This window comes from Microbacterium canaveralium (assembly GCF_047238045.1).
In the GTDB taxonomy this organism is placed as follows: Bacteria; Actinomycetota; Actinomycetes; order Actinomycetales; family Microbacteriaceae; genus Microbacterium.
Window position 1 is genome coordinate 2,380,922 of the sequence record NZ_JBDFMA010000003.1, and the last position, 56,586, is coordinate 2,437,507.

Annotated in this window: 56 protein-coding genes and 1 tRNA gene (1 of these 57 running past the window's edge); 18 read left to right on the forward strand and 39 right to left on the reverse strand. The window is 69.3% G+C overall.

Features of this window, described 5'->3' with window-relative positions; all coding sequences use genetic code 11:
* Nucleotides 1–44: 44 nt before the first annotated feature.
* The 10 genes from ABC271_RS12340 to ABC271_RS12385 all read right to left on the reverse strand — a co-directional run bounded on the left by ABC271_RS12340 (nt 45) and on the right by ABC271_RS12385 (nt 4,546).
* A complete protein-coding gene (locus ABC271_RS12340) occupies nt 45–236 on the reverse strand; it encodes a hypothetical protein (RefSeq protein WP_412925140.1) in 192 nt (63 codons plus the stop codon).
* 27 nt (nt 237–263) lie between these two features.
* Nucleotides 264–434, reverse strand: coding sequence for a hypothetical protein (locus tag ABC271_RS12345; RefSeq protein ID WP_412925141.1), 171 nt, complete (start codon nt 432–434; stop codon nt 264–266).
* Nucleotides 431–895 (reverse strand): hypothetical protein, encoded by a 465-nt coding sequence (locus tag ABC271_RS12350; protein WP_412925142.1) that lies wholly within the window; start codon nt 893–895, stop codon nt 431–433. The genes ABC271_RS12345 and ABC271_RS12350 overlap by 4 nt, the downstream gene beginning before the upstream one ends.
* Before the next feature lie 132 nt (nt 896–1,027).
* Nucleotides 1,028–1,360 (reverse strand): hypothetical protein, encoded by a 333-nt coding sequence (locus ABC271_RS12355; protein ID WP_412925143.1) that lies wholly within the window; start codon nt 1,358–1,360, stop codon nt 1,028–1,030.
* Entirely contained in the window at nt 1,360–1,662 is a 303-nt protein-coding gene (locus tag ABC271_RS12360) for a hypothetical protein (protein WP_412925144.1), read from the reverse strand. Before ABC271_RS12360 ends, ABC271_RS12355 begins: the two co-directional genes overlap by 1 nt.
* Nucleotides 1,662–1,808: a hypothetical protein gene (locus ABC271_RS12365; protein ID WP_412925145.1), complete on the reverse strand. Its 147-nt coding sequence runs from the start codon at nt 1,806–1,808 to the stop codon at nt 1,662–1,664. Before ABC271_RS12365 ends, ABC271_RS12360 begins: the two co-directional genes overlap by 1 nt.
* Nucleotides 1,801–2,568, reverse strand: a complete 768-nt coding sequence (locus tag ABC271_RS12370) for a hypothetical protein (protein WP_412925146.1) — start codon at nt 2,566–2,568, stop codon at nt 1,801–1,803. Before ABC271_RS12370 ends, ABC271_RS12365 begins: the two co-directional genes overlap by 8 nt.
* A 3-nt stretch (nt 2,569–2,571) precedes the next feature.
* Nucleotides 2,572–3,972, reverse strand: a complete 1,401-nt coding sequence (locus ABC271_RS12375) for an AAA family ATPase (protein WP_412925147.1) — start codon at nt 3,970–3,972, stop codon at nt 2,572–2,574.
* Nucleotides 3,969–4,400: a hypothetical protein gene (locus ABC271_RS12380; RefSeq protein ID WP_412925148.1), complete on the reverse strand. Its 432-nt coding sequence runs from the start codon at nt 4,398–4,400 to the stop codon at nt 3,969–3,971. The genes ABC271_RS12375 and ABC271_RS12380 overlap by 4 nt, the downstream gene beginning before the upstream one ends.
* Nucleotides 4,400–4,546, reverse strand: coding sequence for a hypothetical protein (locus tag ABC271_RS12385; protein WP_412925149.1), 147 nt, complete (start codon nt 4,544–4,546; stop codon nt 4,400–4,402). The genes ABC271_RS12380 and ABC271_RS12385 overlap by 1 nt, the downstream gene beginning before the upstream one ends.
* A gap of 713 nt (nt 4,547–5,259) precedes the next feature.
* On the opposite strand from ABC271_RS12385, the gene ABC271_RS12390 reads away from it, so the two are divergent.
* Nucleotides 5,260–5,445 carry a hypothetical protein gene (locus ABC271_RS12390; protein WP_412925150.1) on the forward strand — a complete coding sequence of 62 codons (186 nt, stop codon included), beginning with the start codon at nt 5,260–5,262 and terminating at the stop codon, nt 5,443–5,445.
* On the opposite strand, the gene ABC271_RS12395 is transcribed toward ABC271_RS12390, so the two are convergent.
* From ABC271_RS12395 to ABC271_RS12410, 4 genes are read right to left on the reverse strand one after another with little or no spacing between them, the layout of a single operon-like run.
* Entirely contained in the window at nt 5,442–6,929 is a 1,488-nt protein-coding gene (locus ABC271_RS12395) for a recombinase family protein (RefSeq protein WP_412925151.1), read from the reverse strand. The two genes, ABC271_RS12390 and ABC271_RS12395, sit on opposite strands and share 4 nt — an antisense overlap.
* 3 nt (nt 6,930–6,932) lie before the next feature.
* Entirely contained in the window at nt 6,933–7,091 is a 159-nt protein-coding gene (locus tag ABC271_RS12400; RefSeq protein WP_412925152.1) for a hypothetical protein, read from the reverse strand.
* A 32-nt stretch (nt 7,092–7,123) separates the two neighbouring features.
* Complete coding sequence (locus ABC271_RS12405) at nt 7,124–7,945, reverse strand: pilus assembly protein TadB (protein WP_412925153.1); 822 nt, start codon at nt 7,943–7,945, stop codon at nt 7,124–7,126.
* A 47-nt stretch (nt 7,946–7,992) separates the two neighbouring features.
* On the reverse strand, nt 7,993–8,973 hold the full coding sequence (locus ABC271_RS12410) for a TadA family conjugal transfer-associated ATPase (protein WP_412926159.1): 981 nt from the start codon (nt 8,971–8,973) through the stop codon (nt 7,993–7,995).
* Between the two features lie 420 nt (nt 8,974–9,393).
* Between ABC271_RS12410 and acs the strand changes: the two genes are divergently transcribed.
* The 6 genes from acs (at nt 9,394) to ABC271_RS12440 (ending at nt 17,593) form a co-directional block, all read left to right on the forward strand.
* Nucleotides 9,394–11,361, forward strand: a complete 1,968-nt coding sequence (gene acs, locus ABC271_RS12415; RefSeq protein ID WP_412925154.1) for an acetate--CoA ligase — start codon at nt 9,394–9,396, stop codon at nt 11,359–11,361.
* A 115-nt stretch (nt 11,362–11,476) separates the two neighbouring features.
* Nucleotides 11,477–13,033: a succinic semialdehyde dehydrogenase gene (locus ABC271_RS12420; RefSeq protein ID WP_412925155.1), complete on the forward strand. Its 1,557-nt coding sequence runs from the start codon at nt 11,477–11,479 to the stop codon at nt 13,031–13,033.
* Between the two features lie 154 nt (nt 13,034–13,187).
* Complete coding sequence (locus ABC271_RS12425) at nt 13,188–13,850, forward strand: GntR family transcriptional regulator (protein ID WP_412925156.1); 663 nt, start codon at nt 13,188–13,190, stop codon at nt 13,848–13,850.
* Nucleotides 13,847–15,373, forward strand: a complete 1,527-nt coding sequence (locus ABC271_RS12430) for an MmgE/PrpD family protein (RefSeq protein WP_412925157.1) — start codon at nt 13,847–13,849, stop codon at nt 15,371–15,373. Before ABC271_RS12425 ends, ABC271_RS12430 begins: the two co-directional genes overlap by 4 nt.
* Nucleotides 15,374–15,512: 139 nt before the next feature.
* A complete protein-coding gene (prpB, locus tag ABC271_RS12435; RefSeq protein WP_412925158.1) occupies nt 15,513–16,415 on the forward strand; it encodes a methylisocitrate lyase in 903 nt (300 codons plus the stop codon).
* A 2-nt stretch (nt 16,416–16,417) separates the two neighbouring features.
* On the forward strand, nt 16,418–17,593 hold the full coding sequence (locus ABC271_RS12440) for a bifunctional 2-methylcitrate synthase/citrate synthase (protein WP_412925159.1): 1,176 nt from the start codon (nt 16,418–16,420) through the stop codon (nt 17,591–17,593).
* Nucleotides 17,594–17,653: 60 nt separating this feature from the next.
* Here ABC271_RS12440 and ABC271_RS12445 read toward each other — a convergent pair whose 3' ends face one another.
* Nucleotides 17,654–18,121 (reverse strand): RidA family protein, encoded by a 468-nt coding sequence (locus ABC271_RS12445; protein WP_412925160.1) that lies wholly within the window; start codon nt 18,119–18,121, stop codon nt 17,654–17,656.
* Nucleotides 18,118–18,336 (reverse strand): Sp36 family protein, encoded by a 219-nt coding sequence (gene sp36, locus ABC271_RS12450; RefSeq protein WP_412925161.1) that lies wholly within the window; start codon nt 18,334–18,336, stop codon nt 18,118–18,120. Before sp36 ends, ABC271_RS12445 begins: the two co-directional genes overlap by 4 nt.
* Nucleotides 18,337–18,446: 110 nt before the next feature.
* Between sp36 and ABC271_RS12455 the strand changes: the two genes are divergently transcribed.
* The 4 genes from ABC271_RS12455 (at nt 18,447) to ABC271_RS12470 (ending at nt 23,931) form a co-directional block, all read left to right on the forward strand.
* Nucleotides 18,447–21,170, forward strand: coding sequence for a transglycosylase domain-containing protein (locus ABC271_RS12455; RefSeq protein ID WP_412925162.1), 2,724 nt, complete (start codon nt 18,447–18,449; stop codon nt 21,168–21,170).
* Nucleotides 21,167–22,090 (forward strand): metallophosphoesterase, encoded by a 924-nt coding sequence (locus tag ABC271_RS12460; RefSeq protein WP_412925163.1) that lies wholly within the window; start codon nt 21,167–21,169, stop codon nt 22,088–22,090. Before ABC271_RS12455 ends, ABC271_RS12460 begins: the two co-directional genes overlap by 4 nt.
* Before the next feature lie 81 nt (nt 22,091–22,171).
* A complete protein-coding gene (locus tag ABC271_RS12465; protein WP_412925164.1) occupies nt 22,172–23,719 on the forward strand; it encodes a hypothetical protein in 1,548 nt (515 codons plus the stop codon).
* A gap of 135 nt (nt 23,720–23,854) precedes the next feature.
* Nucleotides 23,855–23,931 (forward strand) — tRNA-Pro (locus ABC271_RS12470).
* 80 nt (nt 23,932–24,011) lie between these two features.
* Here ABC271_RS12470 and ABC271_RS12475 read toward each other — a convergent pair.
* Nucleotides 24,012–25,070: a LacI family DNA-binding transcriptional regulator gene (locus tag ABC271_RS12475; protein WP_412925165.1), complete on the reverse strand. Its 1,059-nt coding sequence runs from the start codon at nt 25,068–25,070 to the stop codon at nt 24,012–24,014.
* A gap of 123 nt (nt 25,071–25,193) precedes the next feature.
* Here ABC271_RS12475 and ABC271_RS12480 point away from each other — a divergent pair, with 123 nt between their 5' ends.
* From ABC271_RS12480 to ABC271_RS12505, 6 genes are all read left to right on the forward strand, one after another.
* Complete coding sequence (locus ABC271_RS12480) at nt 25,194–26,303, forward strand: substrate-binding domain-containing protein (protein WP_412925166.1); 1,110 nt, start codon at nt 25,194–25,196, stop codon at nt 26,301–26,303.
* A 62-nt stretch (nt 26,304–26,365) separates the two neighbouring features.
* Entirely contained in the window at nt 26,366–27,418 is a 1,053-nt protein-coding gene (locus tag ABC271_RS12485) for an ABC transporter permease (protein ID WP_412925167.1), read from the forward strand.
* Nucleotides 27,415–28,194: an ATP-binding cassette domain-containing protein gene (locus tag ABC271_RS12490; protein WP_412925168.1), complete on the forward strand. Its 780-nt coding sequence runs from the start codon at nt 27,415–27,417 to the stop codon at nt 28,192–28,194. Before ABC271_RS12485 ends, ABC271_RS12490 begins: the two co-directional genes overlap by 4 nt.
* Nucleotides 28,191–28,487, forward strand: coding sequence for a putative quinol monooxygenase (locus ABC271_RS12495; RefSeq protein WP_412925169.1), 297 nt, complete (start codon nt 28,191–28,193; stop codon nt 28,485–28,487). The genes ABC271_RS12490 and ABC271_RS12495 overlap by 4 nt, the downstream gene beginning before the upstream one ends.
* Nucleotides 28,484–29,437, forward strand: a complete 954-nt coding sequence (locus ABC271_RS12500) for a carbohydrate kinase family protein (RefSeq protein WP_412925170.1) — start codon at nt 28,484–28,486, stop codon at nt 29,435–29,437. Before ABC271_RS12495 ends, ABC271_RS12500 begins: the two co-directional genes overlap by 4 nt.
* 220 nt (nt 29,438–29,657) lie before the next feature.
* On the forward strand, nt 29,658–30,431 hold the full coding sequence (locus ABC271_RS12505) for an HAD-IIB family hydrolase (RefSeq protein ID WP_412925171.1): 774 nt from the start codon (nt 29,658–29,660) through the stop codon (nt 30,429–30,431).
* A 7-nt stretch (nt 30,432–30,438) separates the two neighbouring features.
* On the opposite strand, the gene ABC271_RS12510 is transcribed toward ABC271_RS12505, so the two are convergent.
* From ABC271_RS12510 to ABC271_RS12545, 8 genes are all read right to left on the reverse strand, one after another.
* The gene (locus tag ABC271_RS12510; RefSeq protein ID WP_412925172.1) at nt 30,439–31,260 is read right to left on the reverse strand and encodes a siderophore-interacting protein; all 822 of its coding nucleotides are present in this window, start codon (nt 31,258–31,260) and stop codon (nt 30,439–30,441) included.
* Nucleotides 31,257–31,994 (reverse strand): FadR/GntR family transcriptional regulator, encoded by a 738-nt coding sequence (locus ABC271_RS12515; protein ID WP_412925173.1) that lies wholly within the window; start codon nt 31,992–31,994, stop codon nt 31,257–31,259. The genes ABC271_RS12510 and ABC271_RS12515 overlap by 4 nt, the downstream gene beginning before the upstream one ends.
* Nucleotides 31,995–32,059: 65 nt before the next feature.
* Nucleotides 32,060–33,088 carry a UDP-glucose 4-epimerase GalE gene (galE, locus tag ABC271_RS12520; protein ID WP_412925174.1) on the reverse strand — a complete coding sequence of 343 codons (1,029 nt, stop codon included), beginning with the start codon at nt 33,086–33,088 and terminating at the stop codon, nt 32,060–32,062.
* Between the two features lie 40 nt (nt 33,089–33,128).
* Nucleotides 33,129–33,734, reverse strand: coding sequence for a thymidine kinase (locus ABC271_RS12525; RefSeq protein ID WP_412925175.1), 606 nt, complete (start codon nt 33,732–33,734; stop codon nt 33,129–33,131).
* 7 nt (nt 33,735–33,741) lie between these two features.
* Nucleotides 33,742–35,214, reverse strand: coding sequence for a malate:quinone oxidoreductase (locus tag ABC271_RS12530; RefSeq protein WP_412925176.1), 1,473 nt, complete (start codon nt 35,212–35,214; stop codon nt 33,742–33,744).
* A 100-nt stretch (nt 35,215–35,314) separates the two neighbouring features.
* Nucleotides 35,315–36,385, reverse strand: a complete 1,071-nt coding sequence (locus ABC271_RS12535) for an aspartate-semialdehyde dehydrogenase (RefSeq protein ID WP_412925177.1) — start codon at nt 36,383–36,385, stop codon at nt 35,315–35,317.
* 81 nt (nt 36,386–36,466) lie between these two features.
* Nucleotides 36,467–37,057, reverse strand: a complete 591-nt coding sequence (locus tag ABC271_RS12540; RefSeq protein WP_412925178.1) for a DM13 domain-containing protein — start codon at nt 37,055–37,057, stop codon at nt 36,467–36,469.
* 65 nt (nt 37,058–37,122) lie between these two features.
* Nucleotides 37,123–38,409: an aspartate kinase gene (locus ABC271_RS12545; RefSeq protein WP_412926160.1), complete on the reverse strand. Its 1,287-nt coding sequence runs from the start codon at nt 38,407–38,409 to the stop codon at nt 37,123–37,125.
* A gap of 173 nt (nt 38,410–38,582) precedes the next feature.
* Here ABC271_RS12545 and ABC271_RS12550 point away from each other — a divergent pair, with 173 nt between their 5' ends.
* Nucleotides 38,583–39,980: a threonine/serine exporter family protein gene (locus tag ABC271_RS12550; protein WP_412925179.1), complete on the forward strand. Its 1,398-nt coding sequence runs from the start codon at nt 38,583–38,585 to the stop codon at nt 39,978–39,980.
* 16 nt (nt 39,981–39,996) lie between these two features.
* Here the strand turns inward: ABC271_RS12550 and ABC271_RS12555 are convergent, their stop codons facing one another.
* The 14 genes from ABC271_RS12555 to recR form a co-directional block, all read right to left on the reverse strand.
* Complete coding sequence (locus ABC271_RS12555) at nt 39,997–40,830, reverse strand: hypothetical protein (RefSeq protein WP_412925180.1); 834 nt, start codon at nt 40,828–40,830, stop codon at nt 39,997–39,999.
* Between the two features lie 10 nt (nt 40,831–40,840).
* The gene (locus ABC271_RS12560) at nt 40,841–41,614 is read right to left on the reverse strand and encodes a phosphate ABC transporter ATP-binding protein (protein ID WP_412926161.1); all 774 of its coding nucleotides are present in this window, start codon (nt 41,612–41,614) and stop codon (nt 40,841–40,843) included.
* A gap of 246 nt (nt 41,615–41,860) precedes the next feature.
* Nucleotides 41,861–42,703 (reverse strand): sortase, encoded by an 843-nt coding sequence (locus ABC271_RS12565; RefSeq protein WP_412925181.1) that lies wholly within the window; start codon nt 42,701–42,703, stop codon nt 41,861–41,863.
* Nucleotides 42,704–42,816: 113 nt separating this feature from the next.
* Nucleotides 42,817–43,665 (reverse strand): hypothetical protein, encoded by an 849-nt coding sequence (locus tag ABC271_RS12570; RefSeq protein ID WP_412925182.1) that lies wholly within the window; start codon nt 43,663–43,665, stop codon nt 42,817–42,819.
* Complete coding sequence (locus tag ABC271_RS12575; RefSeq protein ID WP_412925183.1) at nt 43,662–44,750, reverse strand: WxL protein peptidoglycan domain-containing protein; 1,089 nt, start codon at nt 44,748–44,750, stop codon at nt 43,662–43,664. The genes ABC271_RS12570 and ABC271_RS12575 overlap by 4 nt, the downstream gene beginning before the upstream one ends.
* A 113-nt stretch (nt 44,751–44,863) precedes the next feature.
* The gene (locus ABC271_RS12580) at nt 44,864–45,913 is read right to left on the reverse strand and encodes a hypothetical protein (RefSeq protein WP_412925184.1); all 1,050 of its coding nucleotides are present in this window, start codon (nt 45,911–45,913) and stop codon (nt 44,864–44,866) included.
* Between the two features lie 30 nt (nt 45,914–45,943).
* A complete protein-coding gene (locus tag ABC271_RS12585) occupies nt 45,944–47,074 on the reverse strand; it encodes a hypothetical protein (RefSeq protein WP_412925185.1) in 1,131 nt (376 codons plus the stop codon).
* A gap of 59 nt (nt 47,075–47,133) precedes the next feature.
* A complete protein-coding gene (locus ABC271_RS12590) occupies nt 47,134–49,698 on the reverse strand; it encodes a hypothetical protein (protein WP_412925186.1) in 2,565 nt (854 codons plus the stop codon).
* A gap of 198 nt (nt 49,699–49,896) precedes the next feature.
* Nucleotides 49,897–51,549, reverse strand: coding sequence for a phosphate ABC transporter substrate-binding protein PstS (pstS, locus tag ABC271_RS12595; RefSeq protein ID WP_412925187.1), 1,653 nt, complete (start codon nt 51,547–51,549; stop codon nt 49,897–49,899).
* On the reverse strand, nt 51,546–52,832 hold the full coding sequence (gene pstA, locus ABC271_RS12600; RefSeq protein WP_412925188.1) for a phosphate ABC transporter permease PstA: 1,287 nt from the start codon (nt 52,830–52,832) through the stop codon (nt 51,546–51,548). Before pstA ends, pstS begins: the two co-directional genes overlap by 4 nt.
* A 3-nt stretch (nt 52,833–52,835) precedes the next feature.
* Complete coding sequence (gene pstC, locus ABC271_RS12605) at nt 52,836–53,897, reverse strand: phosphate ABC transporter permease subunit PstC (RefSeq protein WP_412925189.1); 1,062 nt, start codon at nt 53,895–53,897, stop codon at nt 52,836–52,838.
* 175 nt (nt 53,898–54,072) lie between these two features.
* Entirely contained in the window at nt 54,073–55,761 is a 1,689-nt protein-coding gene (locus ABC271_RS12610) for a serine/threonine protein kinase (RefSeq protein WP_412925190.1), read from the reverse strand.
* Nucleotides 55,754–56,296, reverse strand: coding sequence for a hypothetical protein (locus ABC271_RS12615; RefSeq protein ID WP_412925191.1), 543 nt, complete (start codon nt 56,294–56,296; stop codon nt 55,754–55,756). The genes ABC271_RS12610 and ABC271_RS12615 overlap by 8 nt, the downstream gene beginning before the upstream one ends.
* Nucleotides 56,297–56,513: 217 nt before the next feature.
* A protein-coding gene (recR, locus tag ABC271_RS12620; protein WP_412925192.1) for a recombination mediator RecR crosses the window boundary here: on the reverse strand, nt 56,514–56,586 show its 3' end. Its footprint extends 521 nt past the window's final position; 73 of the gene's 594 nt are visible here — the last part of the coding sequence; the start codon falls outside the window, past its right edge; the stop codon is at nt 56,514–56,516.

Genomic DNA, 56,586 nt, shown 5'->3' on the forward strand with positions numbered 1-56,586 from the left:
CCCGCCGAGCGGGATGCAGGGCGGGGCGGTCGGTGAGGGCTACGTCACGTGACGACGCGGGTGACTACTTCCGTCGTGTCGAAGGTCGGCGGCTTCGCGACGATGCTGATGTTCTGAGCGCCGTTGAGATCCGTCGCCCCGGGGACGATCGTCTTCTTCGCGTCGAGCGCGACCTTCGCGAGATCGACGAGATGCACCGGGAGGGCGATCGTCGTCTTGACTTCCTGGGTGGGCATGGTGCTTCCTTTCGTTGGTTCGGGGGTCTATTCGCCGCGGCCGTAGATCGGGAGCCCGCTATGCACCTTGCGGTGCTGTCGGGCGATCTCGACGGCGCGAGCATGATCCATGAAGGGGCCGAGCGCGAAGCCGCACGTGCAGACGACGAGCGACCCCGTCTCGGGCGAGTGGTCGACCTTGCACGCGGCGGCGTTCATGCCGTGTTGCCCATCCGGCCACCGTCGCGAACCCACACGGTCTTCCGAGAGCCGCCGAGCCCGACGATGTTCGTGTTGTAGACGTCGGGCAGGGTGACGGCGCCGTTGACGGTCGCACCGCCGCCGACCGAGAGTCCGCCGCCGGTCGAGAGCGACGCCGCGGCGAGCGCACCGTTGACGGTGAGCGAGCCGGTGATCGAGACGTTGCCCGCGAAGGCTGCGGCGATCGCGGCGCTGACGCGCGAGTTGATCTCGGCCGTGATCTGAGCATTCGTCCACCGGCTCGCGTTGTACTCGTCTAACTGTTCCTGGATGTTGTCGACGAGCGCCGAGAGCTTCGCGACGGTGCGGAAGGCTTGAGTGCCCGACGGCGATTCAAGCCCGTCGAGCCGGCGCTTAATGCCGTCGAGCTCGCTCGCGATAGCGCGAAGCTCATCGACCGGCGTCCGCGGATCGGTCACCGCTCTCACCCCGCTCTCGTGCGATGCCGGCGACCAGCTTCGAGCGGATCGACGTCAGTGTCGTCTCAATTCGAGCGAGGCACGCTTCCATCTCTTCGGGCGTCGCGATGTGCGGCACGTTGGCGACGGTGCTCACGACGACCGCCCCAGAAGGTGCGCCGCGGCGGCTTCGCTTGCCGTCTGCGGCTCGCGACCACCGCCCATATTGTCGCCCTCGCGCTCGCCGGCGACGCTCTGCCGCTTGTAGGCGGTGCGGGCCGGGCTTCCCGTGATTGTGCCGGCGCGATACTTCGCGTTGAGCTCGCGCATCTCTTCCATGTCGTCGTCGGAGAGGTCGTCGTCGGAGAGCACGAGCTCGCGGAGCCGTGCATACTCGCCGGTCGCCGGCCGCTGCGAGCCGGGCCGCTCGTCGCCCGCCGCGTTACCCATGAGGAAGGCCGCGGCCTTCTCGCTTGCCGTCGTCATCATCGGTTCCTATCTGTCGGTTCGGGGGTCGGTCGGTTGCGGCGCTGACGCGCCTTCCATGCGTCGATGAGCTCGTCGAGCTCGGCGCTCTCTTCGTCGGTGAGGGTGTCGGCGAGGATCAGGTCGCGGATGCGAGCGCGAAGCGTCTCGGTGTCGCTCTCGACGCTCCACCGCTGCCACGCGGCGATGCGCTTGCGGAAGTCCTCGCGGGCCGGCCACTTCGCATCGAGATACCGGAGACAGGCGTTCAGCCAATCCGGCTCGCTGCCGTAGTCGCGCCGGCGCGGTCGCTTGAGACTCATCACTTCACCCCCGCTTCGGTGACGATCCGGTCGAGCAGATCGACCATGCGGTCAAGCAGCCGAACCGTCTCGGTGTAGACGTAGGCGGTCTGCGGCGGGATCGTCACGTCGGGAGCTGCGAAGTCGCGCTCGATCGAGTCAGTCATCGTCGGCGCCCATCTCGAAGGCGACCGGCTCGGCCAGGGCGGCGGGCACGGGCGCGGGTGCCGTCTCCGCGGCGCCCTGCGCCTCGCTGAGCGACTTTCGCGCCCGCTTCGGCTTCTCACCCGTGGAGCCCTTGAGCGCGGCCTTGATCTCGTCGAGCTCGTCGGCGGCGTTGCGGAGAGCTTCTTCGAGCCCTTCGATCGCCGGGTTGATGTCGAAGGTATAGCCGTAGGCCTTGTGCTGAATCGCGATCGGCGCGGACGGGTCGACGGCGAGCCGGGTGAGCATGCCGGCGACGCCGACGGACGCGTAGAGAGCTTCGCGTGCTTCGCGGGCGGTGTCGAGTGCGAGGGCGAGCGTTGCGAGCGCCGTCGACGCGTCGGCGACGGCGTGCTTCGCCCACGCGGCACGCTCGTCGAGCACGGCCTCGCGGATTGCACCGACCTGTCGCTGTTCGAAGAGCGTCCGCGCGTTCCACTCGGCGAAGGCGCGCTTCTCGTGCGCCTCGGCCCGGCGGATGAGCTCGTCAGGGTCGCCGAGCTCGGCGTCGGGGTCCGCGTCCAGGATCGCGGCCGTCTTGAGACGCGCGAGCTCGGCGGCTTCGTGACGGAGCCGGCTCGCTTCCTGAGCGTCGCGGCCGGCGGCCTCGGCGCGGCGCGCGGCCTTCACACCTCGCTCGATCGCCTTCCGGGTCTTCGGTACGGGAATGCGCTCGGGGTCGGGGACAACGATGGTGACGCCGGCGATGTGGGTGTTGAGCATGGTTCAGTCCTTCGTGATTCGTTCGTTGGTTTCGCGGTCGAAAGTGACCTTCGGGGCTTCTCGGCGGGCGCGAGCGGCGGTGAGCGCGGCGTTCGCGCGTTCGTCGCGCCACCCCTTGCCCTGTGCGGCGCGGAGCGCGGCCTGTAGCTTCGTGCGGCTCGTCGGGAAGGGGTCGAGCCCGAGCACGAATTCGACGTCGGCCTCGGCCTGTTCGTCGTCGCGCTCTTCGGCCGAGCGGCCGCGGTGGAATTCCCACGTCGAGACGTTGGAGCGAGAGTCGAGCCGGAAGACGGCCGCGGTCGGGCTCTTCCCGGCCGGGGACTCGGCACGGAGCCCGCCGTGCCGGTCCTTGAGGATCGTCAGCGCCGCGGCGCCGCCGACTCCCGGCACGAAGGGCTCGACGGGAGCGACGGCGAGATATGAGCCGTCGATCGCGGCCTTCTTCGCGCCAGCGCCGATCGCGTACCCGCCGCGGCCCTCTTCCTTCGTGACGTGATCGAGCACGAGCACCGCGGCGCCGGCGTCGGCGAGGGGCGACAAGATCTCGCGGTGGATGCGGCGATAGTCGTCGTTCGAATTCGAGTCGCCACCGAAGAGCGGCACGATCTCGCCGACGGAGTCGACGACGACGATCGACGGGGACCATTCCGCGGCCTCGGCGACGACGCGGCGAAGGTGATCGGCCGAGCGGACGTCGACGTAGCGGAAGCGAGCTCGGTCGGTGAGCACGTCGGGCTCGACGCCGTCGGCCGCGAGGTAGTGGGAGATCGTCGCCTCGGCGCCGTTGTGGTCGCTGTCGACGTGGAGGACGCTCCCGCCGGCCTTGAGCGTGTCGCACGCGCTGGCAATGGCGACGAGCGTCTTCCCGCTCTCAGGCGGGCCGACGAGCCCGTTGACGGCCCCGCTGTAGGCGAGACGCACGCCGTCAGCGCGAAGCCCGCCGGCATCCGGCACGCGGCGCTCGACGCCCTTCGCGATGAGCTCGGCGACGTCGGCGTAGTCGTCGGCCGGCTCGTCGCCCTGAGCAGCTTCCTCGGCTTCCACTTCGCGCTGCGCCTGACGACGGAGCCGGATCTCGGCCTTCTTGTCGTCGAGCGCTTCCCGCTGCGCGAGCTCGTCGGGAGCGATCCGAACGAAGCCGCGCGTGTCGGCGTCGCGCACCTTCTCGACGGCCTTCTTCGCACGCCGACGGATCTTCTTCTCGTGCTTCGGCTCCATCTCGGGCGCGTGCTCGACGAGAAGGTCAACGATCTCTCGCCGCGGCATCCCGGTTGCGCGCCAGACTTCGGCCGCGGCGACGGCGATGTTGTCGGGGTCGCGCTTCACGCGATCGACGGCACGGGCGACGATCTCGTCGCGAGTGGCGGGGCTCACCGCGATATGCGTGACGTCGTTGATCTTCACGAGAGCATCCCGAGACGAAACATGAGATCGGCGAGCCGCCCCTCGGCTTCTTCGGCAAGACGCTCGTGCTCAAGGGCGATCTCGCGGTCGCGCTTCACCCGAGCGCGCCAGCGCGACGCCTCGGCTTCGTAGTGCGCGAGAAGAAGCTCGTCGTCCTCGGGGATCTCGACGGGATGCGCCTCGCGGACACGAGCGATCTTGCGGGCAGTGTCGTCGTCGGAAAGACGCTTCGCGAGGCGACGGTGAGCGTTGCGCGACATGCCGTCGGGGACGAGCCCGAGCTCGTCAGCGCGGCGCATCCAATGCTCTTCGAGCGCGGAGCCGGCGGGGAACGCGCGCACGCGCTTGTCCTTCGGAGCGGGGCGCGGCTTCGCCCACCGCTTCGCGATGAGTGCTCGCGCCTCTTCGGACGTGCGGACGGTAGGCATCACCGCACCGCCAGGAGCGCGGAGACGCGGGCGGCGGACTCGGGAGCCGGGGCGGGGAGATCGGCGACGAGTGCGGCGATGACGCCGTCAGGGTCGGGGAAGAGCGCGTCGAGCGGGTCGTGCTCGGGAGCGGTGGAGGTAGCCACGATGGGGAAGCCCAATCGGTCAGACCACGAGCACTCATTTCCCGATGTCGGGCCGAGTGTCGGTCGACCGGCTGTAGCCTCCGCCGCTGTTGCGGTGGGTTTGAAGCCGTCTCCCCGGTGGGCGGTCAAGCCCTGCCGGTTTGCGAGAGAGTGGCGCCGGTCGAAGACCGATACGCGTCATCTCGCGATCCTCATCTACCGGGAGAGATCCGCGCGTACCTTCCTCAGAGCCACGGTCCCGATGACGATCGAACGTCTGTAGACGCGTTCATCTTAACAGCGTTCCCCCGTATTCGTGACACTTCGGGATTACGGCTGACGGGCGTGTCGGGCTCTCCGTCTTCATGCCTTCACACCGCGAGGCCGCTGCGGTGTGTGCCCTGTGCCGTCTGTCACCTGTTCCGTGTTCCGGGCTAAAGCCCCGGAAACATCGGGAACAGATCGTGACGCTGTTCCGGGAACGTCGGGAACTGTTCCGGGAACAGTAGAGATGTAGAGATGCAGCGTCGTCGCGAGCCACGTATCTACGTACGACCTCGCGCCCGAGCCCGTCACATATCGCGCGACCCCAACGCCGCCGTCTCGCTGAGTGTGCCGTCGCCCTTATCTTCCTGTCGATGACGGGATAGCGGGCCGCGCCGGGGCGCGCTGCAATGACAACGGCGCTCGCCGTCGCCCTTATCGCGTACCCGAGCGACGGATAGTGTCGGCTCATGGCGATGACTGTGACCTACAACGGCAAAGAGCTCCCGATTAGTAGTGACGACGCGGAGGATCTACTCGCGGCGTTCTTCAAGGGCGAGCCCGGCGTGATGCAATTCGACGCGGAGGGCGGCGGCACGACGTACGTCGCCTACGGCCCGGGCATCCCCGTCGTCTTCGAGAGCACCGACGACTAAGCCGCGGCGCCGACCGGCGTTATCGTCACCGTCCGCGCGAACTTATCCGCGGGCATGTTGCGCCGGTTGCCCTGCCCGACGCTGAGCACGCGGATCTCGAAGAGGTCGCCGAGCACGGCGCGCTTCTCGCCGAGCGTGAGGCCGCGCCACGTCGCGAGCACGTCGCCCGCCGCGACGATACCTTCGAGCGCCGAGCGGTCGGCACCGTCGGCGAGCTCGCGGCGTAGGGCGTCGCGCTTCGAGATGAGCCGCGGCCGGCGACGGAGGTATTCGGCGCGGTCGATGATGCCGGCGTCGCGGTCCTCCCCGAGCTCGACGAGAGCGGCGTCGAGCCGTGCGAGCTCAGCGTTGATCGCCGCGGCGTCGGCGCGCTCACGTGGCACGAGCAGCGCCCCACGGTGCTTCGCGATGTACTCCACCGCGTAGCGCTCCACGAAGGCGTCGAGCGGGTCGCCCTGGCGCATGAAGTGACGCATCGACGGGCACCGGTAGCTGTGCACGCCCTTCTCGCCGCCGCCCGCGAGGATCGGCTTCCCGCATCCGTCAGCGCCGCACACCGCGAGCCCCGAGAGCAGCCACCGGCGCGTCGGTCCCGGCGACGTCTTGCGCGACGGGTGGGCGAGCTTCGCCTTCGCGGCTTCCCACTCTTCGACGCTGACGATCGACGGCCACTTCCCGACCTCGCACGAGCCCCGGGTGATCGCGCCCTGATCGTAGGCGCCCCCGTCCTCGGAGGGGAGCGGGAGCAGCGCGGCGTAGTAGGGCGACATGAGCATGCGTCGGAGCGTCGTCGCCGTGAAGGGCACGCCCTCGGGATGCCGCTTCGTCGCCGCCGTGCGCTTGCCGGCGTCGTTGAGATCCCGGGCGATCGAGCCGAGCGGCACGCCCGCGAGGAAAGCGTCATAGATGCGCCGCACGTCTTCGGCGCGCTCGCCGTCGAGCTCGTAGGCTTCGACGCTGCCGCGCTCCTTGCGTGTCTTCGTCGGCACCCATCGGTAGCCGTAGGGGACGCGGCCCGACGTCGGGATACCCTCCCGTCGCCGGCCGGCGTTCGCGAAGACGCGGCGCTCGGCCTTCGTCTCGCTCTCTGCGCGAGCGACGGCCGTGAGGACGTTCGCGATGAGCCGCCCGTTGACCGTGGTGAGATCGAGCTCGCCGTCGGTCGTGACGACTTGCACCTTTGCCGCTGTGAGCGCTTCGATCGCCGACAGAGAGCGGGCGAGCCGATCGAGCTTGCGGACGACGAGCACGTCGAACTTCCCGCCGCGGGCGTCGTCGAGCATCCGGGCGAACGCGGTGCCGTCGCCTCGGTCGCGGTATCCCGAGACGTTGTCGTCGGCGTAGACATCCGCGACGTCGTACTCACGAAGCGCGGCGAGCTCGCGGCACTTCTCGATCTGTCGCTCGATACCTTCGGGCTCGTAGACAGACTGTCGCGCGTAGACGGCCGCGCGCACGAGTGCCGGCTTCGACTTCGGAGTCATGTCTCAATTCTGCTGTAATGCTCCGACATTGGCCATCGTCGCGATGGCGTACTCCGCGGTGGCGGCGCCGCGATCGTCGAGGAACAGTGCATTCGCGCGACCGGAGGTCAGCATGGGCATCGCCGGGGCTTTCGTTGCGGGACGCAGGAAGGGAAAGGACATCGGACTCCTCATTTCTTGTCGGGGACGAAGTTTCAGACGGGGACGACCGTGGACCGGATGACACCGAGCACGGCGGGCACGACGGCAAGAAGAAGGAACGCGGGAAGCGTGCACACGCCGAGAGGGACGAGCAGCCTCGTCGACAATCGCGCGGCACCTTCGCGACCGCGCGTTCGAGCGCGGTGGCGGGCGAGCCACGCCTCACCGCGGAGGAGTTCGACCGCGGGAGCTCCTGCCCGCGACGAGAGATCCAGAGCGGCCAGCACGCCCGTGGACGGCCCGCCGTGACCCGACCCGACGAGCGCGCACGCACGCTCGATGGACGCCCCGGACGACAGAGCCACAGCCATGAGCTCGGCATCCCACCCAGGGATCTCGTCGTCGGGCTGCGCGCGACGGGCCAGTCGTCTTGTCCAGAACCGAGATGCACCGACGAGCCCGAGCCCGAGAACGAGCGCGCACACCCCGAGCGGCTCGTCGAGCATTCGCAACGGATCGAGCCCGAGCGCTGCACCGAGCGGGAGGCCGAGGAGCGGAAGCCAAGTCAACAGGCGCGCCGTCGCGATCGGTTCGGCGAGAGCGACCGCGACCTCGGCCCGCACCTCGCTCGCGTCGCGCAGGGCGGCCGCGGCGGAACGAAGCGTGTCGGCCAGTGGCGCCCCGACGGCGTCAGCGATGCCCCACATCGCGCCGATATCCGACCACACCCCGCCGCGCGAGCGCAGAACGGCGCCGACGTCCTCTCCGCTCTCAGCTGCGAGCGCCGCGGCGGTGAGAAGCGGGTTGCCACCGGCCAGATGACGCCACGCCACAGCCGGGGCGAGACCCGCCGACAACAGAACGGCGAGTCTCATGACGCTTTCCATCGCCGCTACCTCGGACTCATCTGCAGGGGGTACCGTCATCGTCCGGGCTCCTCGTCGATCCAGAGCCGGTCAGCCCTGAGCATGAGGCGGCCGACGCCGGCCACGCGCCGACGCCCGCCGACACGTTCGACATGCACGATGGCGTGCAGGGCGCTGACGGCCTGACGCGCCAGCACGACGGCATCCATTCCCGCCAGCGCACCCAACGCCTCCAAGCGCGCCGGGACTTCGGTGAGACCCCTGGCGTGGAGCGTTCCTGCGCCACCGTCATGTCCTGTGTTCAACGCGAGAAGAAGCTCACGGATCTCTGGTCCTCGACACTCCCCCAGCACGAGACGGTCCGGCCGCATGCGCAGCGCCTCCCGCACCAGAACCGGCAAACCGATCCCGCCCGCCCCCTCCAGGTTGGATTGCCTCGCTTCGAGGGCGACGTGGTGGGGATGGCGCGGCCGGAGCTCGGCGACCTCCTCGATCGTGACGATCCGTTCGGTGTGCGGGACGCGGGCGAGGAGTGCGGACAGCAGGGTCGTCTTCCCGGCCCCGGTCGCGCCGGTCACGAGGATGTTCGACCGTTCGGCGACGAGCCCCTCGAGCCGCTTCCGGACCGCGACGGGGAACATCCCCGCTTCGCCGAGGCTCGCGAGATCGGGCGCATCCCACCGGGGGACTCGGATGGAGATCGACGTTCCCCGCGTGGCGATCGGAGCCAGCACGGCGTGCACTCGAACTCCCCGCTCGAGCCGGACATCGACGCAGGGCGACGCGTCATCGAGGTGCCGTCCGCCGAGCGCGATCATCCGCACGGCCAGCCGCCGCACCTCCGTCTCGCTCGCCCGCCACGACGGCACCCGCTCGGCTCCCGCGCCGCGGTCGACGAAGAGTCCGTCCTCACCGTTGACGAAGACGTCGGTCACCCCCGGGTCGTCGAGGAACGGCCGAAGGAACGCGAGCGCCGGATCGGCCCACGAGGAAGTAGTTCCCCCGCCTGAGACGTGAGGCGAAGGGACGGCGAACAGACGAGGGGAAGTCACGTCGACGACCGTACGAAAGACGCCCACCGTCCCGAGGTGCGCAAGAGTCCATCCGTGGAGGACTCCGCGTCTTCGCGGCCTGGGGAGGAACCGACGGCCCACTCGACGGGCCCGGAAAAAGAAGGGGGCGGCATCCCGTCAATGGGGGGCGAGGGATGCCGCCACGCGCCGGGGAAAAATTGGGGGGCTCCCCCCGACGCGCTGCCGGAAGCGATGTTCGGGCAGAGACCAGACTAACCGCCCCGCGACTACGACGGAACCGGAATGGCTTGAAAAGCGAGCGATATATCAGCTGGGTCGTCTCGGACCGATGCCAACTATCGGAGGTAACCGCCGTTCGCGGCGGAGGGATAACGTGACCGTGGCGCGAGGATGCGCCGTGCCTCGACCGCGAAGGAGCGCCAGATGAGCAGCCAGATCGATCATCTCCTCACCGAGACCCGCCGTTTCTCCCCGTCGGCGGAGTTCGCCGGGAACGCCGTCGCCGACGCGAGTCTGTACGAGCGCGCCGCCGCCGACCGCGAAGGCTTCTGGGCCGATCAGGCGCGCGAGCTGCACTGGCACACGCCCTTCACGACCGTGCTCGACTGGTCGAACCCGCCGTTCGCCGAATGGTTCGCCGACGGCGAGCTGAACGTCGCCTACAACTGCCTCGACCGCCACGTCGAGGCCGGCAACGGCGACCGCATCGCGCTGCGGTGGGAGGGCGAGCCCGGCGATCGGCGCAACGTCACGTACGCCGAGCTCACCGACGAAGTGAAGCGTCTGTCGAACGTCCTGATCGACCTGGGTATCGAACGCGGCGACCGCGTCGCGATCTACCTGCCGATGATCCCCGAGGCCATCGCCTCGATGCTCGCGGTCGCCCGCATCGGGGCCGTGCACTCGGTCGTGTTCGGCGGCTTCTCGGCCGACAGCCTGCGGTCCCGCATCGACGACGCCGGAGCCAAGCTCGTCATCACCGCCGACGGCGGCTGGCGCAAGGGCAAGGTCTCCCCCCTCAAGCCCGCGGTCGACCAGGCCCTCGCTGACCGCAACGGGTCCGGCATCCAGGAGACCGTCGAGCACGTGCTGGTCGTCAAGCGCGGCGAGAACGAGGTCGAGTGGACCGACGACCGTGACATCTGGTACCACGACGTGGTGCCGCAGGCATCGGGTGAGCACGAGGCCGAGGCGTTCCCGGCCGAGAACCCGCTGTTCATCCTCTACACCTCCGGAACCACGGGGAAGCCGAAGGGCATTCTGCACACCTCGGGCGGCTACCTCACGCAGGCGGCCTTCACGAACCGGGTCGTGCACGACGTGCACCCCGAGACCGACGTGTACTGGTGCACGGCCGACATCGGCTGGATCACCGGCCACACCTATGTCACGTACGGTCCGCTCGCCAACGGGGCGACGCAGCTCCTCTACGAGGGCACGCCCGACACGCCGCACCCGGGCCGCTGGTGGGAGCTCATCCAGAACCACGGCGTGACGATCTTCTACACCGCCCCCACGGCCATCCGGTCGTTCATGAAGATCGGCCGCGACGTGCCGCAGAGCTTCGACCTGTCGTCGCTCCGACTGCTTGGCTCGGTGGGTGAACCCATCAACCCCGAGGCGTGGATCTGGTACCGCGACATCATCGGCGGCGACCGCGCCCCGATCGTCGACACGTGGTGGCAGACCGAGACCGGCGCGATCATGATCTCCGCCCTCCCCGGCGTCACCGAGACGAAGCCCGGCTCGGCGCAGGTGCCGCTCCCCGGCATCTCCATCGACGTCGTCGACGACGCCGGCGAACACGTCGGCCACGGCAACGGCGGACTGCTCGTGATCACCGAGCCCTGGCCGAGCATGCTGCGCGGAATCTGGGGCGACCCCGACCGCTTCGTCGAGACGTACTGGCAGAAGTTCGCCGACAAGGGCTACTACTTCGCCGGCGACGGCGCCCGCCTCGACGACGACGGCGACGTGTGGCTCCTCGGCCGCGTCGACGACGTCATGAACGTCTCCGGCCACCGCCTCTCGACCGCCGAGATCGAGTCGGCGCTCGTCGGACACGAGGGTGTCGCCGAGGCTGCGGTCGTCGGAGCATCCGACGAGACCACGGGCCAGGCGGTCGTCGCCTTCGTGATCATCAAGAGCCGCTACATGAAGAAGAACGGCGTCGACGGGCTCGGCGACGTGCTGCGCAAATGGGTCGGCGAGCAGATCGGTCCGATCGCCCGCCCGCGCGACGTCTACATCGTGGGCGAGTTGCCGAAGACCCGATCGGGCAAGATCATGCGGCGGCTGCTGCGTGATGTCGCCGAGGGTCGCGAGGTCGGCGACACGACGACCCTCGCCGACACCGCCGTCATGAGCGTCATCAGCGCCCAGGTGAAGTAGGACACGGGAAATCGTGGATGCCGGGGCTCTCGGCATCCACGACTCCGGTCCGGACACGATCCGCCCGCAGAAGCACGTCCTTCCCGCCGTCGTCCGGAAGAACTAGATTCGCGCCATGCCGACTGCGCGCACGTCGATGAAGACGAGCTATCCGATCCGCCTCGCCGACGCCTCGACGGCGGCCGCCACGGGGCCGGAAGAAGAGATCCGAACCCCCTTCGACGGAACGGTGGTGGGGGTCGTCGCGAGCTCGACGCAGAGCGACCTCGATGAGGCATTCCGCACGGCGCGGCGCCTACAGAAGACGTGGGCGCGAACCCCGGTCGCCTCGCGCGCCGCCGCCGCGCGGCGATTCGCCCATCTTGTCCTCGCCGAGCAAGGGAGGATCCTCGACCACGTGCAACTGGAGACCGGGAAATCCCGATCGAGCGCGTTCGAAGAAGTCCTCGACGTGGCACGGGCGTCCGAATACTTCGCCCGCGTCGCCCCCGCGATCTTGAGAGAACGTCGCCGCCCCGGCGCGATTCCCCTTCTAACCCGCACGCGCCACGTGCATCATCCCAAAGGCGTGGTGGGGATCATCAGCCCCTGGAACTACCCGTTCACCCTGACGGCGACCGATTCTCTGCCCGCGCTTCTCGCCGGCAACGCCGTCGTGGTGAAACCCGATTCCCAGACCCCCTTCACCGCGCTGCTCGTCAAGGAACTCCTCGAGAGAGCGGGATTCCCGCGGGATCTGCTGCAGGTGGTGATCGGCGAGGGCTCGCGCGTCGGCCCCGAACTCATCGCCCGCTCCGACTTCATCATGTTCACGGGGTCCACCCGCACAGGGAAGAGCGTCGCGCGGGCCTGCGCGGACCGCCTGATCGACTTCTCCGCCGAACTGGGAGGGAAGAACCCCCTCCTCGTGCTCGAGGACGCCGATCCGGATCGCGCGGCCGCGGGCGCCGTGCGCGCGGCGTTCGCCAACACCGGCCAGCTCTGCGTCAGCATCGAGCGGATCTACGTGCACGCGAGCGTCCACGACCGATTCCTCCGGCGACTGGTGGAGACGACCGAAGCGCTGACCGTGGGAGCCGGACTGGATTGGTCGCACGAGGTCGGGTCGCTCGCGAGCCAGGCGCAGCTCGACCGGGTCGAGCGTCACGTCGTCGACGCCGTGAACCGCGGAGCGACCGTCCTCACCGGCGGCCGCGCCCGGCCCGACCTCGGACCCTACTTCTACGAGCCCACCATCCTCGTCGATGTCCCGGCGGATGCGCTGCTGGCCGAGGAGGAGACCTTCGGTCCGGTGGTCGCGGTGTACCGGGTGAATTCGGATACCGAAGCCCTGGACCGGGCGAACGACAGCGCCTACGGCCTCAATGCGAGCATCTGGACGTCGTCATCGCGGCGCGGATGGGCTTCGGCGCGCAAAGTGCAGACCGGAACCGTGAACATCAACGAGGGGTACACCGCAACGTGGGGCAGCCACGCGTCTCCGATGGGCGGGTGGAAGCAGTCCGGGGTTGGGCGCCGCCACGGGGAGACGGGCCTGCTGAAGTACACCGAATCCCAGACGATCTCGGAGCAGCGGGTGATGCCGATCGCGCCTCCCCGGGGCATGACCGCCGCACAGTGGGCGACCACCATGACCCGGGCCGTCCGCGCGATGCGCTTCTTCCGTATCTGAACGCTGACGTACCGGCTCACGCCCGCGGGCTCCGCACCCGCGAGACTCGCCGTTTTCCGCATCTGTATACCGTGAACGCAACCTCGGGCCCCACGACGCTCTCCGGCGCGCTTTTTGTATACACTGAGGAGAATCGACGGCGAGGAGGGATGCCATGCGCGCCAGCGACCGCGCCTACTCCGCGCTCCTCGAACAGATCCAGACCGGCGCCCTGGCCCCCGGAACCGTCCTCGGTGAGGTCGAGCAGTCCGCACGTCTCGGCGTGAGCCGGACCCCCCTGCGCACCGCCCTCGCCCGCCTCACCGCCGACGGCCTCGTCACCCAGGTCTCGCCGCGAGTCACGGTCGTCACGGGGGTCGATGGCGATGACATCCGGGCACTCTTCGTCGTTCGACGCGCACTCGAGGAGACCGCGGCACGCCTCGCGGCGGCATCCGACCGTTCCGCCGATTTCGCCGCTCTGGTCGCCGCGTTCGACGCCGCACGCCTCGACGGCGAACCCGCCCGCGACGCGTACTACCGCCTCATCGCCGAGTTCGACGCGGCGCTCGACGCCGCTGCGGCGAACGAATACCTGACCCTCGCCCTCCGCACCGTCCGCACGCACCTCGTGCGCGTGCGCCGTCTCGCCCGCTACCAGCCCGAGCGGCTCGCTGCCTCGGTGTCGGAGCATCGCCTCATCGCCGCCGCGATCGCCGCCGGCGACGGGGATCTCGCCGCACACGCGACCCACGTGCACCTGTACAACGCCCTGACGAGCATCCTCGAGTCCCTCGACGACGCTGTGCCCTCGCCCGACCGAAAGGCCTCCGCATGACGATCACCCATCACCTCCGTGTCCACCGCAGCGACGAGAATCTCGCGCGAGAAGGACAGCTGGCGTGGGCCCTCGCACGCCTCGCGGTCGACCCCGTCGCGGTCGACGACGACGTCGTCGACATGATCATCAATCGCGTCATCGACAACGCTGCGGTCGCGGCCGCCTCGCTCACCCGCCGCCCCGTGAGCGCGGCCCGGCAGCAGGCTCTCGACCACGCCGTCTCGATCGGCGGCGTCGGCGCGACCGTCTTCGGCTGCACGCTGGAGCGCCGCTCGAGCCCCGAGTGGGCCGCATGGGCGAATGGCGTGGCTGTCCGCGAGCTCGACTACCACGACACCTTCCTCGCCGCCGAGTACTCGCACCCCGGCGACAACATCCCGCCCGTGCTCGCCGTCGCGCAGCACACCGGGCGCGACGGCGCCGCGGTCGTCCGCGCGCTCGCCACGGCGTACGAGGTGCAGATCGACCTCGTCCGGGCCATCTCGCTGCACAAGCACAAGATCGACCACGTCGCCCACCTCGGGCCGTCCGCCGCCGCCGGGATCGGGACCCTGCTCGACCTGGACCAGGAGACCATCTACCAGGCGATCGGCCAAGCCCTGCACACGACCACCGCCACCCGGCAATCCCGCAAGGGCGAGATCTCGACCTGGAAGGCACACGCCCCCGCCTTCGCCGGGAAGATGGCCATCGAAGCCGTCGACCGCGCGATGCGCGGCGAGACGAGCCCCTCCCCCATCTACGAGGGTGAAGACGGTGTCATCGCGTGGATGCTGGGCGGCCCGGAGGCCACCTACGACGTGCCCCTCCCCGCCGAGGGCGAGTCCAAGCGCGCCATCCTCGACTCGTACACGAAGGAGCACTCCGCCGAGTACCAGGCCCAGGCGTGGATCGACCTCGCCCGGCGCCTCGGCACGGAGCGTCCCGACCTGCGCGACCCGGCGAACGTGGCATCCATCGTCCTGCACACCAGCCACCACACGCACTATGTGATCGGCTCGGGATCAGGCGACCCGCAGAAGTACGACCCCACGGCGTCGCGCGAGACGCTGGACCACTCGATCCCCTACATCTTCGCCGTCGCCCTGCAGGACGGCGCGTGGCACCACGTCGACTCGTACACGCCCGAGCGCGCCGGCCGCGAAGACACGGTCGCCCTCTGGCACAAGACCACCACGGCCGAGGATGCCGAGTGGACGCGCCGCTACCACTCCGAGGACCCGAACGAGAAGGCCTTCGGCGGCCGCGTGGTCATCACGCTCGCCGACGGCTCGGTGGTCGAGGACGAGATCGCCGTCGCCGACGCGCACCCGCTCGGCGCTCGCCCGTTCGCCCGCGAGGGCTACATCCGGAAGTTCCGGTTGCTGGCCGAGCCGGTGCTCACGCCCGAGGAGATCGAGCGCTTCCTCGACCTTGCTCAGCGCCTGCCCGAGCTGACCGCCGACGAGGTGCTGCAGCTCACGATCGTGGCCAAGCCCGGCGTCCTGGCGCTGGCTCCCGCGCCGAAGGGACTGTTCTGATGCGCCGGCCCGGACCCGCGGCGTGCGCAACTCCTGAGATTCCCACGCCCGGCGGCCGGACACCCGCGCATTTCCGCGACGCCCGCACCACCACGACGCAGATCTTCCGGAGTTGCGCACGTCCGGCGGAGGAGAACTGATGCTGTATTCCCAGACCACCCCGGCGCAGAAGCGTCGCGCGCTGCGCGAGAAGCTGGCATCCGGAGAACTCGTGCGGATGCCGGGAGCCTTCAACCCGCTGTCGGCCCGGCTCATCGAGCGGAAGGGCTTCGAGGGCGTCTACATCTCGGGTGCCGTCATCTCGGCCGACCTGGGGCTGCCCGACATCGGGCTGACGACCCTCAGCGAGGTGGCGGGACGCGGGCAGCAGATCGCGCGCATGACGGAGCTTCCGGCGATCATCGACGCCGACACCGGCTTCGGCGAGCCGATGAACGTCGCTCGCACGATCCAGACGCTCGAAGACGCGGGTCTTGCCGGAACCCACATCGAGGACCAGGTCAATCCGAAGCGATGCGGCCACCTCGACGGCAAGAGCGTCGTGGATGCCGACACCGCGATCAAGCGCATCCGCGCCGCCGTCGACGCGCGTCGCGACCCCGACTTCCTCCTCATCGCGCGCACCGATGTGCGAGCGGTCGAGGGCTTGGATGCCGCCGTCGACCGGGCCAAAGCCCTGGTCGACGCCGGCGCCGACGCGGTGTTCCCCGAGGCGATGCGCGACCTCGGCGAGTTCGAGACCATGCGCGCGGCTCTGGACGTGCCGATCCTGGCCAACATGACGGAGTTCGGGAAGTCCGACCTCTTCTCCACCGACCAATTGCGGGACGTCGGGGTGAACATGGTCATCTGGCCCGTGTCGCTCCTGCGCCTGGCGATGGGGGCCGCGGGCCGGGGCCTGGACGCGTTGGCATCCGAGGGTCACCTCCGCGACCAGCTCGACCAGATGCAGCACCGGGCCGACCTCTACGACCTCATCGACTACGAGCACTACTCGCGCTTCGACGCGAACGTGTTCGACTTCACCATCACGAAGGAGTGAGCATGACCGACGTCGAGATCCGAAAGGGCCTGGCCGGGGTAACGGTGGATTACACCGCCGTCAGCAAGGTCAATCCCGAGACCAACAGCCTGCTCTATCGCGGATACCCCGTTCAGGAACTCGCCGCGACCCAGCCGTTCGAGGCCGTCGCGCTGCTGCTGTGGAACGGCGACCTCCCCACGGCCGACGAACGGCACGCGTTCGAGGAGTTCGAACGTTCTCACCGCGCCCTCGATCCGGCGGTTCGCACGACGATCGACCTCCTGCCGCTCGACGCCCACCCGATGGATGTCGTCCGCACCGCCGTCTCCGTGCTCGGCGCCCTCGCCCCGGCCGCGGAGGTGGCCGACAACTCCGCGGCGGCTGACCTCGCCAAAGCGAAGGTGCTTTTCGCGAAGATCCCGGCGATCGTCGCGTACGACCAGCGACGCCGCCGCGGCGAGGAGATCGTCGAACCCCGGACCGACCTCGACTACGCCCGCAACTTCCTGTGGATGACCTTCGGCGAGGAGGCCGACGAGGTCGTCGCCCGCGCGTTCGAGGTGTCGATGGTGCTGTACGCCGAGCACTCGTTCAACGCCTCGACGTTCACGGCGCGCGTGATCACCTCCACCACCGCCGACCTGTACTCCGCGGTGGTGGGCGCCATCGGCGCGCTCAAGGGCGCCCTCCACGGGGGCGCGAACGAGGCCGTCATGGACATTCTCGACGAGATCGGGTCGGCCGAGAACGTCGGGCCGTGGCTCGACGCGGCCCTCGCCGAGAAGCGCAAGATCATGGGCTTCGGTCATCGGGTCTACAAGAAGGGCGACTCGCGCGTCCCGACGATGAAAGCGGCGCTCGACACGTTGGTCGCACACTACGGCGCCGGCGACCTGGCGGAACTCTACGACGCCCTCGAGAGCGAGTTCGTCGGGCGGAAGGGCATCTACCCCAACCTGGACTATCCCTCGGGTCCCGCGTACCACCTGATCGGCTTCGACACCCCGACCTTCACGCCGCTCTTCGTCGCCGCGCGCGTGACGGGGTGGACGGCGCACATCATCGAGCAGGCGGCATCCAACGCCCTCATCCGACCGCTCTCGGCCTACAACGGTCCGGACGAGCGCCACATCGAGGGTTATGTCACCAGCGACGCCGAGCGGGAGATCGCCGAGCGCGAGGCGGAGGCGGAGTAAGAGCCGCCACCGAGCGAGACCCCGGGTGGTGCAGGCACCGCCCCGGGGTCTCGTCCGACGTCAGGCGACGGTGAAGACGACCTCGACCTCGACGGGGCTGTCCAGCGGCAGCACCGGAACGCCGACCGCGGAGCGCGCGTGGGCTCCTGCTTCGCCGAACACCTCGCCCAGAAACTCGCTCGCCCCGTTGATGACGCCGGGCTGGCCGGTGAATTCGGGGACGGATGCCACGAACCCGGTGATCTTGAGCACACCGGTGATGTTGTCGACCCCTCCCACGAGGGACGCGGCGGCCGCGAGGGCGTTGAGCGCGGACTGGCGCGCGTAGGTCTTGGCATCCGCGGGAGAGACGAGTCCCTCGCCCTCGCCGACCTTGCCGGTCGCCGGAAGCGCACCCTGCACCATGGGAAGCTGGCCGGAGGTGTACACCAGGTCGCCGTGACGCTTCGCGGGGATGTACGCGGCGACGGGCGGGACGACACCGGGGACCTCGACACCGAGCGCGGCGAGGCGCTCCGAGACGCTCACTGCTCGCCCTCGAACTGGCGCGCGGCGGTCGCGGCGGCACCGAGGCCCGCGTTCGCCTCGCCCCCGCCCACGGGACGCTTGAAGTACGCGACGAGACCGCCCTCGGGGCCGGTCACGACCTGGACGAGCTCCCAGCCCTGCTTGCCCCAGTTGTTGAGGATCGCGGCGGTGTTATGGATCAGCAGCGGCGTGGTGAGGTATTCCCACGTGGTCATCGGGGCTCCCGGCAGGGTCGGCTCGGCGGTCGAGCGAGAGGGTGGACGCGTACGCGCGCGAGCGCACGCCTTCGAGGCATCGCCCAGCAACGTCGCTTAGCATCAAGCCTATGCCTGAGAACAAACGTACGGCCAGCCGCGCCCTCGGGGGCATCGTCGGCCTCGTCGGTCTGAGCGCGGCCGCCGGTGTCCTCGTGACCGCGGCAGTGACCCCGGCTATCGCCGTTTCGGGCCTGGCCGCGTCGAGCGCAATCACGATCTTCGACAACATGCCGAGCTACCTGCAGCCCGACAAGCTGATGCTGCCGACGACGCTCATGGCCGGCGACCAGGTCCTCACGAAGTTCTACGACCAGAACCGCTCGCCCGTCACGTTCGACCAGATCAACCCGGTGATGTACGACGCGGTGCTCTCGTCGGAAGACCCCCGCTACTACCAGCACGGCGGCGTCGACCTCATCGGCACCACGCGCGCGCTGCTCAGCAACGCGGCTGGCGGCGAGACCCAGGGCGGATCCTCGATCAGCCAGCAGTACGTCAAGAACGTGCTCGTGCAGCGGTGCGAGCGCAGCGCGCGCGCCACAGATGCCGTCGAGGCGACCGACACGACGCCCGCAATTCCCGCGATGACGCGCGACGAGGCGCTGCAGAAGTGCGCGCTCGAAGCGATCCAGGCCGACGGCGTCGAGGGCTACCAGCGCAAACTGCAGGAGATGCGCTACGCGGTGCAGCTCGAGAAGCAGTACACCAAGGACGAGATCCTCCTCGGCTACCTCAACATCGCCAACTTCGGTGGCGTGACGTACGGCATCGACGCCGCGGCGAAGCGCTACTTCAACGTTTCGGCCGCCGACCTGAACATCGGCCAGGCCGCCGTGCTCGCCGGCATGGTGCAGAACCCCAACCGGTTCCGCATCGACCTCCCCGACGGCTCGATCGTCGACGGCGACGGCGTCGCGTACAACAAGCAGCCCGATGGCTCCATCGACGATGTCGACCAGGGCACGATTCAGGCGCTCTACACGCTGCGCGACAACGGTGAGATCACGCAGGAGCAGCTGGTGGCGGCCGCCGACGGCTACAGCGAGACCAAGGGCCGTCAGCTGTATGTCCTCAGCCGAATGGAAGACGACGGCAAGATCACCCACGAGCAGTTCGTCCAGTACGCGCTCGAACCGATCACGCCCAACATCTCGTCGACCTCACAGGGGTGCGCGGTCTCGGGGGCTCCCTATTTCTGCCAGCTCGTCGTGGCCACGATCCTGAGTGACCCTGCATTCGGCACGGAGCCGGACGACCGCGTCCAGGCCTTGCGGCAGGACGGTCTCACCATCCAGACGACGCTCGACCTGCGGATGCAGGACGCGGCCCAGAACGCCATGAACGAGATCGTGCCGGCCAGCGACGACAGGCTGAAGCTCGGGTCGACCGCGCTCAGCATCGAAGCGAAGACGGGGCGTGTTCTGGCTGTCGCGCAGAACACGAGATTCCCGGAGGATCCGACGCAGTCCGAAAACGATCCGTCCTACAGCTCGATCGTGTTCGCCGGCAACAGCGAGATCGGCGGCTCGATCGGCTTCAGCGCGGGATCGACCTTCAAGCTCTTCACCCTGGTCGATTGGCTCGAGAAGGGCCACTCCCTCAACGAGCAGTTGAACGGGCGCCTGCAGCCGGTGCCCAACATGAAGAACTCGTGCACGGGTCCCTGGGTCAACACCACCCGGTACCAGATCCAAAACTTCGACGACAATCCGGGCTACTACGGCACCCCCTTGCGATTCACGAAGGAGTCGCTGAACACGGGCTATCTCGCCATGGCCGCGCAGCTCGACCTCTGCGACATCGCGAACGTCGCGAAGAAAATGGGCGTCGGCACCACCGGTAACGGCAAACCGATCACGATGGAGAACGCCAACGAGATCATCGGTAGCGACAACGTCTCGCCCCTGGATATGGCGGGAGCCTTCGCCACCGTCGCGAACGGCGGGTCGCACTGCCAGCCGAAGCTGATCGACAAGGTGACCGACTCCGACGGCGCGGAGCGCCCGATTCCCGACCGCAAGTGCGAGCCGGTCCTCACGCCCGAGATCGCCTCCACCGCCGCCTACGCCCTTCAGGGAGTCATGGCCAGCGGCGGAACGGGCGCCACGGCGAACCCCCAGGACGGTACTCCCCTCCTCGGCAAGACCGGTACGCACGAAGCCCACGAGACGTGGATGATCGAGTCGTCCACCAACGTGACCACCGCGGTCTGGGTCGGCAACTGGGATGGCGGCCAGGAGACCCTGTTCCGCAAGTACGCCAACGGGTATCAGCTGAGCGACATGCGTTACGCGGTGGCGCGGCAGGTGCAAAGCGCGGCGGACGAGTTCTACGGCGGCGACCGCTTCCCCGATCCCGCCCAGAACCTCTTGCGGGTGCAGCTGCGCGACGTGCCCAACGTCGTGGGTCGCAGCCTCGATGACGCGCAGTCCGCGCTGAGGAACGCCGGGTTCGGCGTGACCGTCGGAGAGCCGGTCGACGCCGAGTTCGGCGGAGACCGCGTGGCCGCGCAGAACCCGAGCGGGCAGGCCCCCGTGGGCGCCACCATCACGATCTCCCCGGGGAACGGCCTGGGCGGAACGGTTCCGGACGTGACCGGGCAGAACGTGAACACGGCGCGTGCCGCGATGCTCAACGCCGGGTACGGAAACGTGGCGATCGGCAACTGCAAGAAGGAAGGCTCCGCCCCGCCCGAGGGTCAGGTGACGAGCCAGAACCCCGCCGGCAACACGCCCGCCAACAAGAACACGACCGTCGTGTTCGACGTCGTCGCGAAGGACTGCCCGTCGTGACGGGACCCGTCGCCAAGGCCGCCCTCGCCCCCGTCGCGGTAGCGGGGGCGGCCGCGGTCGGCGCCGCGGTGTGGGGTGTCGGCGTCGAGCGGTACCTGTTCACCGTCCGGTATCACGCTCTGCGCGTTCTCCCGCGCGGCTCCGACGCGGTGCGCGTGCTGCACGTCTCCGACGCGCATATGGCTCCGTGGCAGCACCGCAAGCAGGAATGGATGGAGCGGCTCGTCGAGCTCTCGCCTGACCTGATCGTCAACACCGGCGACAACCTGGGCCACCGCGACGGCCTGACCGGCATCCGTCGAGCGTTCGCGCCGCTGCGCGGCGTCCCGGGAATCGTGGTGCACGGATCGAACGACTACCAGGAGCCCTCGCCCCGAAACCCGCTGCGCTATCTCACCGGCCCCTCCGGCAGCCAGCCCGAGCACAAGCATCTCGACGTCGACGCTCTCGACCGCTTCTTCACCGACGACCTCGGCTGGAACATCCTCGACGACACCGCCGTCTCAGTCGATGTGAAGGGCGTGCGGGTCACCGCCTTCGGTGTGAACGACGCGCATCGCAACTGGGACAAGCCCGAGCTCATCCCCCCGGTACTTTCGGGCCTGGATGCCGCCGACCTCACCCTCGGCGTGATGCACGCGCCGTACCGACGAACGCTCGACCGTTTCGTCGATCTGGGTGCCGACGTGCTGCTGGCCGGTCACACGCACGGCGGACAGGTGCGCGTGCCTTTCAGCCGGAAGGCGCTCGTGTCGAACTGCGACCTCCCGCTCGACCAGGCCCGAGGCCTCAGCCAGTGGAGCCACGACGGCCGGACGGTACCGCTGAACGTCAGCGCGGGGCTCGGGCACTCCATCTACTCGCCGGTGCGGTTCGCCTGCCGACCCGAGGCGACGCTGCTCACGCTCCTGCCGCGCTGACCCTTCCTCCCCCGTCGACGAAAGGGCCGATCCATTCACGGATCGGCCCTTTCGCGATTCTATTGCATGCCGAGAAATCGCATGATCGAGGCTCCTCGACCGAAGGGACTCTCGATGCACCATCCCCCACCGCGACGGCGCCGCCTCCCGCTGACGGCTCTCGCCCTCGCCCTCGCCGCCGCCGGACTCGTTTGCGGCCCCACCCTCGTGGCCGCGCCCGCCCACGCCGCTGACCGCGGGGTGGGGTTCGGAACCTGGGCGCCACTCTCGATGACCGGATGGCACGGGTCCATGCGCGTCGGCGACCAGCAAACCTATTGCATCCACCCCGGGTTGCCCCTCGCGACGGGAACAACGACCGATCAGGGAATCCGTGCGGATGCCAACGGGCTGAGTCCGCAACAGCTCGTGTCGATCAACTATCTCGTGACGACCTACGGGCAGACCGACGATCCGGTGCAGGCGGCCGGCGTCGGCTGGGCGGTAAAGGCCATCGTCGATCGCGATACCACGTTGCATTCGTGGGGCTACGAGGGCGACTCCTTCCGGGAAGCGATCGACTACATCATGCGCCGGGCCAGTCCGGAGAACAGCGCGGCGATCCAAGACCGCGCCGAACGCTATCTGGCCGAAGCGGCAACGATCCGCGTCCCTCGAATCGGGGGGACTCTCCAGCTCACCACAGACCCCGACGATCCCACGCGCGGGAGCGTCGCCGCGGACGTGGACCCGGACGCGACCGGCGGCCTGCACCTGGACGGCGCGGTCTTCGCCGACACGGGATCCTCCGATCGCACCTCGGTGACGCCGGGGATGGCCTACCCCATCCTGGCTTCCCCGCCGTCAGGTTCCGACGGTCGCCCGTACACGGTTCGCGCCCGGGGCGCTTTCACCGTTCGAGCGGCTGCCGTCCGCTACTTCACCACACCCGGGCAACAGGAGTCTGCGGGCCCTGCCGAACCCGCACGCTTCGATCTCACCGCCCAGGACGCGACCCCGCGCGCCGTGCGGTTCTCCCCGCGCATCCAGACGGTGGCTCGACTGGAAGGCGGACGCTTCGTCGACGACGTGTCGTTCGCCCCCGGCGAGGGCATCTGGCCGCGGCACACCGACGGGACATTCGTCCGGCTTCGGGCGCGTGCCGATGTGTACCGCACGGGCGCATATCCCGCTGAGTCACGCGAGATCCCCGCGGGGCTCGAACCCGTCGCGCGCCTCGAGCTGACGACCGACCCGGCCACGGGGCCCGGCACGTACACCACGAGCACCACGGATCCGCTCCCGGGCCCGGGCGTCTACACCGCCGTGTGGCGCATCGAGCTCGCCGACCAGGATGCCGAGACGCTCCCTCATCTGCCGACTCGATACCGGTGGATCGAGAAGTTCGCGACGCCCGCACAGACCCAGCAGGTCGTGCAGCCCCCGGCCCCACCGGTGCCGACTCCGACACCGACGACCTCGCCGACTCTCGCACCGCCTCCGGCGGCGCAGCCACCGACCACTCCCCTAGCGGCGACGGGCGTCTCCTCTGCGGGGCTCGCGGCGGGCGGAAGCGTCGGAGCGGCTGCGGTCGCCGCCGGTGTCGCGGCCATCGTCCTGGCGCGACGTCGCATACTGACCCGCATCTGAATGCCATAGGCCCGAAACCGGAACCAAATTTCGTCGGGCGGGCGCGAGGTGCTCACCGCACCCTCCGCGACGCGCCCGCCCGCCACCCCGGTTCGGAGCACGGTCACGGACGGGGTAGACTATTCGGGTTGGCCACGGGGTGTGGCGCAGCTTGGTAGCGCGCGTCGTTCGGGACGACGAGGCCGCAGGTTCAAATCCTGTCACCCCGACCAGAAAGCCCCGGTAGATCTGAGGATCTGCCGGGGCTTCGTCGTTCGCGCCGACGAGTGGAGAGCTTCCGCAGCGAGCGCCGTCAGGGCGTGCGCAGCGGTGGCCGGATCTCCCCCGAGCCGCGTGCAATGAGGTCGACAGGCACGACCTGCCTGCGTGGCGCGAGACGTTCGCCGGCGTCCAGCGATTCGAAGAGGAACCGCGCCGCCTCGGCCCCGAGTTCTTGCGGCCGTTGCGCAACCACGCTGACCCCCGGATCCATGAGGTCGGCGAGATCGACATCGTCGAACCCGATCAGCGCGACGTCACGGTGACGACCGAGACGGCGCAGCGCGTGCAGCGCGCCGATGGTGATGAGGTTCTGAGCGCTGACGATCGCCGTCGGCGGCACGGGACGGCCCATCAGCGACATCACGGCGCGCTCGGCCGCCGCGGCGTCCGAAAGGTCGGCCACGACGACCACCGACGAGGCATCGAGCCCGAACTCGGCGATCGCTTCACGGAAACCCTGCTCGCGCTCGCGCGCGGTCCAGATGTCGCGCCGGTCCAGAAGCAGGGCGACGGAGTGATGCCCGAACCCCAGCACGTGCCGTGTGGCCAGGCGTGCGCCACCGACGTTGTCGGAGTGCACCACATCAGCCGCATAGTCCGACGGCTGCCGGTCGACGAAGACGATCGGCATGCTCTGGGGAACAAGATCGTGCAGGTACGCCTGGCTGGGCGCCACGCACGTCAGGATCAGACCGTCGACCTTGCGGCGCACGAAAGCGCTGATCGCGGCCAGTTCTCGCTCCGGCTCGTCGTCGAGGCTCGACGCAAAAACGGCGACGTCGCGGTGAACGGCGATGTCTTCGATGGCGCGGTGGATCGTCGCCGAGAACGGGTTGGCGACGCTTCCGAGCAGGACGCCGAGAGACCGCGTGCGGGTGAGGGTGCGCCGGAGGTTCGCGGCGTGCGCGTCGGGCTCCCATTTCAGCTCCGCGATCGACGCGCGCACACGCGCGGCCGTGGCGCTGGCGACATTCGGTTCGTTGTTGACGACCCGTGAGACCGTCTTGATCCCCACGCCGGCGTGCCGAGCGACGTCGCGAATGGTGATGGACGCTCCGCGGCCGCCCGACGTGGATGATAACGGTGTCATAACTCCGGGCTCGCTTGAGAATTTCGTTCTTGCACTCTATCGGTCGCTGCGCTACACCTGTTCCTGACACCGTTGTCAGCACGGTTTCGAAGACGCAACCAGCGACCTTGAAGGACTCCCACCATGCCTCTGCACATGAAGTCTCGCCGCACCCTCGCCCTCGCGGCATCCCTCGCGACGATCACCGCCCTCTCCCTCACCGCCTGTTCGCCCGCCGGCTCCGCCGCTCCCGCAGCCACCGCGGGAGCCGATGAGCAGGTCGGTGTCACCCTCATCGTCAAGACGACGAGCAATCCCTTCTTCGTGTCGATGGAGGATGCCGCCAAGGCCGACGCCGAGAAGGCGAACGTCAAGCTCACCCTCGCCGCCGGCAAGAAGGACGGCGACACGGACAGCCAGATCCAGGCGATCGAGAACGCCATCTCTCGCGGCGACAAGGGCATCCTGATCACCCCGAACGGCCCCGCGGTCATCAACGAGATCGAGAAGGCCCGCAAGGCGGGGCTCTACGTCATCGCCCTCGACACCGTTCCCGACCCGGCCGACTCGGTAGACATCACCTTCGCCACCGACAACTTCGCCGCCGGCGAACTGATCGGCAAGTGGACGGCAGAAAAGCTCGACGGCAAGCAGGCCAACATCGCGATGCTCGATCTGTTCAGCGACCAGATCGTCACGGTCGACACCGCTCGCGACCAGGGCTTCCTCAAGGGCCTTGGGATCACCGTGCCCGACCCGAGCAAGAACGGGTCGGAGGCGGCATCCGGCTCCTACACCGGCGGCAAGGGCGGCCAGTACACCATCGCCGGCCACCAGGCCACGCAGGGCGCCGAGGACGGCGGCCGCTCCGCGATGGAGACGCTGCTCTCGAAGGACCCGAACATCAACGTCGTCTACACGATCAACGAGCCCGCCGCCTACGGCGCCTACCAGGCGCTGAAGGCCGCCGGTAAGGAGAAGGACGTCATCATCGTCTCGGTCGACGGCGGCTGCACCGGTGTCGGCTACATCAAGGACGGCATCATCGGCGCCACGGCACAGCAGTACCCCTCGAAGATGGCCTCGCTCGGCATGGAGGCGATCGCCGACATCGCCCGCGGCGGCGAGGCACCCAAGCCCACCGACGGTCTGGACTTCTTCAGCACCGGTCAGCAGCTCGTCACCGACCAGCCGCAGACGGGCGTGGACAGCATCACCTCCTCCGACGCCACCAGCACCTGCTGGGGCAAGTGACCACCCGGGGGCGCGCCGCGAGGCGCGCCCCCGACCTCCCTCCTGCGACCGGGAAGACCGTCATGTCAGATTCACGCACCACCGCCCCCCAGACCGCGCCGCCCACCTCCGCCCTGCACCTGGCCGACGAATTCCTCGCCCGCCAGACCCCGCTGCAGCGGTTGCGCGGCATCCTCTACCGCTACCCGGCCATCAGCCCCGCGATCGTGCTCATCGTCGCGATCATCGTCTTCGGCATCATCAACCCTCGGTTCCTCGCCCCCGCGAACCTGTCCCTCATCACCCAGCAGGTCGCCGTGATCGGCACCCTCGGTGTCGCTCAGACCCTGGTGATCCTCACGGCCGGCATCGATCTGTCGGTGGGCGCCGCGATGGTGCTGAGCTCCGTCGTCATGGGCAACGCCGCCGCCGGCCTCGGCATCCCCGGCCCGCTCGCCCTGGTGATCGGTCTCGTCGCCGGCATCCTGACCGGTGTCATCAACGGTCTGCTCGTCACGCGCCTGAACCTCCCGCCCTTCATCGTCACCCTCGGCACGCTCAGCGTGTTCACGGCGCTGACGCTGCTGCTCTCCAACGGTGCGACCGTGCAGGGCAGCGACCTTCCCGACATCGTCACCTGGACGGGGACGACCTTCCACATCGGCGTGGACGTCACCTTCGGCGTGTTCCTGATGATCCTGCTCTACATCGCGATGTCATACGTCCTCGGGCGCACCGCCTGGGGCCGCCACGTCTACGCCGTCGGCGACGACAAGGAAGCTGCCCGACTCAGCGGCATCCGAGTGAACCGCGTCCTCCTGAGCGTGTACATCGTCGCCGGAGCGGTCGTCGCGATCGCCGCATGGATCCAGATCGGTCGCGACTTCGGCTCCAGCCCCAACGCGGCCGTGGATGCCAACCTGAACGCCATCACCGCCGTCGTCATCGGTGGAATCAGTCTCTTCGGCGGACGTGGAAACGTGTGGGGAACGCTGCTCGGCGCCCTGATCGTGGGCGTCTTCCGCAACGGCCTGGCCCTCGCCGGCCTCGACGTGCTCTACCAGACCCTCGCTGTCGGCGTCCTCGTGATCGTCGCAGTCTCGATCGACCAGTGGATTCGGAAGGTGCGCAAGTGAGCACTGCAGCAACGGACACGCGGACCCCCGTCCTCTCGGCCACGCGCCTCGTCAAGACGTACGGCCACGTCGTCGGCCTGGACGGCGTGAGCCTCGAGCTCTACGCCGGCGAAGTGCTCGCCGTCATCGGCGACAACGGCGCGGGCAAGACGACCCTCATCAAGTGCCTCACGGGCGCCGAGATCCCCGACGAGGGCGAGCTGCGCCTGGACGGTCAGCCCGTCCACTTCCGCCGCCCGCAGGACGCACGGGATGCCGGCATCGAGACGGTCTACCAGTCGCTCGCGGTCTCCCCCGCGCTCGACGTCGCGGCGAACATGTACCTCGGTCGGGAGCTCCGTCGCCCGGGTCCCCTCGGATCCGTCCTACGCATGCTCGACACCAAGACGATGCGCAAGAACGCCCGGGAAGAGCTCAACCGTCTGGGCATCTCGACCCTGCAGGACGTCACCGTGCCCATCGAGAACCTCTCGGGCGGCCAGCGCCAGGCCGTGGCGGTCGCCCGGGCCGCGGCGTTCGGCTCGAAGGTGGTCGTGTTGGACGAGCCCACCGCGGCTCTGGGCGTGCGCGAATCGAACCAGGTGCTCGAACTCATCAAGCGTCTGCGCGACAGCGGCGTTCCCGTCATCCTCATCAGCCACAACATGCCCCACGTGTTCGAGGTGGCCGACCGCATCCACATCCAGCGTCTGGGCAAGCGCGCCGGCACCATCACGCCGACGTCGCACACCATGAGCGAAGCGGTCGCCATCATGACGGGAGCGCAGACCCTATGACCGCGAAGTACCTCTACGCCCGATTCCGCGCCGAGGAGGGCCACGGCGACGTCGTCGCCACGCTCCTGGCGGGCTACGGGCGCGACGTCTCGGCCGAACCGGGCAACATCCGCTTCGACGCCCACCGCCTCGCCGAGCACCCGGACAGCTTCTTCGTCTACGAGGAGTACGTGGATGACGACGCCTTCCAATCGCACATCGCCACGCCCCACTGCGCGGCGTTCAACGAGGCGCTCGCTCCCCACGTCGTCGGCGGCGGCTCGACCCTGACCTGGCTGGAGCCCGTGAAATGACCGCCCCCGTCCCCCCGGACCGCGCCCTCGTCATCGGTGAGGCACTGATCGACATCGTCGACCGCGCCGACGGGTCCGACGCCCACGTCGGCGGAAGCCCGCTCAACGTCGCCGTGGGACTTTCGCGTCTCGGCGTCGATGTGGTCTTCGCCACCGAATTCGCCGATGACGAGTACGGAGGACTGATCAGCGCCCACCTCGCCGGGGCGAACGTGGAGTCGGTGCAGACCACGACCCGGAGTGCACCCACCTCCACCGCTCGGGCACGCATCGGCAGCGACGGTTCGGCGACCTACCTGTTCGACCTCACCTGGAGCTTCGATCACCCCCCGCGCACCGACGGCTTCACCGTGGTGCACGTCGGCTCAGTCGGAGCGCTGCGACAGCCCGGAGCGCAGGGAGTCATCGAGCTCGTCGAGGCCCTCCCCCGGGACGTACTCGTCACGTTCGACCCGAACATCCGGCCCGCGCTTCTGCCGCGACGCGAAGAGACCCGCGCGCTCGTCGAGCGCTTCGCCGCGCGAGCGGACGTCGTCAAGCTCAGCGACGAGGACGCCGCATGGCTCTACCCGGAAGACCCGTCATCAGCACCGGTGCGATTGCTCGCGCAGGGACCGTCGATCGTCGCCGTGACACGCGGATCGGCGGGAAGCGATATCCACACGACGGGGCGGTTCGTGACGGTGCCTCCCTACCGCACCGCGGTGGCCGACACGATCGGTGCCGGTGACGCTTACATGTCGGGCATCGTCGGCGCCATCGTGCGCGGGGGCCTGAAACAACGGGTTCTCGATGGCTCCGTCGACCGAGCAGACCTGACGAGCATCGGCCACTTCGCCGCCACAGCGGCGGGTATCACCGTCAGTCGTTCCGGGGCGGTCCCCCCGACCGAGGACGAGGTCGCCGCCGTGGCAGAGGTGCCCTGGCGGAGCGCTTCCCTCGGGACGTGAGATCCGCCACCGGGCCGTCGGGGCCATGCGCCGGTGCGGGAAGAGATGTGCTCCCACCTGAGATAAGCACCATTCGTCGCCTCGGCTAGCATGGCAACAGTCTCGACCCGCGCTCCCGGGCACCCGCCCGCCGGACGCTCGAGGCCGATCGCAGCGAGGCTCCCCTACGGCGGAGCCTCTGCTGTGTCGAGATACCGACCTCACCGGCCCCAGGAGCACCGTGTCCGATACCTCGCCCCGTCTCGTCGCCTTCGACCTCGACGACACCCTCGCCCCGTCGAAGACCGCGATCGACCCGCGAATGGGCGATCTGCTCCTCGCCCTCGCCGACCGCGTCGAAGTCGCGATCATCTCGGGCGGGCAGCTCCAGCAGTTCCGGTCCCAGGTCGTCGATCGCCTGCCCGACGCGGATGCCTCGCTCCTCTCGCATCTGCACCTGATGCCGACCTGCGGAACGCAGTACTACCGTCTCGGCAGCGACGGCATCGAGACCGTGTACGCCCACTCGCTCACCGACGACGAGAAGACGCGCGCGCTCACGGCAGTCCGCGAGGAGGCCGAGCGACTCGGCCTGTGGGAGGCCGAGCCATGGGGCGACATCCTGGAGGACCGCGGTTCCCAGATCACGTTCTCCGCCCTCGGCCAGACCGCCCCGCTCGACGCGAAGATGGCGTGGGATCCCACCGGCGAAAAGAAGAACAGCCTCCGCGAGGCGGTCGCCGCTCGCATCCCCGACCTCGAAGTGCGCTCGGGCGGGTCCACGTCGGTCGACATCACGCACCGCGGCATCGACAAGGCCTACGGCATGCGTCAGCTGGCCGACGCCACCGGCATCCCCCTCGACGACATGCTCTTCGTCGGCGATCGTCTCGACCCGGACGGCAACGACTACCCGGTCCTCGCCATGGGCGTCGAATGCCACGCGGTACACGGGTGGGAAGACACCGCCGACTACCTCGACGCGCTGATCCCCACGCTGCCCCTGCGCGCCTGACCGGGGGTCAGAGGATCTTGCCGATGGGCTCGCGCTTCTCGGCCTGGAATCGGTCCTCGGTGCGACCGTACGCCCAGTAGCCCGACAGCGACACCTGCGACCGGTCCAGCGCCCACCCGGCGAAGAACACCTCGCGGAGGGCCTTCATCGCCTCGCGCTCCCCGTGCGCGAAGACCTGCCCGCGCCCGTCGGGTACCGTCCAGCCCGCGACGGCGTCGACGAGCACGCGGGACGTTCCCGCGGCGGGCTCGCCACGGTGGAGCCACACGATCTCGACGTTCTCGGGCGCCACGAGCCGGAGCTCGTCGCCGACGCCGGCCACCTCGAGGAAGGCTGCACCGCGCGCGTCGGGCCCCAGCGCTTCGAGCGCCGCGGCGATCGCCGGCAGAGCGGACTCATCGCCGGCGAACAGATGCCAGGATGCCTCGGGGTCGGGGGCGTAGCCGCCACCGGGCGAGGACACCACCATTCGGTCTCCCGGCTGCGCCGTGGCCGCCCAGGGGCCGGCGAGTCCCTCGTCGCCGTGGACGACGAAGTCGATCGAGATCTCGTCGCCGTCCACCGCACGCACGGTATACGTGCGCGTCACGGGCAGGTCGTCGGGCGCGAGGGTCTCGCGCAGCGCCGCGAGGTCGTAGGGCGGCTCGAGGCCCAGCTCGGGCTTCACGAAGGTGATCTTCACGTAGCGGTCGGTGTGCGGGCTCTCGCGGAACGCCGTGAGGTCGGCTCCGCGCGCACGCACACGGACGAGGTGCGGCGTGAGCCTCGAGGTCGACACGACCTCCAGCACGTGCTGCGGCCGCGGCGGCCGTGCGGGACGTTCATTCATGCGGCATCGGCCTCTCTCTTCGTCGCGTGCACGCCCAGAGCGACGGCCACCTGCGCGGAATAGCCCGCGATGTGCGCACGGATGCGGTCACGCGCAACGCTCGCGTCTCCGTCCGCCACCGCCTCCACGACCGCACGGTGCTCGGCGCGCAACCGCGCCGACGTCGACTCCCAGTCCTCCAGCAGCGCCGCTCCCGACTGGGTGTACGACTCGATCGAACTACGGAGCCCCGCCATCATCGCGGCGACCACCGCGTTGCCCGACGCCTCCGCGAGCGCTTGATGAAAGCGGGCGTCGAGCGCGAGGAAGTCCTCGCGCCGCAGGGCCTCGGCATCCATGGCATCCAGGATGCCGTGGACCTCGGTGAGGTCGGCGTCCGAGGCCGCGAGCGTCTCGGCGACGTCGCCCTCCAGCACGATGCGTGTGCGGACGACGTCGTCGAGGGGGAAGCCACTGGCCGCCACCTGGAGCCGGAGGAACGCGGCGAGACCTCCGCGCGGGGTGGTCACGATCATCGCGCCGGCCGAGGGGCCGGAGCCCGTGGCGGTGCGCACGACGCCGAGCACCTCGAGCACGCGGATCGCTTCACGCACGCTGGAGCGGCCGACACCCAGTTGCGACGCCAGTTCGCGCTCGGGGGTCAGACGATCGCCGGGCGCCAGTCGTCCCTCGCGGAGGTCGCCCTCGATGCGTTCGAGGACCACCTGCCACGCGCGCAGTTCGGAATCCGGCACGGCGTCTCCTTCGTCGACCACAGACCGCATTCTGTGGCCTGACCACACAACCTTACGCGCGCTGATCAGCCCTCAGACGGGGTTGCGTATCCCGCCGGGTTCCGTGTCTGCCAGTTCCAGTAGTCGCGGCACGCGTCGTCGATCGTCAGACGCGTGCGCCATCCGAGCACCTCGGCGGCCTTGGTCGGATCGCAGTAAGTCGCCGCGACATCGCCGGGACGCCGGGCGAGGATCTTCTTCGGCAGCTCGTGGCCGACGGCCTTCTCGAACGACGAGACGAGCTCGAGGACGCTCACGGGTCGCCCGGTGCCGAGGTTGAAGATCTGGTGACCGGGCTGCGCCTGCTCGAGAGCGATCACGTGCCCCTCCGCGAGATCGACCACGTGGATGTAGTCGCGGAGACCCGTGCCGTCGGGGGTGTCGTAGTCGTCGCCGAAGACGCCGATCTCGTCCAGGGTTCCGATCGCCACCCGCGAGACGAACGGCATGAGGTTGTTGGGGATCCCCGCGGGGTCTTCGCCGATCAGACCGGACGGGTGGGCCCCCACCGGGTTGAAGTACCGCAGCACCGTCACGTTCAGATCGGGGTTCACCCGGGCGACGTCGGCCAGGACGACCTCGTTCATGCGCTTGGACTTGCTGTACGCGTTGGAGAGATCGACACTCGTCGTCGACTCCTCGGTGAAGGGCAGATCGGCCGGGTCGGAGTACACCGTGCCCGTGCTCGAGAACACGAACGAGCGGATGCCACGGGCGATGCCGACACGCAGGAGGGCGAAGGTCGTGTCGAGGTTGTTGGAGTAGTACTCCAGCGGCTTCTGCGTGGACTCCCCCACGGCTTTGAAGGCGGCCAGGTGGATGATCGCGTCGATCGGACCGTACTCGTCGAACACGGCCGTGACGACGGAATCATCCGCGGCATCGCCCACCACCAGCGGCGCCGACTTGCCGGTGATCCGCTCGACCCGCTCCGCGGCGACGGGGTGGGTGCCCGACAGATCGTCGAGCAGGACGACATCGTGACCGGCCTCCAGCAGGGCGACGGCCGTGTGGGCTCCGATGTAACCGGCACCGCCGGCCAGAAGTACGCGCATGAGTCCAGGCTATCGGCCGTGGCCTCGCCGTCCGGCCGGGTCAGCGACCGTCGAGCCGCCCGCCGGACTCGCGCAGGTAGCAGGCGGCGCACATCGACTCGTACGTGACCTCGCCCTGGATCTGCCCCTCGTCGATGGCGACCTGGTCACCGTCGAACACGAATCGACCGCCGACCAGTCTCGCGTTGAAGATCGCCTTGCGTCCGCAGCGGCAGATGGTCTTGAGCTCTTCCAGGCTGTGCGCGATCTCCATCAGACGCGCCGACCCCGGGAACGCCTCGGTGCGGAAATCGGTGCGGATGCCGTACGCCAGCACCGGGATGCCGTCGAGCACCGCGATGCGCAGGAGATCGTCGACCTGCGCGGCGGTGAAGAACTGCGCCTCGTCCACGAGCAGGCACGCCACGGGCGCCTTTCCCGCCGCCTGGTGGAACACGGCCCGGAGGTCGTCGTCGGGGCCGACGAGGAAATCGACCGGGCGAGTGACGCCGAGCCGGCTGTCGATCTGATCGGCACCCTTGGTGTCGATCTCGGGCTTGGCCAGCAGCACTCGCTGGCCGCGCTCCTCGTAGTTGTACGCCGCCTGCAGCAGCGCCGTCGACTTTCCGGAGTTCATCGCCCCGTAGCGGAAGTACAGCTTCGCCATGAGCGACTCAGGCGTTGATCGCGAGCGCCTGCGCCGTGGCATCCAGTTCGGCGCGCGCCGCGTCGGGACGCGTGTTGAGCGTCTCGCCGTAGCTGGGGATGAGCTGACGCAGACGCGGCTCCCACTCGGGCATGCGCTCGGGGAAGCAGGTCTTGATCAGCCCGAGCATGATCGAGACGGCGGTCGAAGCGCCCGGCGAGGCGCCGAGAAGCCCGGCGATGGAGTGGTCGGCCGAGGTGACGACCTCGGTACCGAACTGCAGCACACCGCCCTTGTCCTTGTCGCGCTTCATGACCTGGGCGCGCTGGCCGGCGTCGAGCAGCTCCCAGTCCTCCGCCTTGGCGGTGGGCATGAACTCGCGAAGGCTGTCGACCTTCTTCGCGTGCGTCTTCAGCAGTTCGCTGATGAGGTACTTGAGCAGGCCGGGGTTGTCGACGGCGACCTTCAGCATCGGGAGGAGGTTGTGGGGTCGCACCTGGGTGACGATGTCGAGCATCGACCCGTTCTTCAAGAACTTGGGGCTGAAGGTCGCGAACGGTCCGAACAGCAGCGAGGTCTCACCGTCGACGACGCGGGTGTCGAGGTGCGGCACCGACATCGGCGGGGCGCCGACCGAGGCCTGCGAGTACACCTTCGCGCGGTGCTGGGCGACGATGGCGGGGTTCGAGGTCTTCAGCCACTGGCCGCCGATTGGGAAGACACCGTAGCCCTTGATCTCGTCGATGCCGGATCGCTGAAGCAGCTTGAGCGCCCAGCCGCCGGCACCGACGAAGACGAACTTCGCCGTGATCGTGCCGGGGGTGTGGCCGATGGTGTGGCGGTACGAGACCTGCCAGCGACCGTCTTTCAGCTTCTTGAGCTTCTTGACCTCGTGGTTCGTGACGACCTCGACGCCCTTCTCACCCAGCCCGGCGAAGAGCTGACGCGTGAGCGACCCGAAGTCGACGTCGGTGCCCGCCGGCACGCGGGTGGCGGCGAACGGCTCACCCTTGCGGCGCTTCTGCATGAGCAACGGCGCCCACTGGTTGATGACGCGCGAGTCCTCGCTGTACTCGATGCCCGCGAACAACGGCTGCTGCTTCAGCACCTCGTAGCGCTTGCGGAGGTAGGCGACGTCCTTCTCGCCCCGGACGAACGTCATGTGCGGGGTGGGGTTGATGAAGGTCGAGGGCTCGTCGAGGACGCCCTCGGACACCAGCGATGCCCAGAACTGACGGCTCTGCTGGAACTGCTCGTTGATCGTGACGGCCTTCGACGGGTCGAGCGGCCCGTCGGGGTTGTCGGGCATGTAGTTCAGCTCGCACAGCGCGGCGTGACCCGTACCGGCGTTGTTCCACGCGTTCGAGCTCTCCTGCGCCACGTCGCTCAGCCGCTCCAGCACCGCGATCTTCAGATCGGGCTGAAGATCCTTCAGCATCGTGCCGAGGGTGGCGGACATGATGCCGCCCCCGATGAGGAGAACGTCGACGTTTTCGGTCACCCGTCGATTCTAGGTGCCGGTCGCAGGTCTCTCGACATCGAGAGATCGGTCCCTTCGATGTCGAGACAACGCGGGGCTCACGGCATCCGGATGCCGGGACTCAGGCGTGCGCGAGAAGCCCCTGTGCGACGAGCTCGGCGATCTGCACGGCGTTCAGCGCGGCACCCTTGCGGAGGTTGTCGTTGCTGATGAACAGCACGAGGCCCTTGCCCTCGGGTGCGGACTGGTCGGCGCGGATGCGACCCACGTAGCTCGGGTCGGTCCCGGCGGCCTGCAACGGCGTCGGCACCTCTTCGAGACGGACACCGGGCGCATCGGCGAGCAGCTCGCGCGCGCGTTCGGGCGTGATGTCGCGCGCGAACTCGGCGTTGATGCTGAGGGAGTGCCCGGTGAAGACGGGGACACGAACGCACGTGCCGGCCACGCGCAGGTCGGGCAGCTCGAGGATCTTGCGGCTCTCGTTGCGCAGCTTCTTCTCTTCGTCGGTCTCGTTCCAGCCGTCGTCGACGAGGTTGCCCGCGAACGGGATGACGTCGAAGGCGATGGGGGCGATGTACTTCTCGGGCTGCGGAAAGTCCAGCGCCGAGCCGTCGCGGACGAGACGCTCGACGTCGCCCTGGGCGAGCACGCCCTCGACCTGGCCGAGGAGTTCCTGCGCGCCGGCGAGGCCCGAGCCCGAGACCGCTTGGTACGTGCTGACGATGAGACGCTCGAGACCCGCTTCGGCATCCAGCACCTTCAGGACGGGCATCGCGGCCATCGTGGTGCAGTTGGGGTTGGCGACGATGCCCTTCTTCGCCTCGGCGATCGCGTGCGGGTTGACCTCGCTCACGACGAGCGGAACCTCGGGGTCCATCCGCCACGCGCTCGAGTTGTCGATCACCAGCGCGCCCGCCTCGGCGAAGCGCGGAGCGTGCGCGCGGGAGCCGGTGGCGCCGGCCGAGAACAGCGCGACCTCGACGCCGGACGGATCGGCCGTCGCGACATCCTCGATCACGATCGAGTGGCCGCCGAAGTCGAGCGAGGTGCCCGCCGAACGCGCGGTGGCGAACAGTCGCAGCTCGCGAATCGGGAACGACCGTTCCGCGAGGATCTCCAGCATGACGGAGCCGACCTGACCGGTGGCGCCGACGACGGCGAGCGAGATTCCGGAATCGGAGATGCGGGTCATGCGAAGTACCTCGGGATTCTTGGGTGAGATCCAGATTCTAGCGGCCCTCGACACGCCGGTCGGATCGCCGCCGCGCGCTGCTCACGCGAGGGCTGCGGCACCGAACGACACGGCGAACCGCTCGCACCACAGATCGACCGTCCGGAACAGGGAGAGATCGACCTCGGCCGGGATGTCGTAGAGCTGATCGCCGAGGTTGCCCTTGATCGGCCCGAGGTCGACGTGGTCGTATCCCGCCGCGGTGAACCACCCGTCGGCGCCCTCGACCACGGGGCCGGCGCTCAGCCAGACATGGACATCGGGGCCGTTCGAGGTCGCGAGGTCCACGAGGGCGAGCTGCCGCGATCCGTCGGGGTTCTGGATCACCCGGACCGCCCCGGTCGTTTCGTGCTCGTGGCTGATCAAGGTCCCGGCGAGGAGGTCGACGGGACCCGCGGGAGTCGTGGGCACCGCGAGTTCGGCCGGCTCCATGCGGGACGCGGCCGACGGCGTGGGCTGGACGGTCGACGCGATCGACGTGGCCGGCTCGGGGATCGCGTCGTCGACGCGCACGTCGACGAAGAGAAGCCAGGGCTGGAAGACCAGGCCCAGCACGACGACGACCGCCAGGGCTGCGGCTGCGCCGATCCCCCACCACCGCCGCGATCGGCGGATCGATCCCGTGCGTGCCATGTCGCGCTCCCTCCGGTGCGCGAAAGGTAGCGTGCCGACCTGCGGACCCGCTGAAAAGTCCGGGGTCAGCGGCCGGTGCCGGCGTGCACGGTCGCCTCGTTTTCGCCGTCGAGACCGAACGCGGTGTGCACGAGGCGCGCCGCCTCGGCGAGGTCGACACCGCGCACGACGACGGAGATACGGATCTCGGACGTCGAGATCATCTCGATGTTGACGCCGGCGAGGCTCAGCGCCTCGAACAGGGTCGCCGAGACGCCCGAGTGCGTGCGCATGCCCGCACCGACGACCGACAGCTTGCCGATCTGGTCGTCGTGCACGAGGCTCTCGAACCCGACGTCGGACTGCTCGGCGGCGAGCGCCTTCAGCGCCTGCGCGGCGTCGGTCTTGGGCAGGGTGAACGAGATATCGGTGCGGCCGGTGGCGGCGGCGGAGACGTTCTGCACGATCATGTCGACGTTCGCACCGGACTTGGCGACGATCTTGAAGATGTCGGCGGCCTTGCCGGGGACGTCGGGCACACCGATGACGGTGATCTTCGCCTGGCTCAGGTCGGTGGCGACACCGGCGACGATGGGCTCTTCCATGGTGGCTCCCTCGGGGACGAGCGGGGACTTCTTCGAGGCGTCGAGCACCCAGGTGCCCTCGCCCGAGCTGAACGTGGATCGGGCGTGGATGAGGACGCCGTGGCGGCGGGCGTACTCGACCGCGCGGATGTACAGCACCTTCGCGCCGTTGGCGGCGAGCTCGAGCATCTCTTCGCTGGAGACCCGGTCGAGCTTGCGAGCCAGCGGCACCACGCGCGGGTCGGCGGTGAAGATGCCGTCGACGTCGCTGTAGATCTCGCACACGTCGGCGTCCAGCGCGGCAGCGAGCGCCACGGCCGTCGTGTCGGAGCCGCCGCGGCCGAGGGTCGTGATGTCGCGGGTGTCGCGGTTGAACCCCTGGAAGCCGGCGACGATGACGATCGCGCCCTCGTCGAGCGCCTCACGCAGGCGCACGGGGGTGACGTCGACGATGCGCGCGGCGCCGTGGGTGGCATCCGTGATCATTCCCGCCTGACTGCCGGTGAAGGAGCGCGCCTCGAAGCCCATCGAGTGGATGGCCATGGCCAGCAACGCCATCGAGATCCGCTCGCCGCTGGAGAGCAGCATGTCGAGCTCACGCGGCGCGGGGATCGGAGCGACCTGCCCGGCGAGGTCGAGCAGCTCGTCGGTCGTGTCGCCCATGGCGCTCACCGCGACGACGACCTCGTGGCCGGCGCGACGCGTGTCGACGATCCGCTTGGCGACGCGCTTGATGCTCTCGGCGTCGGCGACGGAAGAACCGCCGTACTTCTGGACGATCAGCGCCATAAGGGGAACTCCCGGGAGGGACGGGCGTCGGGATGCCACGACGGGGCGTTCGGATGCCACGCCCGAAGGTTCATCTTAGAGCGGCCCGCATGCCGCCGACGTCATGCGGGGAGCCGCCCGGGTCGCGCGGTTAGGATCGTGGCGTTCCACCCCTCCCCCCGAGAGCGATCCGGATGCCCCCCACCACCGCTCGATGGTTGTCGTCGCTGCGCCGTCTCGTCCACGCCGAGGATGCCCTCGCGCCCGAGACGCAGCTCATCGCCGTGATCGACGAGACGCTTGCCACGCGCATCCTCGACCTCGCGATCCGCATCGGCGAGACGATGCTCGTCGTGGGCGCGTCCGCGAGCGATGTGACCGCCACGATCGTGCGAGTGAGCCGCGCCTACGGGCTCGACCCCGTCCACGTCGACGTCACCTACAACTCCGTCACGATCGCGCACAGCCTGCCGGGCGCCGCCCACCCGACGACGCTGCTGCGCGTGGTCCGCGGCTCCGTGCCCGATCACGCCAAGCTGCAGCGCCTGCAGGCGCTGGTCGCGGAGATCACCGACGGCCTCGAGCTGGATACGGCGATCGCGCGATGCCGCGCCATTCGCCGGCTCCCCTTCCGGTACCGCCCCGCGGCGGTCGTCGTGGCGCAGGCGACACTCGCACTCGGAGTCGCGATCATGTTCGGGGCGAACTGGCTCGCGCTGGTGCTCTCCTTCGTCGCGGCAGCCCTCGCCGCGACCACCCAGCACCTTTTCGCGAAAGCGCGCGTGCCGTACTTCTTCGCGCAGATCGCCGGCGGGTTCGTGCTGACCGTGGTCGCGGCGCTCTCGCCGCTGCTGCGCTACACCGCACTGGACGCGGCCGAGACCATTCGGCCGTCGGTGATCGTGGCATCCGGGATCGTCCTGATGCTCGCGGGACTCACCGTGGTCGGAGCGGCCCAGGATGCCATCGACGGCTTCGCGCTGACCGCGACCGGGCGCATCCTCGAACTCACGACCCAGACGCTCGGCGTGGTGCTCGGCATCCTCGCGGGTCTGGAGACGGTGCGCGTCCTCGGGCTCGGAATGTCACCGCCGTCCGCGGCGCTGCCGCTGGGGCCGCTGCCCCTGCAGTTCGTGGGCGCCGCGGTCATCGCGATCGCGGTCGCGATCTACAACGGTGCGGGCATGCGGATCGTCGTGGTGAGCGCAGCGTTGAGTCTGCTCGCCTGGGTGGGTTTCGTCGGCGCCTCCACGATCGGGTTCGAGGTGGCCGCGGCCAGCGGCGTCGGCGCCTTCCTCGCGAGCTTCCTCGGCATGGCCGTCGCCTACCGGCTGCATGTGCCTTCGGTGGCCGTCACGACCGCCGCGATCCTGCCGATGGTGCCCGGGGCGGCGGTCTTCCGCGGGCTTCTCGGGATCGTGGAGTCCGGCGACGACGCGGCGGTGCTGATGGCCGGCGTCACGACGCTCGCGGGCGCGGCGACCGTCGGCATCGCCCTCGCCGTCGGTGCCTCGCTCGGCATCTATCTCGGGCAGCCGGTGCGCGCGACGCTGTCCGGCGTCGTGCGGGCGCGGGCTCGAGCGCGGCGGTAGACGCCGCTGGAGCGACTCAGGTGCAGGCGCCGGCCTGGCGCCCCTCCGGCGTCTTCAGGAGCTCGAGATCGAAGTCGGCCCCGAACCGCAGGTGCTGATCGCGGACCGACACCTCGCGCACGCTGACGGCGCGCGGCAGACTCTCGGCGAGACACATCGGCGGCATCTGCAGAGAGGCGAGGCCCGCGTCGCCGACCCTCGCGCGGAGGTCGTCGGCGGTGACGGTGGTGCCCCCGATCGTGATGGATGCCAGGGCGACGCTCACCCAGCCGCTCTGGAACGCCGGGGTCAACGCCACGCCGACCGGGACACTGCGGCCCGAGGACGTCAGCGACGCGTCGAGCGTCATGTCCGCCCCGCGAAAACCGACCTGCATCTTCCCTCGCGCGTCGTCGGGGATGTAGAACGCGGTCGCCTGCGCCGATCCGAGGCTGTACACCGCAGAAATCCGCTCCATGTCCCAGTCGTCGCGCTCGTCGCCGTGCACACCTGTCAGAGTCGCCGTGACGTCGGCGGTACTCCGAGCGAACGGCGCGTTCGGGATCGACACCCGCACGGTCTCGTACCGGTTCACGATCCCCTGCAGCAGCACCGCGCCCTCGATGCTGACGCCGACGTGCTGCGTGGCCGGAAGCGACAGGTCATCGCGCACGTGGTCCTCGATGGACCGCTCGACATCGGCCCGCGTGATCGCCTCGGCGATCAACAGTGCGGCCGCCACGAACGCGAGAATCGTGAGCACGAGGAGCACGATCAGCCCGATCGGCGTCGAGGACTCGTCCTGCTCTTCCCCGGGTTCCGGCGCCGCGATCGGCGGGAGGACGTCGGTTGAGTCATCCACGAGGGTCATGCCCGTGCCCTTACCCGAAGCGTCCGTTGACGTAGTCGTACGTGCGAGGGTCGACGGGGGCGTCGAACATCGCCTCGGTGTCACCGTGCTCGACGATGTGCCCCGGCTGCCCCTGGGATGCCAGGAAGAACGCACACTGCTGAGACACGCGCTGCGCCTGCTGCATGTTGTGCGTCACGATGACGATCGTCACCTCGTGCTGGAGTTCCCCCATCGTCTCCTCGATGACGCGAGTGGAGGTGGGGTCCAGTGCCGAGCACGGTTCGTCCATGAGGAGCACCTTCGGCTTGATCGCGAGGGAGCGCGCGATGCACAGGCGCTGCTGCTGGCCGCCCGAGAGTCCGCCGCCCGGGGCCCGTAGGCGGTCCTTGACTTCCTTCCACAACCCGGCCGATGTGAGCGACCGTTCGACGAGGTAGTCCTTCTCGTCTCGGCTCGCGCGCACGCCGGTCAGCTTGAGTCCCGCGAGGACGTTGTCGTAGATCGACATCGCGGGGAACGGGTTCGGCTTCTGGAAGACCATGCCGATGTCCTTGCGGGCATCGGTGAGGCGGCGCACGGGGTCGTAGATGTCGTTCCCGTCGAGCAGAACCTCACCCGCGAGAGAGGCGGACGGCACCAGCTCGTGCATGCGGTTGAGGATGCGAAGGAACGTGGACTTGCCGCACCCCGAGGGCCCGATCAGCGCTGTCACCTGGCCAGCCGGCATCGTGAGCGACACGCGGTCGAGAACCTGGTGGTCGCCGAACCATGCCGTGATGCTGCGCGCCTCGAGCGTCGCCAGTGGAGCCTGCGAGGCGAACACCTCGTGCGGCGCCGGCTGGACCGCGACAACCGGAACGCCGCTCGATCCGGCCTCGGATCCCCCGCGGTTCCGGCGAAGGGGCTCGGAGACCGGCGCGGGCGGGACGACGGTGGTGATGTCCTCCTGCGCGGCCGGGGTGGCGGGCAGCACGGGGCCGGGGGGCGTCAGGTCGGGTGTGCCCCCGATGACGCGGGTGATGTCGTCGGACATGGATGCCTCTCAGAGTCAGAGGAGGTTGGGAAGAAGGAGCGTGACCTGCGAGGCCGCGAGGAAGCCGGCCAGGAGCAGGACCGGGACGAAGACGATCCACGTCCGCTGCGCGCCGAAACGCCGGAACGCCCACACGGCGGCCAGTTCGGCGGCGATCAGGAACTGCAGGGCGAAGACGAGGCCCCAGACCGTCGTCGTGTCGGTCGCCATCGGTCGCTGCTCAGGGGGCAGAGCGGCGGTCGTCGTCACCCGCGCGCCGCGTGGCTGTGCCGTACCGACCAGCCGCGCATCGACGTACGCCACGCCGGTGGGGATGTAGGGGGCACCGCGCGCGGTCATGAGCACGAGGCGGCTTTCGCCCGGGCGGAGGTTCGGCAGTGTCGGGTCGCCGGCATAGCGGACGCCCACCACCGAGAACTCCTGCAGGCCCTGCCCGGTGCGCACGGTGATGGCATCCCCGGGGCTCAGCGACTGGATGCCGGAGAACGGTCCGCCGAACGCGGCGCTGCGCGCCTGGAGGAAGCTGACCCCCGCCTGCCCGGGAAGGATGCTGTCCCGCTGGTGACCGATCCCCTGGGCGGTCTCGGCGGAAGATGTTCCCTCGACGATCACTTCGTGCAGACCCAGTCTCGGGATCTCCATGATGCCGACGGGTGCCCCGTCGGGCAGGAGATTGTCGTCGAACGTGTACTCGCTCACGGGGGCCGTTCCGGCCAGCAACTGTTCGCGGAACTGATCTCCCACGCGCTGCTGAGAGACGAGGTGCTGGATGTGGCTGAAGACCGTGACGTTGAGCACGAACATCAGGGTGAGCACGGCCGCGAGGGCGACCGCGGCGCGGACGACGGACTCCGTCACGGTCAATGGCGGGGGCGCCGTCTTCGTGCGCGGGGGACGCCGCGGCGGTCGCGGCACGGACGGGGCGCGACGCGGGTTCCGTCTGACCGGGACGGCAGGCTCCTCGGTGACCGTCATGCGCCCACCGCCAGCGGCACGGCCGCGGTGCCGGCGCGGCGCACGAGCGAAACGGCGACAGCGGCGGCCACCCCGAGAACCATGAGCAGCACGATCGCCCAGGGCAGCACGAAGACGGTCGCGTCACGCGTGAGCGGCGCGAGCTCGACGCCATCGACCTGCGACGGAGGCGTCACGCGCGCGTGGGTCGTCAGCATCGTCCACTGTCCTGCCCCGGACAGGTCAGCGCTCACCGTACGCGTCTCACCCGGCTTCAGGCCGGGAACGGCCACACCGTCGACGTTCGCGATCCGCAGCCCGAGCGGGTTCTCCATCCAGAAGTCCGTTGTGAGGTCGATCGTCGAGGTCGACGTGTTGCGCACGGTGAACCACACCTGCACCACGCCGTCGAACGGATTGATCGACGGCGTGCTCCCGGTCGACAGGCCGCCGACCGAGAGAATGCCACCGAGGTCGACGCTGTCGGCGAGCGTGGCGACCGTCGAGGTCGTCGGCGCCACCGACGACGACGATCCACCGGCGCCGGCCGGCGAACCGCCCCGGACCGCGCCGGAGGAACCACTGCTACCGAAGCTCGATGAGCCGCCCAGGGACGACCCGCCGCCGGTCGAGGTGCCCGTCGTGGGCGCCGAGGTGGGGCCGCAGACCACAGCGGTGAGGCCCACTCCCCCGCTGACCGGCGTCGGTGAGACCGTCGGCGACGGTGTCGGGCACTGGAGGGGGCCCGCCGCCGCCGCGGAGGCCGCCGCGAGCGGCGCGACCACCAGAGCCAGCGCCAGCAAAGCGGCTCCCGCGCCGCGCCGAACCCCGCGTCGGAGGGGCGCGAGTCGGTCCACGGCGCTCACGCGTCCGAGCCGGTGGAGACGGGCTCGCGCTCGGACTCGGCCTTGCGGCGCGCCTCGGCCTCGGCGTACTCCATCCACTCCTTCGCGCGCTTGTCGTTGCGCCGGCGGCTGAAGCGGATGCCACCCCACACCAGGAGACCCAGCACGATGAGCGCGACGAGCAGCCACGGGACCACGAAGAGCACGGTGTCGCGCGACACGCTCGTCAGGGGTCCGGGGTTCTGCGCGGTCTCGTCGACCTTGGGGAACACCGTCACGACGGGGTTGAGGTAGACCCACTGGCCCACGCCCGAGACGGTCGTGGTGATCGTGCGGGTGCTGCCCGGGAGCATCTCGGACACCTCCTGCTCGATGGGAGCGGAGAGCCCGATACCGAAGAGTCCGCGGACCTCTGCTTTGAGGTCTCCCGCCAGAGCGACGTTTCCGGCGTTGCGCACCGTGAACGTGATGGTGGTGTCGCCCGCGAACGGGTTGAGGCTCGGCGTGTACGACGCGGAGATTCCCGCGATGGTCAGCGCCGGCTGGAGGTCACCGGGAACGCGGGCGTACAGGCGCGTTCCGAGTCGGCGGTCGACGATGACCTGACCATCGGGTGACTGGACGGATGCCACGATCCCGCCGGCGTGATCACCGGGCGTCGCGTCGTCGGGCAAGCGCACGGTGAAGGGAATGGTCGTCGTCTCCGCGGGCTGGAGGGTCACCTGCACGGAGGGCGAACCGCTGAAGCTGACCCAGGAGCCGGCGTCTGTCGGCGTCACGCCGGTGTCGAGAAGGCCGAAGGCGCCCTCGTCGGTGTTGAAGGCGTCGGTGGCGTACACGGTGAACGTCTGCGGGCTGGTACCGCGGTTGGTGATGACGTACCCGTCTTCCAACGTCTGCCCGGGGCCGATCGTGTAGTCGAAGCGCGTGCGGATGGGACCGTCGTCGCTGGCGGGCTGCGCCGAGATCCCGATCTCGTCGGCGGGAGCCGCATCTTCGGCGTGGGCCGGGGCGGAGGCGAGGACGACGCCGAGGGCCACGGCAGCGGCGAGGAGCGCCGGGAGAAGGCGGGCGTTCGGGCGCTCCGCGATTCGCAAGATCTGCACGGTATATCTCCCCAGAAATGGCTTACGGCCGCACTGCGCTTCCGCAAACGAGGGCTGAACGAGGAAAGTCCGAGAGGAGGGGCGGCGCCGCCGGCGCCGCCCCTCCCGCGGGATCACTTCGAGACGAGCGTGAGCGTCAGCTTCGAGGTGTAGGTGCCGGCGGGCGTGCCGGCGGGGGCCACGAGCTTCAGGTCAGCGTTCAGCTTCGTGTCGGGCTCCGTCGACGTGCCGACACCGGCCGTGGCGAAGGGCGAGGGGTAGACCGCGGTACCCGCGACCTGCTCCGCACCGGCCGTGGCAGCCGAACCAGCGGTCTTGGTGACCTTGACACCGAAGTTCTTCTTGTCGATGGTGTTCGAACCCGACACGAAGTTGTCGACGGACTGGGTCAGGTCCCAGCCCTTACGGTCAGCCGTACGACGGGTGTCCGCCACGTTGATGCCGCTGATCGAGCCGGTGGACTCGGACAGCTGCGTCGTGCTGTTGATCGCCGTGGTGAGCGCCACCGAGGACGTCGGCACCGTGAAGGTGAGGGCGCCGGGCGCCTCCTGCACGTCGGCCGAGATGTTGATGTCCTTCGAGTCACCGGTGGGTGCCGGGGGCTCGGTGACGTAGGTGGTCGGCTCGTAGGTGTAGTTACCACCGGGCTGGACCGTGATGTGCACGAAGGTCACACCGTAGACAGCGGCAGCGTTCTGGTCGGTGAAGGCCAGACCGAGCGAGTACTGTCCACCGTTGGCCTTGACCGACGCGAGGTTGACACCGGCGGTGTTCTCGGGAGCGAGGTTCGGGGTGAGGACGGTCTTCGTGCCGGGCGCGAAACCGTTGATCGCCTTCGAGACCCACTCCAGCGGCTGGAGCTCCTTGCCGCGGGGCGAGAGGAACACGTAAGGCTGAGCGGCCTGAGCCGGAGCCTGGAAGTACGTGTCGTAGTCGGTGAAGTTGGTGTCCTTCGGGTAACCGAGCACCTGCTGACCCCAGCCGATGGTCGAGCTGCTGGTGAGCAGGGTCTCGTCGCTGTTCCAGAGGTACATCGACTCGAGGGAGGGAGGAGCAGACGTCGTCTGCGTGTCGGCGGAAGCCGAGGACGCAGCGCCACCGGCGATGAGCGTCAGGGCGACGGCGCTGGCGAGAGCGGCCTTCACCTTGGAGATGCGAAGCATTGGTCTATGTGCCTTTCGGGATGAAGCGGATCAACCGGCGGCGTAGGCCGCGATGGGGGTGGTGGAGGAAGGAGCGAGGAAGCCGAACTTGCGCTTGACGGCACCCGGCGCGAACGGAGCGGTGCTGAAGTTGGTGAAGCTCGTGGTCTTCGTCGAGTCGACGAGGCCGGCGAGGACCGCGTCGTACGCCGGGGCACCCGAGTAGGTGAAGGTCGACTGCACCTTCGCGCGCTCAACGATCAGGTAGGTGTCACGACCGAACGTGGTGTTGGCGTAGTACGTCGCGTTGGGCACCAGGGAGGGAGCGGTACCCGTGAAGGGCACCGCGCCGTCGACGGCCGAACCGAGGGCCACCGTGGGAGCGGCGGCAACGGTGTTCACGCCCGAGACATTGTTGGCCTGAGCGACCCAGTTCGCCACCGAGAAGGGGATGATCTGGTTGTCGCCGAGGACGGTCGCGTCGTTCTCGGGGGTGGTGTTGCCGGTGTCGTTGACCGCCGGAGCCGTCGGGGCGCTGCCCGAGTATCCGAGGGCGTTGAGGAAGAACGTGCGGGTGCCCGAACCGGTCTGGGGCAGACGCGGGGTGACGGGAACGCCGTCAATCGAGGTGAGGGTGCCGTCGTAGATGGCCTTGAGCTGCGCGGCGGTGAGGTTCGCCCACGCGGCGGTGCCACCCTTGTAGGCGTACGCCACGGCGTCGCGGGCGTAGGGGACGTAGAGCAGACGACCGTCGGCGTTGGCGTTGGTGCCCGGGCCGCTGGAGCTACGAGCGACGTCGACCTGGCCGACGATCGTCCGAGCGGGGGTGGCGTTGTTGCTCACGGACCAGTTGGCGCCGCTGACCGAGGCGCGGAGGGCGTCGCGGCCCGAGCCGGAGCCGTTGGGACGGGCGAAGTACACGCCGCCCGGCTTGGTCTGGATGGCGGCGGAGCCGAACGCGTCGAAGTTTCCGACGGTCGCACCCGAGGCCAGGATGCGCACGGACGCGCCCGACACCGTGGTGCCGTTCGCGAGGGCGTTCATCGAGTCCTGGAGCGTGTCCGAACCGACGATCGCGTAGCTGTTCGACACCGGCTCCGCGGAAGCCGACGACGCGAAGGCGACGCCCGAGAGGACGATGCCGACGGCCGCACCGAGTGCGGCGATCTTCTTGATCTTCACTGATTGCCTATCTGTGTTGTGGGTGTGATGAGAGGGACTTCGGGAAGGGCAGGTCTGGGTCACGCTCTGCGAGGCAGGCGAGGGATGAGGAGCACGACGAGCGCGGCGATCAGCCCGGCGAGCAGGCTGATGGGGAGCGCGGCGGGCAGGGCACCGGAGTCGGGGTCATCGGCGGTCTTGGCCCCCGCAAGGGCGGCGGCGATGGCACCGGTGGCCTGCGGGTCGGCCGGACCGGCCGCAGCCGGAGCGGTGGGCGATCCGGCGGCCGGGGCGGCGACGTTCGACGTGCTCGATCCGCTCCCCCGGGTGCCGGCCGAAGCCGCACCCGAAGAAAGGCCGGGCCCGGAGTTCGTCGTCGAGCTGGGAGGCGGGGTCGTCGGGCTGGTCGGCGCGATGCCGTTCTCGAGCGCGGTGGCCGCGGCGCGAGCCTGGACCCGCCAGCTGTCCGGCAGCGGGGCGTACCCGCCGGGCAGCTGCCCCGACTGGACGCCGGGGGTCTGACCGGGCTCCGCGGCATACCGCATGAAGTCCGCGTACACCCGGCGAACCGTCGCATCGGTGACGTACGGGCTCGCCGCGGCGTAGACCGGCAGGGCGAGCGGGTAGGCATCCGTCGCCTTCGCCGCCTCGGGCGACGCGGGGTCGAAGGTGCGCACCTGGGGCTGCGTGCTCGAGGCAGTCATGGCCGTCGCGGCAGCGGTGAGAGCGTCGTTGGTCGGGCTGACGAAGTTCCCGGCGGGATTGCGCAGGGATGCCGTGACGAGCTGGTACTTGTCGGCCGCAGCCCCGTCCGTCAACGAGATGACGGCCTGAGTTCCCTGAAGGTTGCGGGGGCTGCGGGTGTAACGGGGAGGGTTTCCGAGAGGGTCCCACGCGCTCAACGTCTGTCCGTCGCCGCGCAGCGTGTAATAGGCCGCGCTGTCGAGGTCGTTGGTGTAGGGACGCCAGGTGACAGAGTTGATGGCGGCCGGACCGTTTTCGACGGCGGGCACCTCCACCGGGTCGGGACGAGGAAAGTTGTCACGCGGGAGCGCGAAAGCCGTGCCGGTCGGGTTCTTCGCGGCATCCGTCGACGCGAAGGGATTGACGGACATCCCCCAGGGGTCGGTCGTGCCGGCGAGGAAGTCGCGGGCGTCCGCGTCCGCCATGACATACGACCACAGGGCGGTCGCCACGTCCGAGCGGCCCTGAGGCACGAGCATGTCCGCAACAGCGACACTCGCGATCGCCTGCTGCGCCCACGCCGGGTCGTTGATCTCGAGGAAGTCGGGGTCGAAGAGCAAGTTCCGCGGATTCTTGCCCAGGTGCGCTCGATCGGCCTGATACGGCAGAGAATCCAGGTACGACGACGTGAGGAGCTTCGCTACCAGCCGCGGGGTGAGCTTCATGTCGGTGAGTGGCAACCGTGACTTCGCCAGCTCCTCGGCGGGGACCGACCCGTCCTGTTTCGGGAAGCGGTCGATGGCGAAACCGACCGTGATCGAACTCAGGCCGATGGGCGCGTAGACGAGCTTGTCGGGATCAGACCCGCCGTAGGCGAATGACGTCAGCGCCAGGGGGGCGCTCGTCGCCGCCGTGTTGGCCGTGGCGACCGCGTCGCTCTCGGTTCCCGTGAGGAGGGTGAAGATGCTGCCGTTCGTACCGGAGCAGAGCGACGGCTGCCACGATGACACCGCCCGGGCGATGACCTCGCTGCCGGCCAGCTGACGTTCCGCCGCGCCGAGGGCGCAGCGCAGTCCCACCGGGCGGAAGTCGAGCTTGATCGCGACGTGATGCTTCCAGTTGTCCCAGAACAGTCCCGAGCTGACGACGGATGCCTCGCCCGTGTCGGTCGTGCCGCGCGGGATGATCACGAGCCAGCAGGGCTGGCCACTCGTCGCGTTGGCGTCGTCCGAGGTGCGCGCACCGCATCCGAGTCCCCGCGACTGGGTGACCGTCTGAACCTCGAACTTCGTGCTGCCGGTTCCGTCGGCTCCGGTCCCCGCCCAGGGCACCTCGTTCGATGTGTACTGCGTGAAGAAGGCGTTGGTGTTCACATCGACGCCCGGGACGCGCTTCCCGTCGACGACCGCGGCGATCGTCTCGCCCGTGGCGGAGCGGAAGGGGATCGCCGTGTAGGCGGGGTCGAAGAATCCTGCTCCGGGCACGGTCGAGGACTCGTCCTCCTGGGCGACGCTCCCGTCCGACCGGTTGCCGTCGCGCCTCGCGCCCGGGGTCCCGAAGGCTCCGTACTGGCACGTCGTGCGGTCGGGTTGTCCCGGGTTCTGCGGGTCGTCTCCCCAGCACTGGGCGATCTGGAGGAAGTTCTCTCCGCCGGACTGCTGCGTCGGCGGGGTCGATTCCTTTCCGCCCGTCCAGCTGATTTCGAGGCCCTGCGCGACCAGACCCTTCGTCTGGGACACCGTGACCGAGAGGTCGGGGAACGGAGAATTCTCCCAGTCCGTGTCGTACGCCTTCGCCGTCACGGTCTCCGCCGTCGACGGCGCGTCGTCAGCGACGGCCGCGCCGGTCGGCAAGACGCCGCCGGCAGTCAGGGCGGCGAAGACGAGGCCGCCGACGAGGGCGCCGGACAGGCCGGACAGCACACGTCGAGCGGCGCGCCCTTCGGGTAGAGCACTACGCACGGGATTCTCCAGGTGACGCGACATCCTGCTCGGGTGCCGACAGCGATGAAATTAAGGTCGGGTTGTGACATCCACGTGAACGATCGACCAACGAGGGATCGCCCATTCATGGAGGTCACATAGCAAAGTAAATGACCAGGTCAGGGGCATTTTCGGGAACGCCGAGCACCGCCCCGGGCGGGGCGGCGATCGGGACCCTCAGCGTCTGCCGGCGCGCGTCGACCGCGTTCGACGGAAACTCAACGGCGGAAGCACGATCGCCGCGAGCAGCAGCAAGGCCGCGGCCAGCATCAGCCACTGCGGGGCCTTCCACCCGTCCTGCGCGAGGGTGAACGGGGAGGAGACGGCGGCGGCCGCGACGCCCCCTCCCCCGCTGCCCGCCACAGCCGACCCACTGACGAGATTTCCGTTCGCGTCGTACACGGCGTCGCCGCCGGCCGCCGCTGGCGCGTCCGCCGATCCTCCGGCCGCGGCACCACCTGAACCTCCGGCCGCGGCGCCACCTGCCGCGCCCCCCGAGGCCCCGCCGGCCTCGGCCGACGAGCCGCCCGAGCCCGAGCCGGTCACGGGCGTGTCCGTGCCCGCGGAACCGGCGGTACCGGACGTGCACTGGTTGGGGCCCTGCTTGTCACAATCCGCGGGAGCCGGTGCGCTCACCGCGAGCTGGTTGTTCGACGGCGAGTCCCCCGGCTTGAACGTCGGGTTGTTGCACTTGTTGATGTCGACGCCGTTCGCGTTCGCTCCGGGAATGCGCTTGAGCTGCTCGGAGCCCGCGAGCACGAGGTTCATCGGGAGCGGCGAGTACCCGAGCGCCGTGGCGGATTGCTGCCCCTCGCACAGAACGTACTCTGCGAACCCGCCGAGGGTGCGCCCCTTCTCCGCGGTGAAGATGCCGGCCACCTGCGTGGGCACGATCAGGTACGAGTAGCTCGACAGCGGATACGTCCGGGGGTCGCCGTTGTTGTACACGCCGTCGAGGATCTGCGTGAGGTAGTCCGGCGAGCTGGAATCGTTGTTGATCTGCGCCTGCAGGAGCGCCACGGCCACCGACGGGGCGGTCGGTTCGATGTAGTAGCCGGCGGCGTTGAGCACCTTCGCGACGGGAAAGCCGGACTTCACCGCATACGAGTACTCGACGTACGTGATCGCACCCTCGCCGTAGTCCTGGCTGACGTACCCGGCCACACCCAGCGAACCGTTCTGCGCCTTGCCGTTGGGCGGGGTGGGGAACTGCGAGGTCAGACCCCGGGTCCAGATGTCGCCGTGCTGCTTCGACATCCAGAGGGTGAACTGCGCCGACGAGCCGGAGCCGTCCGAGCGGACCACCGGGACGATGGAGCGGTCGGGCATTGCGAGCCCCGGGTTGTCGGCCTGGATCGCGGGGTCGTTCCACTTGGTGATGGCGCCCGTGAAGATCTTGGTGATGACCGCGCCGGACAACCGGAGGTTGGTGACGCGCTTGCCACCGATCTTGAGGTTGTACATGAACGCCGTACCACCGGCGACGATGGGCATATAGGCGTACCCGGTGCCGGGCACCTCGGGCTGCGACCCGTCTTCGGGGTTGGACTGGAACGGGATCTCGCTGATCGCGAAGTCGACCGTGCCGTTGATGAAGTCGCGGCGCCCCGCGGACGACCCCACCCCCGAATAGTTGACCGTCATGCCGTAGTTCTCGCCCACGTTGCGGCGCCACTGATCGAGGGCGTTCTGCGACCACGTCGACCCGGTGCCCGAGATCGGCGCCCACGAGTCGGCGTGCGCGGCCGGCGAGCCGGACGACACGAAGCCCGTGACCACGAGCAGGGCGACGGCGGAGGCCGCCACGAGAGAACGGATGCGGCGGATCACGGGAGGTCCTTCGAAGGGGTCGGGTCGTTCGGGAGGGCCGCAGCGCCGGCGTGGCGCTGTCGGCTCTCGATGCGGGCGAGATCAGCCGCGGACTGAGCGCTACGTGCACGACGCTGGCGGCCGCTGAGCTGACCGGGACCGCGCCCACCGATGATGCGGGCGACGATGAAGAGCAGCAGGACGAGGAGGATGAGGGTCGCCGCGGCACCGAAACCGCGCGCGATCATGTTCGGCTCGGGCGACTTGACGAAGTCGAACACCTGCAGGGGCAGCGAGATCATCGGACCCGAGAACGGGTTCACATTCATCACCGCCGTGACACCGGAGGTGAGCAGGACGGGCGAGGTCTCGCCGATACCGCGCGCGGTGCCGAGAATCACCGCCGTGACGAGACCCGAGCGGGCGGTCGGCAGCACCACGTGCCACACCGTCTTCCACCGCGACGCCCCGAGCGCGTACGAGGCTTCGCGGAGGTTCCCCGGCACCAGGCGGAGGACGACGTCGGACGCACGGATCACGATCGGCAGCATCATCACCGTGATCGCCAGTGACGCGGCGAAGCCGGAGCGCTCGTGCGTGATGAGCTGGATGACGGCGGAGTAGACGAACAGACCCGCAACGATCGAGGGCAGGGCCGTCATGGCATCCGAGATCGTCCGGACGAATCGGGCGAACCGGCCGCCGATCTCGTTCATGAACACGGCGGTCGCGATCCCCAGCGGGACCGTGATCGACAGGGCGATCGAGATCTGGATCAGCGTGCCGACGATCGCGTGCGCGATGCCGCCGACGCTGAGGGGCTCGAGAGGACCGGCCGACTCCATCGTCTGCACGAACGAATTCAGGTTGACCAGCGCCGGCAGGCCGCGGAACACCGCGAAGCAGACCACGAACACGAGGGCGGCGATGAGAATGGATGCCGCGCTGTAGAGCAGCGCCGTCATCACCCGGTCCGTGACTTCCTGTCCCGTCGCGCGCAGCGCCACGAGCATGGCGTAGATGACGATGAACAGCAGGTAGGTCACGATCGCCCACCCGACGGCGCCCGTCATCGGCGTGAACCATCCGAAGAGGAGCGTGGCAACGGCGAGCGAGGCGCCGAGAGCGCCCGTGAGGTTGAAGGTGTCCTCCGCGGTCGCCCCGCTCATGCGGCGGCGAGGTCCGATGGGTTCGTCGCCCGGCGCGGGGCGGAAGGTGCGCCGGGGTTCCGCGGTGCTCGCATCACCCGCCCGGCCCCGAGGGTGACCGCCCGAGGTGATGACGGTGGTGATCGTGTCGTCCATGGGTCAGCCTTCGCTCTGCGCGCCCGACCGCGAACGCGCGACGATCGAGGAGGCGGTGAAGTTGATCACGAGGGTGATCAGGAACAGGGCCAGACCGGCGGCCATGAGCGCGGAGAGACCGAACTCGCTCGCTTCGCCGTATCGGAGGGCGATGAGGGCGGAGACCGAGTTGCTACCGGTCTTCAACACCTGCCAGTTGATCGTGAAGATCGGCGAGATGATGAGGTAAACGGCGATCGTCTCGCCGAGAGCCCGGCCGAGACCGAGCATCGTGCCACCGATCATGCCGCCGCGCCCGAACGGGATCACCACGGTGCGGATCATGCCCCACCGCGTCGATCCGAGCGCCAGCGCCCCCTCGCGCTCGCCCACGGGAGCCTGCGAGAAGGCCTCCCGCATGACCGATGTCTGCGTCGGCGCGACCATCAGGGCCACGACGATCCCGGCGATGAACGCGGACGACGTGAACTGGCTGGCATCCGTCATACGTGCGCCGTCGGCGTCGGTCACAGCGAAGATCGGGATCCACCAGAAGTAGTACGAGATCCACTGCGCGACGGGGATGACGTTCTGCTGGAGGAAGAAGAGCCCCCAGAGCCCGTACACCACGCTCGGGACCGCCGCCATCAGGTCGACCAGCGAGATGAGGATCGACTTCAGCCGAGGGGGGATGACCTCGGAGATGAGCAGCGCGGTGCCCGTGGCCAACGGAACTGAGAAGAACATCGCCACCAGCGCGATCGTCACGGTACCCGAGAGCACGGCCGCGATGCCGAAGTTCTGCGTCTCCGGCGACCACTCCTGGGTCGTGAGGAAGGAGAATCCGGCCACCGACAGGGCGTTCGCACCGCGGAGGGTGAGGAAGAAGCCGACCGCGAGCATGATCGCGACGGTGATCCCTCCTGCGGCGAACGCCGTCGTGCGGAACACCGAGTCGGCAACGGACGGGCGCGAGGCCAGCGAGCGGGGACGCTCGGCGTCGCCTGCGGAACGGTCCGTCTCCTCGGGAGCGTCCGCGAAGAGGACCTGAGTGAGGTCCTCGTCGGAGGAGGAGGCGGCGTTCATCCGCGAGCGCGCCGGCAGGAAGGCGCTGCGATGCGCGGAATTCGACTCATGAAGCTTCCTGAGCGGAGGAGCCGGCGGCGGGTTCCGACCGGACGTCGATCATCGTGGGGGTCACGGGTGAACGAGGGACGACAAAAAGACGAAGGAGGCCTTTCCGCGGCATGAGGGAGGGACGTCATGGGGTCGGCTCGGGTGACGGGGTCACCGTCGACGAGGGGGACGGGCTCGGCGTCGGCGTCGGAGCCGACGCCACCACCACGGTGAGAGTGACGGTGGATCCCAGCCCTTGCCGTGTGGCCGCCGCGGGCTCCATCGACGCCACGGCTCCGACGACCCCGGAGCGTTGTGCCCGCACCACAAGGGGGACGAGACCCGCCGCGGACACCCGGGCGATGGCATCCTGCTCCGCGTATCCGACGACGTCGGGAACGCCATTCCATCCGCTGGCCACCGCGAGATCGATCGTGCTGCCGGCAGGAACTTCGGCACCGGGCTGAGCGGACGTCGAGAGGACCGTCTGGGCCGGCGCAGTGCCGTCCTGAGGGACGTGCTGCCCGTCGACGAGCCCCTGACCGCGCAGCACGGCCACGGCCTCGCTCACGGCCAGTCCACGGACGTCGGGCACCGGCACCAGCGTCGGGGCGGAGATCGAGGGCGCGGGCGGCGCGACCGAGGGCGTCGGGGTGACGGCAGCGGTCTCTCGCGGGGCCGTCGCCTCTGCGACCGCCGCGCTCGTGGGCGCGGATGCGGGACCGGCAGCGCCCGGTCGCGCGGCCACCACCACGACCACCCCCAGCACGAGCGCCGCAGCGGTCCCCGCAAGCACCCACAGCCACGGCGATGTCCGTGGTTGATCGCCCGTCTCCGCCACGCGTGGTGCCGGGTCGGCGGCGAGAACTCGAGTGAGGGGGGCGACCGGACGTTGCTCCGCCGCGGGGGCGGGGGCGGCGAGCGGCCCCGACTGTCGCGCGCTCGACCCGAGAGCGCGGGCGACGGCGTCGATCGCGAGGCGCATGCGAGCGGCGTCCGGGAACCGTTCCGCCGGGTCCTTGAGCAGGCCGCGCACGATCACCCGGTCCAGACCCACAGGGATGCCGGGAACGGTCACCGAGGCCGTGGGAGGCAACGCGATCAGATGAGCCTGGACGACGTCTTCGGTGCGTCCGCGGGGGAACGGCGGCGTTCCCACCAGGGCGAAATAGAGGAGGCCCGCCACCTGGTAGACGTCGCCGGCGAAGCCGATCGGTTCGCCACGCAACTGCTCGGGCGACGCGTACGCCGCGTTGCCCACCACGCCATCCCCGGCCGTGCTGCGCAGCACGTCGCCACCACGCGCGGACTCGCCGACCGGGGCGGCAAGACCGAAGTCGACGAGACGGACGTCGCGGATGCTCCCGTCGGGGGCGCGGTCGATCAGCACGTTCGCCGGCGAGACGTCGCGGTGCACGACCCCCGCTCCGTGGAGGATGCTCAAGGCATCCAGGAGCGATCCCACGAGCGTGAGGGAGGCGAGGGGGTCGAGACGCCCCGCGGTCCGAACCGACTCGGCGAGGGAGATGCCGCGCACGAGCTCCCAGGCGGTCCACGTGCGCTCGGGACTCAGCCCATCGCCGCGTGACCGCAGGGCGCACAGGTGGGGATGAGAGAGGCCCTCGACGATGGTCGCCTCGCGAAGGAACGCCCGTGCGAGCGCCGGGTCGGAAGCCAGGTGCGGATGCAGGACCTTCAGCGCGACATCCTCGCCGGTGATTCGATCGACCGCCTCGTAGACGGAGGCGGTCGCGCCCGAGCCGAGCAGACCGAGGATCCGAAAGCGCTCCGAGACGTCGAGGCCCTCGGTTCCGGCTGCGGTGCCGTCAGTCACGGATGTCGATCGTCTCGCGCGTCTGACGATGGCGACGGCCGGACCGCGTGCCGATGCTCACGGCGCGCACGATGCTCGCCCGCGCGAGGTTGTCGCGCGCGGCGCGCGCCGCGGCCGCGGCCTCACCGGGCGATTCGTACCAGCGCGAGCAGATGAGCACGGGTTCACCGTTCAGTCGGAGCGCCCACCCGTGGGTCATCGGTGACGGCCCTCGCACGACGGATGCGGTCATCTCGGCCGCGCGTGCACTCATCTGCTCGGCGTCTGCCCAGGCGTGGTGGGGTGACGGGTGCAGGTCGCATCCTCGCCCCAGTTCGCGGTTGTTGGTCGCCAGGAGGCGCCACACACCGAAGACACCATCACGGTGGGGAGCGTCCGCGCGGTTGACGGTGAGCGATGCCGGGGCGGCGGCATCGGGCAGCAGGCGCGATCGGAACGACAGCCACGCGACGAGCATCGGGTCGGTGGGTGATCGGAACGTGTCGAAGACGACCCGCGCGGTTGCGATCGGTCGTGCGGAGAGCTGCTCGCTCACGGAGGACCCCTGTCTGGCGGACCTGTGCACCGGGTTCGGGTTCTTCCGGCGCGGTTCCGCAGGGACGAACGTGCTCTGGTTGCATGGCCGCACGCGGAGCAACGGGTGAACGATCGGTTCACCAGGTCTCAACGCTCGCCTCAGCGCATCGGGAGGACGGTGACGTCGGCCGACGCGATCCCCGCCCAGCGGGTCGGGCGCCGCGAACTCGCGAGAATCAGAGCGTGCGTCGGCCCTCGAACGCCCGGCCGAGGGTGACCTCGTCGGCGTATTCGAGGTCGCCTCCGACG

Excerpts from the sequence above, each read along its gene's own strand:
- ABC271_RS12400 (WP_412925152.1), bottom strand. The coding sequence starts at position 7,091 with ATGTCCTTTCCCTTCCTGCGTCCCGCAACGAAAGCCCCGGCGATGCCC.
- ABC271_RS12340 (WP_412925140.1), bottom strand. The coding sequence starts at position 236 with ATGCCCACCCAGGAAGTCAAGACGACGATCGCCCTCCCGGTGCATCTC.
- ABC271_RS12465 (WP_412925164.1), top strand. The coding sequence starts at position 22,172 with ATGATCGAGGCTCCTCGACCGAAGGGACTCTCGATGCACCATCCCCCA.
- ABC271_RS12390 (WP_412925150.1), top strand. The coding sequence starts at position 5,260 with ATGGCGATGACTGTGACCTACAACGGCAAAGAGCTCCCGATTAGTAGT.
- ABC271_RS12580 (WP_412925184.1), bottom strand. The coding sequence starts at position 45,913 with ATGCTTCGCATCTCCAAGGTGAAGGCCGCTCTCGCCAGCGCCGTCGCC.
- ABC271_RS12500 (WP_412925170.1), top strand. The coding sequence starts at position 28,484 with ATGACCGCCCCCGTCCCCCCGGACCGCGCCCTCGTCATCGGTGAGGCA.
- ABC271_RS12395 (WP_412925151.1), bottom strand. The coding sequence starts at position 6,929 with ATGACTCCGAAGTCGAAGCCGGCACTCGTGCGCGCGGCCGTCTACGCG.
- ABC271_RS12555 (WP_412925180.1), bottom strand. The coding sequence starts at position 40,830 with ATGACCCTCGTGGATGACTCAACCGACGTCCTCCCGCCGATCGCGGCG.
- ABC271_RS12550 (WP_412925179.1), top strand. The coding sequence starts at position 38,583 with ATGCCCCCCACCACCGCTCGATGGTTGTCGTCGCTGCGCCGTCTCGTC.
- ABC271_RS12430 (WP_412925157.1), top strand. The coding sequence starts at position 13,847 with ATGACGATCACCCATCACCTCCGTGTCCACCGCAGCGACGAGAATCTC.
- ABC271_RS12455 (WP_412925162.1), top strand. The coding sequence starts at position 18,447 with ATGCCTGAGAACAAACGTACGGCCAGCCGCGCCCTCGGGGGCATCGTC.
- ABC271_RS12540 (WP_412925178.1), bottom strand. The coding sequence starts at position 37,057 with ATGGCACGCACGGGATCGATCCGCCGATCGCGGCGGTGGTGGGGGATC.
- ABC271_RS12370 (WP_412925146.1), bottom strand. The coding sequence starts at position 2,568 with ATGCTCAACACCCACATCGCCGGCGTCACCATCGTTGTCCCCGACCCC.
- ABC271_RS12380 (WP_412925148.1), bottom strand. The coding sequence starts at position 4,400 with ATGCCTACCGTCCGCACGTCCGAAGAGGCGCGAGCACTCATCGCGAAG.
- ABC271_RS12365 (WP_412925145.1), bottom strand. The coding sequence starts at position 1,808 with ATGACTGACTCGATCGAGCGCGACTTCGCAGCTCCCGACGTGACGATC.
- ABC271_RS12405 (WP_412925153.1), bottom strand. The coding sequence starts at position 7,945 with ATGAGACTCGCCGTTCTGTTGTCGGCGGGTCTCGCCCCGGCTGTGGCG.
- ABC271_RS12440 (WP_412925159.1), top strand. The coding sequence starts at position 16,418 with ATGACCGACGTCGAGATCCGAAAGGGCCTGGCCGGGGTAACGGTGGAT.
- ABC271_RS12495 (WP_412925169.1), top strand. The coding sequence starts at position 28,191 with ATGACCGCGAAGTACCTCTACGCCCGATTCCGCGCCGAGGAGGGCCAC.
- ABC271_RS12345 (WP_412925141.1), bottom strand. The coding sequence starts at position 434 with ATGAACGCCGCCGCGTGCAAGGTCGACCACTCGCCCGAGACGGGGTCG.
- acs (WP_412925154.1), top strand. The coding sequence starts at position 9,394 with ATGAGCAGCCAGATCGATCATCTCCTCACCGAGACCCGCCGTTTCTCC.
- ABC271_RS12425 (WP_412925156.1), top strand. The coding sequence starts at position 13,188 with ATGCGCGCCAGCGACCGCGCCTACTCCGCGCTCCTCGAACAGATCCAG.
- pstA (WP_412925188.1), bottom strand. The coding sequence starts at position 52,832 with ATGGACGACACGATCACCACCGTCATCACCTCGGGCGGTCACCCTCGG.
- ABC271_RS12360 (WP_412925144.1), bottom strand. The coding sequence starts at position 1,662 with ATGAGTCTCAAGCGACCGCGCCGGCGCGACTACGGCAGCGAGCCGGAT.
- ABC271_RS12510 (WP_412925172.1), bottom strand. The coding sequence starts at position 31,260 with ATGAATGAACGTCCCGCACGGCCGCCGCGGCCGCAGCACGTGCTGGAG.
- ABC271_RS12525 (WP_412925175.1), bottom strand. The coding sequence starts at position 33,734 with ATGGCGAAGCTGTACTTCCGCTACGGGGCGATGAACTCCGGAAAGTCG.
- ABC271_RS12475 (WP_412925165.1), bottom strand. The coding sequence starts at position 25,070 with ATGACACCGTTATCATCCACGTCGGGCGGCCGCGGAGCGTCCATCACC.
- galE (WP_412925174.1), bottom strand. The coding sequence starts at position 33,088 with ATGCGCGTACTTCTGGCCGGCGGTGCCGGTTACATCGGAGCCCACACG.
- pstC (WP_412925189.1), bottom strand. The coding sequence starts at position 53,897 with ATGAACGCCGCCTCCTCCTCCGACGAGGACCTCACTCAGGTCCTCTTC.
- ABC271_RS12480 (WP_412925166.1), top strand. The coding sequence starts at position 25,194 with ATGCCTCTGCACATGAAGTCTCGCCGCACCCTCGCCCTCGCGGCATCC.
- ABC271_RS12535 (WP_412925177.1), bottom strand. The coding sequence starts at position 36,385 with ATGACCCGCATCTCCGATTCCGGAATCTCGCTCGCCGTCGTCGGCGCC.
- ABC271_RS12355 (WP_412925143.1), bottom strand. The coding sequence starts at position 1,360 with ATGACGACGGCAAGCGAGAAGGCCGCGGCCTTCCTCATGGGTAACGCG.
- prpB (WP_412925158.1), top strand. The coding sequence starts at position 15,513 with ATGCTGTATTCCCAGACCACCCCGGCGCAGAAGCGTCGCGCGCTGCGC.
- ABC271_RS12485 (WP_412925167.1), top strand. The coding sequence starts at position 26,366 with ATGTCAGATTCACGCACCACCGCCCCCCAGACCGCGCCGCCCACCTCC.
- ABC271_RS12420 (WP_412925155.1), top strand. The coding sequence starts at position 11,477 with ATGCCGACTGCGCGCACGTCGATGAAGACGAGCTATCCGATCCGCCTC.
- sp36 (WP_412925161.1), bottom strand. The coding sequence starts at position 18,336 with ATGACCACGTGGGAATACCTCACCACGCCGCTGCTGATCCATAACACC.
- ABC271_RS12545 (WP_412926160.1), bottom strand. The coding sequence starts at position 38,409 with ATGGCGCTGATCGTCCAGAAGTACGGCGGTTCTTCCGTCGCCGACGCC.